The sequence below is a fragment of the Lysinibacillus sp. RU7 genome (assembly GCF_057837305.1).
This window is the reverse complement of sequence record NZ_JBYQFK010000033.1, coordinates 1-52,066: the sequence shown is the minus strand read 5'-3', so window position 1 is coordinate 52,066 and position 52,066 is coordinate 1. Positions and strand designations below refer to the sequence as shown.

Sequence of the window (52,066 nt, the reverse complement as noted above, 5' to 3'; positions counted from 1 at the left end):
GTATCCGGTCAAAACAACTCGGTGCGAGCAAAACCTTGCCGTATCCGAGCAAAAGCCCAGTGTGAACGGTCAAAAAGCTGTGCTATCCGAGCAAAAAGCCGCGTTATCCGGTCAAAACAACTCGGTACGAGCAAAACCTTGCCGTATCCGAGCAAAAGCCCAGTGTGAACGGTCAAAAAGCTGCGCTATCCGAGCAAAAAGCCGCGTTATCTGGTCAAAACAACTCGGTACGAGCAAAACCTTGCCGTATCCGAGCAAAAGCCCAGTTTAAACGGTCAAAAAGTTACGGTATCCGGTCAAAAGCCTTGGTATGGGCAAAAAATTACCGTATCCGAGCAAAAGCCCACGGTAAACGGTCAAAAAGTTGCACTATCCGGTCAAAAAATCACTGTATCCGGTCAAAACCTTACCGTATCCGAGCAAAAACTTGCAGTGAACCGTTAAAAATATTTATTTTTCACTTTTTAAAGCCAACTGTTATGCCGGAACATGAAAATGCACATATGTAGCATCTTTGAAAAGTAGCAATCTTTAAGACAATAGCCTAAAAAATCATCTTGTTTCATTTAGAGAAATCCATTATACATTACCGAAAATAAAGTAATAGCACTAAAGAATATCAAGAATTTAAGCAAACAAATCAAATTTCTGATAAATGACAATTTAAATTTCAAAAACACCATTTTTCATTGAAAAAAATGGTGTTTTTTTAGTATAATGAAAAATGGTTTCTGTTCCGAGAATGCTTTTGGAGGGAACGTCCTGGGCTTGTAGTCAAAGGTTTTGTACTGTTCCCTCAGAAGTTTATTCACCTCTTCTGTTAATTTTGGAATTATCAGATTTTTAACATATATATTCGCCGATTGTTTTAAAATGAATCAGGCTATCACATGTATGGGAAGAAGAGGGTGGCAAAAGTCAGAAATATTTTATTTTCTAATTTTTGTTCCTATGGAGTGAACAGGAAATTCTATTAAATGAAGGAAGTGAATGTATGGATTGGTTTAGTAGTGTTCTAGGTGAAGTAAATACAATTTTATACTCGTATGTATTAATCATATTGTTAGTAGGAACGGGTTTGTTTTTTACCTTTAAAACGAAGTTTATTCAATTTAGATTAATCCCAGAAATGTTTAAACTTATTACAGAAGCAGCGCCAAAAGATAAGTCGGGGAAAAAGGGGATCTCTTCTTTCCAGGCCTTTACAATATCCGCGGCTTCTCGTATTGGAACGGGTAATATTGCGGGGGTTGCGACGGCGATAGCTCTTGGCGGTCCTGGTGCGGTCTTTTGGATGTGGATGATTGCGCTAATTGGTGGAGCATCTGCACTGATTGAAAGTACATTAGCACAAGTATATAAAGTGAAAGACGATCGTACTGGATTGTTTCGTGGCGGTCCTGCCTATTATATGGAAAAAGGTTTAAATAAAAGGTGGATGGGCATTCTTTTTGCCGTTGCTATTACCATTACTTACGGCTTTGTTTTTAATGCCGTACAAGCCAATACGATTTCAATTGCCTTTGAAGAAAGCTTTGGTGCTAATCGTGTTGTAGTAGGTTTAATCATGGCTGCTTTAACAGGCATCATTGTCTTTGGTGGGTTAAAGCGAATTGTCAGCTTCACTCAAGTCGTTGTGCCAGTTATGGCCATTTTATATATTGTCATTGCACTTGTTGTGGTCATCATCAATATTTCAGAACTTCCGAATGTATTTGTCCTAATTATTAAATCTGCCTTTGGATTGGAAGAAGCTTTTGCCGGCATGTTAGGGGCAGCCATCATGAATGGGATTAAACGTGGTTTATTCTCCAATGAAGCAGGGATGGGTTCTGCACCGAATGCAGCAGCAACAGCATCTGTTTCTCACCCCGTAAAGCAAGGCTTGATTCAAGCACTCGGTGTATTTATTGATACATTATTAGTTTGTACTGCAACGGCTGCCATCGTATTATTGGGTGATGCGTATCTGCAATCTGACGCTACGTCTGTCAATTTAACGCAAGCTTCCTTAGTCGGAAACCTGGGTGATTGGGCAGGGAGCTTTTTAGCAATCATTGTATTTATGTTTGCCTTTAGTACGGTTATTGGTAACTACTACTATGGTGAATCGAATATTGAATTTATTAAAGAATCAAAAAATACTTTAATTGTATTCCGTATATTTGTGGTACTCTTCGTTATGTTTGGTGCAGTTGCAAAAGTACAAGTTGTATGGGATTTAGCGGATTTATTTATGGGCATTATGGCCATCATCAACTTAATCGCGATTTTGTTACTTTGGAAAGTAGCAAAACCAGTTATTGACGATTATTTAATCCAACGTAAGCAAGGGAAAGATCCAGTATTCTATAAGAAAAACGTACCTAATATTGGAGACGTTGAATGTTGGACAGACGATGAAGGAATAGAAGAAAAACGTTAAATTTTATACATTTAAAGGAGTGACCTACTTTTTGGGCACTCCTTTTTGCTTAAGATTTGGGGATATTTTATTGATTCAATTCCGTATATAAAACATATTTTAAAGCAGAAATTTCATCCTCAGACAGTTTACCTTCAATTTCGGATAATACTTCATCCTGACTAATTGAACCGTTTTGTACTTGTTCTTGAATATCAAGTAAACGATTAACGCCCACTTTTTTGATTAACACACGTGTCGCTTCTTCTTTAGTTTGGAAGGGAAGCGTATCCGGATTTGTAGTTGCTGCCTCGCTTACAATTTCTTGAATCTTCGAATCGTTCTCGATATAGGATTTTACTTCTTCTAGATTTTCGTCATCTAAAGTAGATTCCACTTTTTCGATTATTTTTTCGGAAGCGATATTTGTGCCAAAATGCCACACAGCATAGCCAGCTCCTCCGAGTAAAACAAGAATTATCGCCATAATTGTTAAAACCTTTTTCATCAACTCACTCCTGACCCTTTGAATATAGCACAACTTCTCAAAAATCACTAAGAAAAGATATTTCCTATAATTACAATTATATAGGAACACGGTGCAGATAAGTTTTCACCCTAATATATAGATAGCGTAATTATCTATTGTAGGATGTCTATATTTCCATCTGGGTACTTGTCCCACAATCAGGCGTAATTAGTGTATAAGTATAAGGGCTTCCTTTCATTAGTTCAGTTTTATTTTACTCCAACTACACGAATCCTTTTATAATCTGCGATCCAATTTCCTTCTTGATACAAAATTTCTTTTAAATTGTGTTCAACATTTTCGATTATTTGATCTTTTGTATGTTCAGGAATATTAGCAAATAGCATACCGCCAAACATATGAATCCAGTTTCTTAATCCATTGTCTCCATCTAATTGTGTTGGTCGATCATAGTGTTGAGCAAATGTCACTCTAAACCCTACCTCTTCCATTAGCTTCGAATACTCTGCAATGCTTGGATAAAACCAAGGAAACTGTTCTGCTTTAAATTCGAATCCTGAATTTTTTATTTGTCGAATGATTTCAGCAGTAATTGTTTGTACGTTGCCTTTTCCTCCAAATTCAGCAACAAATCTTCCGCCTTGTTTCAAACTATGATAGATAGCTTGTACTGCTTTAATAGGTGGCTTTACCCAATGAAGTGTTGCATTTGAAAATACCGCATCAAATTCACAATCGTATACTAGGTTCGTTGCATCCTGGACAAAAAACTGTATATGCGGGTATTTACTAATGGCTTGTTTCACCATGCTTTCAGATTTATCTACACCTACAACTTCCACACCACACTCATATAACGTACCGGCTAAATCTCCAGTTCCGCAACCAAGGTCAAGAATTCTTTCCCGATCCTTGGGAGCTAATAATTCCACCAAACTATTCCCATATTTTGAAACAAATGAATGCTTACCATCGTATAAACTGGCATCCCAATAATCTTTTGTACCTTGAAATGTTTCCATATCCATTCTCTCCTTACTGTATATATTTGTTAATTGAATTATAATTGAAAAGGTTGATAATAGGTATTAACGAAAAAATCATTTTTCAATAACAAATCGTTATTAATGTGGAGGTATATATGGAGATTAAGTGGATAAAGACTTTCGTTGTTACAGCAAAGTTTGAGAATTTTAGAAAAGCCTCAGAAGAACTTTTTCTAACTCAACCTGCTGTAACTAAACATATTCAAAGGTTAGAAGAACATCTGAACATTCAATTATTTGAAAGGATAGGAACTAAAGTAATTCTCACTTCAGCAGGTCATAAGTTTTATTCATATGCGACAGAGTTTTTAACGAAGTATGAGGAAGGAATGGAAGAGTTTGAATCTTGGAAACAAGGTTATAATCGAAAGTTAGTTATTGCTACTGCACCACAAATTGCATCATCCTTCCTTCCCTCTTTAGTGCGTCATTTTATAAATGAACATCCAAATATAGAGGTCATTATAAATATACTGAAATCTTATGATATAGGCGAAGAAATCAGTGTCGGAAAAGCAGATATAGGATTGTCAAGACTACTTCCGATTCAAACAAATATTAAAGTTAATACTGTTCATAAAGAACCTGTCATTTTGGTTGGGCCTAATTGTAAAGAGGCATCTGACCTTGACGAACAAACCGCAATACATAAATATCGGTTAGTTACACATAATCATCCGGATTATTGGGATCATCTTTTAAACGATATTAAGAGACATTATCCAACTGTTCGAACGATGAAAGTAAATCAAATAGAAGTGACAAAACGTTTTATCGAAGAAGGTCTCGGCATTTCATATTTACCCATTACGATGATTAAAGAAGAACTAACAACGAATAAGTTGGTAGAGATAAAAGCAGATAAAATCACTCCACCAACCTCCTATACGTATGTATTAACAAAAGTAGAATCAGAAGAAGTATTAGTTTTTATCAACTTTTTAAAGAATGCGTTGAGCAGCTTGTGAAATAACTTGATAGAAGAGTAGGTAGTCATGCAGCCTTATTTTTTATATTGTGCTATATCTTGTTTATGCTGTTCAATGATCGCTGGATCCGTAACGGCGAATCTTTTTAAATCCGTATAAATTTTAATGACTTCAGCCGTTGTGAACAGATTAGGGTTTTTATTTGTTAGCTCTTCTATTAACTTGCGAAGGGCAGGGCGTTTAATGACATGTGTTTGCTGTTGTGTGTAGTGAATCTCCTTTAGTTCGCAGCGTTCGCTGAATACGACTAAGTTTGTATATGCCTCGGTAGGGATGTTCGGTAATACATGTTGCAAGGCGCGGATATGTGTTTCGTTTTGCTTAATCGGGTTATAGAAAGAATATTTTTTACGGTTAGGAAATACTTGTGTCCAATTTTTATGGTCGCCATTCCCGTATATCCATGCGGAATAATTTTTGGACTCGATAGCATAAATCCCTGTCTCATGAATAAACACTAAATCAATTTCAGTAGGTTTGCCGTTCTTTTTCGGGATATAAATATTGTAAAGGGTTCTGCTCGCTCCTTGTACCTCATTTAAAGCGAAATTAGATAAATACTCCCCGAACAGCCCCTTGTTTGTAACGACATCTAGCAAAGAATTTCCTGTCGCATTTCGATAATCTTTATGTGATTCAATCGTATTTTTAACTTTTTTCATGAATTGCTTCAACATGTTCATTCCTCCTTATGATTAGTATAAAGTATTTATGTTCTGGAATAAATATGGAAATTTAATTAAAGCGAAATGATGAAAGATATCATATATGAAATAGAACATAGTTTGCTAAAATAGATGTATTAAATAGAAGAGGTGAAATTATGCCAGTATACAACAAACTAATTCGTGATCGCATTTTAGAAATTATAGAAGCAGACGGTCTTTCATATAATGCCCGTACACTAGCACCAGAAGAGCATCTTACAGAAATTAAGAAAAAGCTATACGAGGAAGCGAAAGAATTTGACGAGACGACAAATGAACAAGATGCAATAGAAGAAATGGCGGATGTGTTAGAACTGCTACATGCTGCTTTAAAAGTATATGGCAAGTCATTTGATGAGCTAGAAGCTGTCCGTGTGAAAAAGAAGGAAAAGCGCGGTGGTTTTGATAAAGGGCTTTATTTGATGGATGTAGAGGATAAGTAAGTGAAGCTCATTACAGCAAATTTAATGAATGAATTGAAGGATTTAAGTGAAGAGGCCGTTCATATTTGCTGGATCACTGCTTTTGCGATGAAATCTGGCGTCGATTTAATGCTTCCAACACTCAAAAAGGCATCTGAACGAGGTGCTGAAATTCAATTGTTAGTCGGTGATTATTTATCGATTACACAACCAGAGGCACTTCGAACTTTATTAGCGAATCTTCCGCAAGCAGAAATACGACTTTATCAAACGTATGGGCGGTCTTTCCATCCAAAGGCTTATTTATTTAGACATGAGGGGAGCCAACATGTGATCGTTGGTTCTTCTAATTTGTCACGCTCCGCTTTAACGACAGGAATCGAGTGGAGTTTACATACAATCGATTTACCGACTTTTGAGCAATCGATGGATGAATTTAATCGCGTTTTCTATTCAGAAAATACGATACCTGTGAACAAGGTACGTATTGATGACTATGAAAAACGGTATAAAGAAGCCAATCGAGTGATGGCACTGTCTGATAAATGGAGCGAGGCTGAAGAAGTCGGTCTTATGTATGGAACGGAATCGAAAGCATCTATAGCAAAAGATGAGAAGCTTGAAGTGACGGTACTAGAGCCAAGACCAGCTCAACAACTAGCACTTTCGGCATTAAAGGCAACGCTACAGCAAGGCTATGATAAAGCAATGGCAGTGCTAGCAACAGGACTTGGGAAAACGTATTTAGCCGCATTTTTTGCGAAGTATTTTAAACGAGTACTATTTGTTGCACATCGCGATGAAATTCTAGAGCAAGCAAAAGAAGCCTTTTTACATGTACATCCGAATAGAACGACAGGCTATTATAATGGCATCGAAAAAAATACAGATGCAGACATGCTATTTGCTTCCGTGTATACGATTGCACAAAAGCAGCATTTAGCAAAATTTAATGAAGACGCGTTTGATTTAATTGTTATTGATGAATTTCATCATGCCGCAGCCCCTACATATAATCGGTTAATCGAGTATTTTAAACCGTCATTTTTACTCGGGATTACGGCAACACCCGATCGACTGGACAATAAAGATGTGTATGCGATTTGTGATGGCAATGTCGCGATAGAAGTGCACTTTCTAGATGCGATTGCACATAAATGGTTAAGCCCATTCCACTATTACGGTATTCGAGACGAAATTGATTACGCGCAAATTCGTTGGTTAGGTACAGGGTATGATGAGGAGCAATTAACAGCGGCACAGCTACAAGAGGATGTCGTTAATAAGATATATGAAAATTGGTTGAAATATAAACAAACAAGAACGATTGGATTTTGTTCTTCTGTTAAGCAGGCAACGTATTTAACAAATTATTTTGTTAAGCAAGGTGTAAAAGCCGAGGTACTCACGGGAAGCAATACGAGGGGAGAACGTAAAAAAATCCGAGAGCAATTAATTCATGGTGAAATTGACCTGATCTTTACGGTTGACTTATTTAATGAAGGTGTGGATATTCCAACGGTCGATACATTGCTTTTTGTTCGACCAACCGAATCGATTGCTATTTTTACACAGCAAATTGGTCGTGGATTACGCCTAGCGGAAGGAAAATCTCACTGTGTCATTATTGATTGCATCGGCAATTACCGCAATGCAGACCGCAAACTCCGACTCTTTTATCCAGAACTACTCCCAAACAAAAAATTCATACCTGAGCATACACATATGATTCCAGGGACGGACTGTATAGTGAATATGGATCTTGATGTGATTGATTTATTAAAAGAAATCATTAAGAAAAATAGCTCGTATAAGGAACAAATAATGGATGCCTATATGAATGTAAAGGCAGAGTTAGGGAGAAGACCGAGCTATTTAGAAATGTATTTGCAAAGTGGGTTTTACGATATCAATATTGCGAGGGAATTTGGCTCCTACATCGGCATGCTAAAGCAGGCAAAGGAACTGACAGCTGAAGAACTCGCAGCTTTTGAAAAACACGAGCAACTACTAGTAGAAATCGAAAAAACAGCTATGACGAAAAGCTATAAGATGGTCCTGTTAAAGGGCATGCTGGAGCGTGGCGCAGCCAATTGGTATAAAGCGATCACAGCTTCTGAACTAGCACCCACATTTGCACAATATTTAGCCCACCCAACGAGAAGTCAAATTGATCCAATTGATTTAATCGATAAAAAAGTCATTTCATTACTTGAAAAAATGCCCATGACAAAATGGTCTGGCAGCAGTAAAGGCTTGTTGTACTTTGAAGACGGTGCATTTGGCTTCAACGTAGAAATTGAACGAGCCATGCAAGAAACGATGTATGGATGGGTTAAAGAGATATGTGAATTTAGGTTGAATCGGTATTTTGCGAGGAAGGCGGAGAAGGGGAAGTTGAATTAGGGGATTCTTCTATGCAGTGATTGCATGTGAATTCGATTGGGAATGTTCGATGGGGCAGCATGTAATTTTAATTGTTCAACTTTGGGGTTTATTTGGAATGAATTAAGGAAAATAATGGTTCTATGTTTTACTTGTGAAGTATATGAGGGATTTGATATATGGTAAGGTGAACCCAATGAAGTCAAGCTATTCACCGATTGTTATTTGAATAGAAAAGCGTTTAGCTGATTGTAATATTTCATTAAGCGCAAGCCACTGAGCATTATAAAGATTTAATACAACTTACTTCAATCAAGCACTAACAATTTATAAATTGAATGGAAATTTGAAAAAGAAGGACTTTTAAAAGATTTTGGCGTAATTATTCAATAGCAACATAATTAGATGTATATGAAATAAACCTGATAAAAGAGGGATAAACATGTCAGTAATTAATAAATTAGCATCTCAATTAAATATTAGTGGGGCAGTACCGAATGTTGAGTTGGCTCATGAATTAGCTCGTGAAGAAAATCACGTGGGGATAGAAGAAATCATTGAAAATCTGTCGAATAAAAATAAAAGAATTCAATCAGACTGCATAAAAGTCGCATATGAAATTGGATATGTTAAACCCGAACTCATTCGCAAATATGCTCAAAATTTTTTAGAGCTACTAAAAAGCCGAAATAACCGTTTAATTTGGGGTGGGATGTCGGCATTAGCAACGATTGCTGATCTTGCACCAGAAATCATTATGGCACATCTTGACCTAGTGAAAAATGCTATAAAAGAAGGTTCAGCTATTACGGTTGATCGTGGGATAATAACTCTTGCAAAGCTAGCTGCTGTGAGCGAGGAAAATAATGATTTGATTTTTCCGTTTTTACTTCAGCATCTAAAAAATTGCGAATCAAAAGAAATACCTCCACATTCGGAAAGCATCCTTTATGCTATTACGGATGAAAATAAGACAGAGTTCTTGAATGTGTTGCGAGAACGAGAAAACGAATTAACGGCTCCTCAATTAAAAAGAGTCACAAGAATATATAATCAATTAGTAGCTTAATCGAAGTCCGTTTTTGGTGTTGCGTTGCCAAAATTAATGAGCTATTTTGGTAAGAAAGGTACTGGCATATATTGGAGTAACTAAGTTTTTAACATAAAATTAGCTTATACAAATAACTAGAAACGCCATTTTTCAAAATTCAGGAAATGGCGTTTCTTTTATATAGTAAGAATTGAATTAAAAGCACTCACTTAGCTACTTTATGGTGAACCGTATCAAAAGTAACTGCGGATTATTAGGGAAATAAGGGTCCTATGTTTCCCTTGTGAAATATATTAGGAATTTAATATATAGTACGATGAATCTTATTATAAGTAAGTGCGGTTTCTGAAAAACCCCTTTAGAACGTTGAAATGACAACGGTCTAAAGGGGTTTGTTTTTGAGTAGTATATTTCTTCTTAATTCTAACAGAAAATTACATATAAACGATGTCTTCATATTAAAATTCTAGCTAGTAATATATCTTTTGCTTCGAAAAAATAAATTGTTATAATAAATAATTTGTTACATATTTTGTTAAAAAGGAGGTGTTGTATGATTACAGAAATGGCAATGCGTAATGTATTAGTGTTTGTGATACCTAGTATATATTTATATATTTTAGGTACATATATGTTAGTAAAATCTTTTCCTTATAAAAGAGCAAGATTGTTAGCAACAAGTATTTTTTTAATTGCTATTGGCTATACGTTTGATTATATTTCCGTACTTGTGCCAACGGAATTTAGTCGTTTTTTACATCTTTACGTTGTGTTAGTTGCCTTTAATTTATGCTTTGTACTCATTCTTCATATAATATATGACATTGTAAAAACAATGAAACCTACCAAAATGTCATGGATGCCTCACGTTTTATACGGCTTTTGTATTTTGATGCTTTGTGTTGGCTTTTTAGAAAGTGCCATCAAGCAAGTAGCTGTAGATAACCGGCTTGGTCAAGATGGTAGCTTCGGACACATTTCTGACATGGCGAATATCGGAATGTGTGCCGTTATTTTAGTTCTTTTATATGTAGGCTACAAATATGCAAAGACTACCGATTATCGCTTGTTCTTTAAAGTATGCATATCATTTACTGCTATTATGTTTGCCGGAGTAGTTCTCTGGCAGTTAGATTTAATTCACTTAAAGTATGTAATGCCAGCTACACCAGCATTATTGGTGATGGTATTAATATGTACGTTCATTTCATATTTAATGGTAAAGCTAAATTTAGTATCAAGTGCTGTAAAGCGTTATTCTTCCCTTATGGAAACTTCCGCTACACCGATTGTTATACTCGATAAAAATAAGCGAGTGCTAGATGTCAATGAGATTGGGAAGTTGAATTATCATATGAGAGTAAATACGGATTTCCGAAATTATTTCAATTATACGAATGAGCCAACTGTATTAGATTATTTGTTTGCGCATTTAGATGAAGAATTATACATCAAAGGTTATCGGATTAATTATTTAAATGAAGATGGAGTTGAAAACATTGTTTTGATCGATGCATCTAAAGCCAATATAGCAGACGAAACGTATTATTATTGTATGGTACACGAAGTAACCTTGGAGTTTCAGCGTAGAAATTTAAATGAACATTTAGCTCATCGCGATGTACTAACAGGTATATATAATCGTACTTATTTCGAGGAAGAAGTAAAACGACAGTTGGCACAGTCCAGAAAAAAAGACAGTGCATTAATGATATGTGATTTAAACTTTTTTAAAGAAATCAATGACACATACGGTCATCAAACAGGGGACAATGTGTTAATTTTTACGGCGAATTGCTGGCGTGAAAATTTACCAAAGCCACATATATTAGCACGTTTAGGTGGCGATGAATTTGTCATGTTTTTTGAGCAAATTGAATCGAAGGAAAAGTTTTTAAAGCAAATAAACGAGGCGCGTTATGCATTCCAAGTTAACTTGTATAAGCAGGACGACATCGAAATTGAAATTGTACCAAGTATTGGAATTGTTTTTATTGAAGAAGATGGCAGAGATTATGAGCATCTCTATCATACTTGCGATGTGCGTATGTATGAGGATAAAAAAAATATAAAAGAACAATATTTAATGAAATAAGTGTAGAGAACGCTACTTGAAAAAATCAACATATAGAGCTTGTCGTAAAAGAAGTAGAGACGTCATTAGATTTGTATATAAGTATCATATAGAAACCGCACTAAGCTATATTAAGGAGAACTGTATCATAAATAAATGAGGTTTATTAAAATAGGCACATAAGAATGAAACAAATGTACCTATTTGATTTGTATTTCTACTAAGTATCTGTTGCATTTAAGTAAGTCACTTTACAGGTAACTATCTCTTCTTTTCAGTAAGAAAATTTATCGCCATCTGCTGAAATATTTAAATCGTCAATGTAAATATTATAGTAGCTCGAATGTGAACCAAAACGACCACCACAAGATAGAAATCTTTATGACTTCGTTTTTTCGTAAGGAAGTATGCAAGTAGACTAATTAAAAAGACTAGACCCAGCCCAGCAATAATCGTTGTAGAATAAATTTCACTCATGTACGTTTGCTCTTATCATTTTAAAGCTGATTTCTTTTGTTTTTGGTCTAAAAGATGGCAAAAGAAAGTTAGCAGACTTGCACAGGCTGCAACTACCCCACCGACCCATGTTACATTCATTAAATTTCCTTGATGGTATACAATTCCGCCTAATGCAGAACCAAAAGCGATACCTACGTTGCTTGCCACTGGCATAAGTGAAGCAGCTAGTCCTGTTGCATTTGGCTGATAAATTCCGGCAAGGTCTATTAAATAAAGCTGAGTAGATGTTGTTAAGAGGATGGCCATTAACGACATCAAGCCAATGTTTGTCAGTCCTAAAATAAAATCATTTGTAGTCCAAAATAAACTTGTCAGAACAACTGCCTGCACGAGAAAAACAAACCGAAGACGACTAATTGCATTGTGGCTGGCAATTTTACCGGCAAGGATGTTGCTGAAAATCGAGATGAATCCGTAACCAAATAAGATTAAACTAATTGATTGATTTGGTGCGCCCATTCCCTTTAAGATAGGTACAAGGTACGTAAAGACGGCATAAGTTGCGCCAAATCCGAGAGCAGGAATGAAAAAAGCCATCAAAATTCGTGGCTTGGTCATTAAAGAAAATTGATCCCGTATCGAACTGCGTACTTGGCTGAGTTTATTAGGTAAGACAAAAAAGGATGACAAAAACGCCAATCCTCCTAGGAAAGTGGTTAACATGAAAGTAGCATTCCAGCCGTACCATTCGGCAATTACAATACCAATTGGCACTCCAACGACATTTGCAAGTGTAAAACCACCGAAAACGAATGATATAGCAAGTCCGCGTTTTTCGATCGGCATGGTTTCACTTGCAACAATCATGGCTAGAGAGATTAATACTCCTGTTACAATGGCCGTCATAATCCGAAGTACAAGGAGCATGATGTAGCTCGTGGATATTACGCACAAAGCATTCAGTACGATGAAAGCTCCTATCAAAAACAACATCCACTTACGCTTTGGTAAATTACTTGTTGCTGACATCACGAGTGGTGTGGCGATAGCAAACGTAATCGCAAACGCAGAAACAAGTGTGCCTGCTTTTGCATTTGTCATATGAAGACTTGAAGAAATATCTGTTAAGATTCCGACAATAACAAATTCACTTGTCCCGAGAACAAATGTTAATAAAGTAAGTGTTAAGATAAGCAACCAATGTCGCTTGGATAATTTTGTGGGGTACATAAATACCTCTTTTCTTAGATGAATGTAAATGTGTCACATGGTAGATACATAACCTAAACATCATACCATAAAATATTTTTGCGAGAAAAGCTCTTTCTTATTAAATAGCGGTTAATGAATTACTAGGATTGAAAAGGCTGCAGTGTTAGTGGAAAACTATTTAAGAAAGCACATTTCTGTTTATAATCTATTGGTAGCAGTAGGTATTAAAGTATGTAAAAACCTCATTTAAATATGTTACGGAGAACAGTATCATAAATAAATGAGGTTTTTCGACCATTAAAGATATCGCTTTATCTAACCTATTTCACAATTTTCAAATTAAGATGTAATTGTATGCTGAAATGGTATGATAATATACATAGGAAATCCAAACCATATATTAAAGTAAAATGAGAGATATCCAATAAATGATTAAACAAGGGGTATGTATGAAGGGAATGGATACTCAAATAAATAAAAAAATATACTATAGTGCAATGTTAATTGTAATAGCCATCATGATCATGGGGGTATTTATTGATAATCCACGTATGGGTGAGCATGGGAGTAGCTTTATCTTACATGTTACATTTGTGGTCATGCTATCTGTCTGTTTATTGCTTTATCCTAGATATGTAACCCATGTTTTTAGAATAATACTCATAATAGTAGCATCGTCTTACTTTTATACTATTTTCTTTTTATATCCAGAGACTGGGTCCAACTTTATCTTTCTATGTTTGATTCCCATAATCGCTATCTTGTTTTTTGATGCAAAGCTTTTTTACTTTTCTTTACTATTAAACGGTATATCCATAATGTTTACTTTTAGTTATATTATACTAATGGATCAAGGGAATGAATTTGGCTTTATAAAACAAGATTTAACAGGAAATATTATAAACTTTATAGGTAGTCAAGTGATTATCTATTGTGTATTTTATGTATCGTACAGACGAATTAAAAAACAGCAATTATATTATGAAAAAATAAAACAGGCAGAGCGTTTGAAGATATCTGGCCAACTAGCAGCCGCTGTTGCTCATGAAATCAGAAATCCTTTGACGGTTGTTAAAGGATTTTTGGAGCTAAACGAAAAAGATCCTTCAGTTAGTGATGATATAAAGAGACACTTTTCTTTGATGATTGGTGAATTGAATGCTGCTGAGCACGTGATTTCTCAATTATTATCTGTTGCAAAGCCAAATAATGATCAAGGAACGGGAACTGTTCATGTAAAGAATGTTCTGCAGAATGTAACAGATTTACTTCATTCCTATGGACTTTTGAATGAGAATAATATTGAATTAAATGTAATAGAAGATTGTGTTATCATCGCAAATCCCATAGAAGTTAAACAATTATTAATAAATATAATTAAAAATGCAATTGAGGCCTCCAAAATCGGTGATTCGGTTGAGATCACGGCTAGTATGAAAAATGGTTTTGTTGAGATTAAAGTCATTGATTATGGACAAGGAATGTCAGAAGTAGAAGTCCAGTCTTTAGGTACTCCTTTTTACTCTTTTAAAAGTAAAGGGACGGGATTAGGTATGATGATTTGCTACAATATTGTAGCAAAATATAAAGGAACAATAGATATCCAAAGTGCGAAAGGTAAAGGTACTACGGTTACTATTACCTTTCCATCAAAGCATAACACAATCGAGTCTAAAGGTAGAATATAAATAGAATCTCCTGTTAAGAAAACTAGGAGAGGTTTCATTGAATGTCCAGAAATCCAATTCTTTTATTTATGAAATTGAAATCTCATTTTGATTAGGTACGGTGAACCGTATCAAAAGCACCTGCAGATTTTTAGGGAAATAAAACCGCACCAATCATATTGAGGATTGGTGCGGTTTTTAAAATTGTATTAAATGCCAGGGGGATGAAAATAATAGTTCTTTCTATTTTCTAATAAGGCAATGGTTTCGGCTATTTTTTCTATTCCACATTTTATTTGATGATCATGGACTTGAGAAATACATAAACGAATAATATTGTCTTTCTTATATTCAGGTAAGAACATTTTATCTGCATCAGCGATTAAAACGCATTTTTCGGATAATAAAAGAGCAAGTTTTTTTGCTGACACATTTTCAGGTAAATAAATGGAAAGATAAAATCCGCTATCAGGTTTAGTTGTAATATGTGCTTTTGGGTAGTAATTCTTCGCAAAAACTCTTGAGTAATTGCATCTTGTTAAAAATCACTAAAAAATTTCCAATTAGAGCACGGGGTGTATAAATTTTGAATAGTTTATGCTTAATATTTTTTGTTTATAATAAAGCAGTAGTCCATGAATTTAAAGGTAAGCTTCTTTTAATGGTGAAAAAAGGATTACAAAGCCATAGCTTAACAATAACATAAAGATATTATAGGAGAGGTATCTAGTATTTTTGGAGGAAAGCCAGGCGGATGTGATGAAATCATGGTCATTTCCCAAGTTTTCGACCACAACGCTCGTTTGTTTTATTGTATAATTATTACATAAATTACACAAAGCGATAGATTTTGTTTACGTTATGAGTTATTCGATAGGAAAAATTAAAAGTTTTGCCTTTTTGAATTTGCATCCGTTAAAGGATCGATATTAATATTATATTTTATTTTAATGTCCATCTTCTCAAACATTTCAATCCATTTTTTTTCATCCATTGGTTTTGAGAATGGTCTTTTTGTTTGTATGCCAATCTGTAATGGATCCACTTTCAATTCTTGCATCTTTTTAACTAGTTTATGTGTTTGTTTTTCAAGATGGGTTTCGATATCTTTTTTCATATTTTCTAACTCCTTTGGGTTAAATAATTGCTTCTCTCCGCGGTATTCCTCAATCCTAGTGTCTATATTCACGGTATAGATCATTGTAGAATAGCTGCTATCAATATCTACTATTATTTTTGATCTAACATGACCCAGCACAACTTCAAATTCTGGAATCGGTAAAACTTCTAAGTAGTGATCATTGTTTATCAGCTGGAAGATACGATCATCTAAAGATGAAATAGTTTCAACTAGCTTGTCATCTTGAAACAAGGCTGTACCTTCATAGTTGACCCCATCCTCTTGTATTTTGAATACAGGCAAGAAAGGATCTGAATAAGGAGTATAGAGCAAATTTTTAAATTCATGAAGATTAACGACAGATAATTCTCCTTGGTTTTTTTCCTCATAATGCTTTAGCATTCGGTAAAACGAGTAATCAAAGTTTTCATCTTTGTCCAATTGACTTTCCAAGTATTCTTCAAAATTTCCTTTTACGATAACTAAATAGATTCTCAAAGAAATATTCGGATCAGTCAAAAGTACATTTATAATGGACATAATCCCGTCTTTCCCAAGTTCATCACTAATTATCAGCATCCGCATTTGTCCGGATTTCATTTCCTGGTAGAAGTTTAAGTTGTACTTCTGTACTCCCTCCCTTAATAAGCTGACTTCTTGCGACATAACAATCTTATTTTCTTTACTTAGAGGAGGCAAAATTGTACTGACTTTTAATCTTCCTTTATCCCCCTTACTAATTGACAAAAAGGTAACGGGAGAAATTTCTTCAATAAGGTTATTTTCGGTAAAAGGGGCACAGCCAGATAACCAAAAAGTCATAAAAAGGAGTATCAATCTTTTAAATATCTTTTTATGTAGACACATGTTTTTTTACCCCCTTTTTTTTCATTACTAAAACAATAACAAGTGGAACAAGAAAATAGCTTATGCTTCCAACTATAATTTGAAGATTCAGTAAAAAGTTCTGCTTCTCCCAAGACTTCCAAAATAATTCATTCACAAGAACCATTCCGGTAAAAATAAGGAATACACTGAATAACAAACCTTTTCCACTGGATGGCTTGCTCATATTACCAAAAGCTATTTTAGATGCTCCATAAAACAATAGTAGAAATAGAGAAACTGCAAAAACTAGGTTAAATAATTCAAAGGAAAGCATGACCATATCAATTCGTTCAAACACTGGGTTTTGAAAATAACGGGCCATATTAATAATTGGATATTGACTTTTACTTAAATAATTGGAACCGAAATAAAGTAGGGATGCTGTAAATAGGAATACATACTCTACAACGGTGAGAGCGTTGCCGTAAGACAAATAGCGAAAGGTTTTATTGTTTGTTTTAAGCCATGGTCCCAAAAATACCAGAAATTCCGGACCAGAATAGGAAGACAAAATTAAAAAAAAGGCTTTCCAATTTTCTACTTTCCACTCCATTGGAATAAGTGGATACAAATCACTAAGTTGAGCTATTGGAGGAAAGAAGAAAAAAACGAAAAATGTGATCATCCAAAATGTACAGAAAAAAGAAATCAACACAAAACGAATGGTATGTTCAACGCCCTTACCTGCGACATAAAAACAGAACAACAAAATAAAAAAGACAAGAAAATTTGTATCTGTTGATGGAAGCATAAATGTTTGAACAATTTCGCTGAATCCTAACGTTATGACGGAAAGTTTAAGTAGAATAAAGAACAACCCGATGAAAGAGAGAAATCGTACTAATTTTTTTCCAAACAATTGGACAAATCCGTTATATCCATTGCTAGATAAACGGGTTAAAAGCCACTTCGATAAAAGAAGAAGGTTTAGTTGGGATAATATCCCGACAGCTATAAGCACCCAAATCATATATGGATTGATCAAGATATTTGGCATAATCAGAAAAAAGTATAGCATTTGGAGACGATTTACCAACAACATGGCATAGAGCCCATTATAGGTTTCATTCTTTTTAAATAATTGGTGGGTTTCCATCAAGTCATCTCCTAGTTTTATATCTCTTCAGTTTTAGCGGTTTAAGATGCTCTGGACGCTCCATCATTTTGACTAATGGCCCTCGAATGAATAAGTCAATCCAATCCTTTCTAAAGAAAGGGGAAACTGGTGAAAAATAGGGTTGCTTGATTGAAGACAAGCTATTAAGATGGGCTAAAATAGCAATGATTCCTAGTGCAATCCCAATTAATCCAAGTAAAGAAGAAAAAACAAGAAGCATCAATTGAATTAATGAATTTGCTTTTGTCATAAGGTAGTTGGGAATAAGAAAGGAAGCTATCGTCGAGATCCCGACCATGACAATTAATACTTTGCTAGCGAATCCAGCCTCAACAGCCGCTTGACCAATCACAATACCACCAATAACCCCAAGTGTTTGACCTGTTTTTGTAGGCATCCTTAAACTTGCTTCTTTTATAATTTCAATAAAAATTAACATGATAAATGCTTCCCAAAAAGGAGTGAAAGGAAGCTTGCTCCTTGAGTCCACCAAGACCAGAAGTGTTTGTATAGGAATCATTTGATAGTGATGAGTTGTCGATGCCACATAGAAAGGAATCAATGTGACTGACAGAATAAAACTGACATATCGGATGATACGTAAAAAACTGGCAACTACCCATCGATTAATATAGTCCTCGGGTGATTGGAACAAATGGAAAAAAGTAATGGGTGCAACAAGAGCAAATGGTGTATTGTCTACCAGAAGGGTGATCTTTCCTAATCCCAGAGAATAAGCAACTACATCAGGCCGGTCAGTTTGCTGAAACTGAGGAAAAATACTGTTTTGATGTTCCTCCAAGAATGCCGCAACTTGAGAGGATTCAAAGAAGAGATCAAAATTAATTTCAGAAATCTTCTCTTTGACTGTTGAAACAAAATCTGGATTAGTCAGCCCCTCTATGTACATTAAAACAACACTTGTCTCACTCATAGAACCGACAGTAAACTTCTCTGCTTTCAGTTCATATATGGGGAGTCGTCTTCGAATAAGCGTAATATTTTGTTCTACTTGTTCACTAAAGCTGTCTTTTGCTCCGAACAGGATAGTTTCTGTTTCGGAAGTTTCAATGGCACGTCCAATAGGATTTTTTAATGGCACAGCTAACCAAAGGTTTTGCGAAGAATCAAATAACAAAATGGACCCTGAAAACAACTGTTTTTTTGCCTCTATAAAAGTAGGAATGGGAATAAATGAGGAATTCACAATGCAATCTTGAATAGACGGTTTGGAACAATTAGTTAAAGGTTTTATAATGCTTTCATTTAATTTTTCTTGGTCAATGAGAGTTCGTATGTAAACAAGATGAATTTTTCGAATATCAGAAATGTCAATTTCCACAAATTCTGCATCATCCATTTGAGCGAGGCTTTTTTTCAGAGCTTCTATCGATAATTCTGATTCAGCTATTGATTGAGCAACAAGCTTACTTTCAATTTCCTTTTTTTCCCAAAACATGTACATCCCACCCCTCTTATTGAGAAAAAACATTTCTAGTCGTACTTAAAAAATTCATATTCATACACATTATTAGCAATTTAATTTTAAAATATACAAAACACGTAGAGGTGCATAACGACCCAAGAGGAACAAAGGCAATCCATAATAGATAGGCCTTCTTCATCTTAAAGATTGTTATAATAAAGAAGTGTCAAAAGCTAACTGTAGCTTTGAATGCTCTTTTTTGTCCAAAACACGAATCTTACTAGCTAGGGAGTTAAAATTAGAGATGAATAACAAAGATATAGCAGAGATTTGAAACAATTTAAGTTAGATAACGATTTACTGAAAATCGTGGTGGAAGAAGAGAGTACGCCTACTTTGGATACTAAAGAGATTGGACGTGTGCTGAAGGCGAGCGGCGTAAAAGATGTGAATACGGAAAAAGCGGGAAGGGCATTTCAGCAGGTGGTTAAAGACAAAACGTATGAAATGAAAGCAAGCCATATCGTTCTGAGTTACGCGTCCAAGTCCATTAAGATCAGCACAAAAGTAGTGAATATTGCGATCAGCCCTCAAGACTTGAGATATGTCAAACAGGTCAATTACAATGGCAAACGCTGTCTATTGATCGAGGTGGAAGAAAACACGATGATTGAAGGATTTAAGCTGCTTCCGGAAGAGCTGTTGAAGAGAGAGATTGGGTGATCCTTCAGCCAGCTATCTAAAATGAACAAGGGAAAAAAACTCATTTAGCCCTGCTACGGTGAACCGTACCATAAGTAAGGGTAGATTTTTAGGGAAATAAAGCCGCACCAATCATATTGACGATTGGTGCGGTTTTTAAATTTGTACTAAATGCCAGGTGGATGAAAATAATAGTTCTTTCTATTTTCTAATAAGGCAATAGTTTGGGCTATTTTTTCTATTCCATATTTTATTTGACGGTCATGTACTTGAGAAATACATTAACGAATAACATGGTCTTTCTTATATTCAGGTAAGAACATTTTATCTGCATCAGCAATTAAAACGCGTTTTTCAGATAATAAAAGGGCAAGTTTTTTTGCTGACACATTTTCAGGTAAATAAATGGAAAGATAAAATCCGCTAGCATGTTTAGTGTAATATGTGCTTTTGGGTAGTAATTCTTCACAAGAACTTCTGAGTAATTGTGAATTAGAGCACGGAGCGTATAAATTTTGAATAGTTTATGCTTAATATTTTTTGTTTATAATAAAGCAGTAGTGCATAAATTTAAAGATAAGCTTCTTTTAATGGTGAAAAATGGATTACAAAGACATAGCTTAACAATAACGTAAAGATATTAAGGAGAGAATGAAATGAAAAACAATGAATTAAAAGAAACACCACATATAAAGCCAAATGGAGTAGAAATAGCAGAAACTATACTTTTGCCAGGAGATCCACTTCGCGCAAAGTTTATAGCTGAAAACTTTTTAGAAAAACCTGTTCTGTTTAATGAAGTTAGAGGTATGCTCGGGTACACAGGCGAATATAAAGGCAAGAAAGTTTCTGTTATGGGTACGGGTATGGGGTCACCAAGTATGGCGATATATTCATGGGAACTCATTCATGTTTTTGACGTTAAAAATTTAATTCGTATTGGTTCATGTGGGGCTATGCAACGTGATATTAAGTTATACGATATTATTCTTGCGATGGGAGCAGCAACAAATTCAAATTATGCACATCAATTCAATCTTCCAGGTCAATTTCCAATTACAGCATCGTATGAATTATTAGAAAAAGCTAAGAAAATAGCTGATGAAAAGAATTATAAGGTGCATGTAGGGAATGTACTTTCTAGTGATGTTTTCTATAATGCGGATGAAACGGCAACAGAAAAGTGGGCTAAGATGGGAATATTAGCGGAAGAAATGGAAACGACAAGCTTATATTTAAACGCTGCTAGTGCTGGAGCGAAAGCATTAACAATCTTAACAGTAAGTGACCATATGATTACACATGAACAAACAACACAAGAGGAGAGACAAACTTCATTTACAAAGATGATGGAAATAGCTTTAGATGTAGTATAAGTATCGTCGGTCTTATGAGTGATTACTTATAGATATCATATAGTTTACTTTATCGCAGATCAACTACCTGTAAATTCCCGCAAGGTCTATTAAATAAAGCTAAGTAGATGTTGGTAAGAGGATGTTGCAGTAGGTATTGAAAAATAAGTATGTTAAATCCTCATTTAGTTACAATGCAATGAATCGTATTATAAGTAAGTGCAGTTTTCTCCTGAAAAATCTAATCATAAAACAACCAAAGGCATTTGAAATTCCTTCGTTTCAAATGCCTTGTTTTCTGTATAAATAAAACAAAGGAATACAAACTAATGAAGCAATTTACTAATGAATGAGGAGGAATAGGGATGGAAAATGATAGACATGAAGTATTTAATAAAAAGTCCGAGAATGCGGTAAGCCTAGGGAAAATGATTGAAAATACGAAAGAAAATATTAAAGAAGCTGAAATTAGTATGGAATTTGCGACTCCTGAAGAACTAGAAAATTTAGAGAGAAAAAATTCCCATCGTAGACAATCTATCGCTCAGATGGAGGAGCAATTAAAGGGATCTACAAAGAAAAAATAAACATAAGATATTGTAGAAGTCCTGACTTATGGGGTTGTTCTACATTTTGAGTTGAAAATAACCTTTAATTTTGACCATTGTAAAAGCCGGACATCCAAAAGTTACGATGAGGCGTATTATAAGTACGAAGTCTATTTATTTTAGACTTCGTACTTTTTTGTCTTGAAATAAATGTTGCTTTCCATTCCTTACATTTCAAACCTTACAACAACTGTAAGAGTTAATTACTATTTTTTGTTGTATGGTATTACTATAGAGAGTACACATGGGAGGAATTGAGTTGAATATTTCAGATAAACTACTTCAAGTGAAGGAAGTACATAAGACATTTGGTGAGGGACAAAGTGAAACTGTTGCGTTGCGGGGGATTACCTTTGATGTTCTTCCGGGAGAGTTTCTTGGAATCATGGGAGCAAGCGGATCGGGCAAGACAACATTACTGAATATTATTGCAACGATGCTAAAGCCAACAGCTGGACAAATCTTATTGGAGGGTAAGAATATTTCTTCGTTTAAAGGGTCGCAACTAGCGCAATATAGAGGAAGTAAGATAGGTTACTTATTCCAACAATTTGAGTTGATCGATAATTTAACTGCTAGGGAAAATATTATTCTACCGTTGTCTATACATGGAGTGAATGTTAAAGAGCAAGAGAAACAACTTCAAAAATTAGTGAAGCAATTTGATATTGAGCCTATATTAAATAAATTTCCGTCTCAGCTGTCAGGTGGGCAGAAGCAGAGAGTTGCTGCAGCAAGGGCGTTGATTTCAAATCCTAGCATTGTATTAGCGGACGAGCCTACGGGAGCTTTGGATACAAAAAATGCAAAAATTTTGATGGATAAATTATATGCTAACAATCAAGAAGAGGGGTCCACAATTCTAATGGTTACGCATGATGCCAATGCAGCAAGCTATTGCTCAAGAATATTATTTATCCAAGATGGAGTGATTTTTCATGAGCTTCGAAAGAAAGTACCCGGAGAAACCCAGAATTCTTTTTATGAGCGTATCCTAACGGTTTTGGCGCAGTTGGGAGGGGGAAGCAGTAATGTTCTTTGATTTTATCAGGAGGAATAGTCGTAAAACTCGAAAAGAAAATGGGATTTACTTTGCCTCACTTGTCATTTCGATTGTAGCTTTTTATGTCATCCTATCACTTCGTGAACAAGATGTCATCGTATATCTTAAAACCGTTGAAAGTAATGCAGTAGAGAGGCTATTGTTAATGATTCCGGTACTTTATGCCGTTTCGCTGTTCTTCGTATTTTTCTTAGTTTATTTTGCAAATAGATACCAACTACAACAGCGTAGTCATGAATTGGGCATGTATTTAATGATGGGTATGAAGCAAAGTAAGCTGTTCGTCATGATTATGGGTGAAACATTGTGGAATAGCTTTGTGGCTCTATGCATGGGCTTGCCCATTTCGTTATTTTTAACAGAGTTAATTAACTTGGCCACTTCAAGGCTGATTGGAATGGGGATTATTGGTCATGAATTTCGCATCTCCTGGGTTGGGCTCGGATTAACGGTAGTTGGTTTTATGGTCGTGCAATTATTGGCTGTCTTTATTCTTAGCTTAACAATGAGCAGGAAAGAACCGATAGAGTTGCTGAATGACCAAAAGGAAAAATCGCAACGAGTACTTTCACCTAAGTGGAGTATTGTTAGTGTTTTAACGGGAGCGGCATTACTATTTGGGACAATTTTTTTATGTGTGGCTTATGGATTGGCAGTACTATATTTGCGTAGCCTGGATTATAGGATATTTGCGTTAATACTGGTTATAGGAATCTGTGGAACTTTCATTCTATTTCGTGGGTTGGGGAGTTTAATTGGTGCATCAGTAAAACGTAAAAGCAGTTCTTCTACCGGATTATTTGTATTTACAGCTAGACAACTTCAAGAAAATGTTTTGCATCAATGGAGTTCTCTTGCTATATCATCACTACTAATTTTAATGGCGATGGTTTGTTTTGCTTTTGGCACTTCGACGGCTTTAAATAATAGTGCTACATCTAGTAGAACGGTCGACTTTACGTTTCAAGGGTCAGAAGAAGAAATTGTGGCTACATTAACCTCTCCTAAATTAAAGCCCTACATAAACAGCTATTACGAGATGGAAATAGGGAATTTTTGGCCAACTGACTCAGAGACGTCTGAAAATACAGCTACACGTACTTTTTCTTGGTCTGGATTAAAAGAAGCTATATCAGAAGGGGAAATTTCGCAAGAAAAAGAGCGTATAGTAAGGAATTTATCTAATCAGGAAAGCCCTTATTTCATTTCACTTTCGAGTTATAATGCAATGCTAACATCTATCAACCAAGCTCCGATTATATTGGAAGACAATGAAGTGGCCATGTATTCTGATGAAGAATATTCGCACTCTCATGATATATTAAGAAGAGCACTGCAGTCTAATCCAGTAATTAGTATCGGTGAAAAACAATATGAATTAATCTCGTCACTATATACAAGCAATGTTGTTGCAGACAGAGCCATTACGCTCTCCTATGCATTGATTGTGCCGGATGTTATCTATAACAGTTTAGTTAGTAGTTCTCAAGATTCTTGGTTATGGAATATGACCTTAAATGCTGAATTCGTTGAAGAGAAAGGTTTAATGCAGGCGATGTATGAAGTAGATCAGTTGATGAATACATCCGGTTTAGACTATGAAAGTTATCTTTCTAGTATGGGAAGAAAGTTATTTTATACAGTGGCCGGAAGTTATACGACATTTTATCTAGGCATTATGTTTCTTATTATAGCAAACACAGTATTGGGCATAAACTTTCTTATGCAACAACGAAGTACGAGACATAGATATTATACAGTAGCGATGCTAGGAGCAAATATTGAATCACTCTGTTCATCAGCAAGGAAACAAATTTGGTTATACTTTGGTTTAGTGATTTCGGTAGCATTAGTCAGCAGTATTTTTGGTATTTGGTCCTTGCTAACAGCCTTTCTGTCAATGACATTCAGTATAGAAAATAGTATTGTGGTAGCAATTATTCTTATTGGGCTTATCGTTTTTGAATTTTGTTATATATGGATGATTCAGCGAAAGAGTGATGAAGAAATAAAGAAATTAAAAGAGATTGAGTAGGAGTGAAATCATGGCAAAGATCGTCATTGTTGAGGACGACGTTTTCCTACGTGAAGAATTACAAAGTATTTTAGAAAAAGAGGGGTACTCTGTAGAGAGTATCGCCTCTTTTGATACGCCATTGGAGGATATTATTTCAGCTTCTCCATCGTTAGTACTATTAGATTTAAATTTACCAAACCTATCTGGATTCCAAATTTGTCGTGCATTAAAGGCTAGAGGGATAGGGCCCATCTTGGTACTGACATCACGTAATCAACTGCGTGATGAGCTACATGCACTGGAATTAGGTGCAGATGATTATTTAACGAAGCCGTGTCATCCGAAACGACTAATTGCTAGAATTCAAAAGCTGCAGCACCTATATGCAAATATGCATGTTCTTTTAGATGCGGGTGATTTTCAGCTAGATGAGAAGACAAATGTGTTGTATGTTGGCAACAATTCTATTGCATTATCGGAGAATGAAGGGATGATTATGAAGCTCTTAGTGAAATATGCACCTTCAGTCGTGAATAAGGAAGTGTTATTTAATCAGTTATGGGGAAGTAGTGAATATGTGGATGAAAATATTTTGCAAGTGAATATGACCAGATTACGTAAGACGCTTGGTGAGGTTGGCTTGTCAAATCGAATCAAAACGGTCAGAGGAGTAGGTTATCAATTAGTAGGAGGTTCCTACCAATGAAGCTCAGGGATTGGTTAACTATGCTCAAGCTATCACGTCCTTGGATATTACTACTTTGTATAAATACTGCTTTTTTTATTTTTCTAGCATGGGTAGCGTATCCCGAAACATTCAAGCTTTTAGTTGGCATTATGATTATTTTTTCGGCAGCGAGTATTGTGTTGGGGATGTTATTTGTTAAGAAAAGTCAGACGAAGCAAGACAAAGTATTTTATGAATTTCTAAGAGAGCCTTCGCCGGAGCAAGAAAGTGTATTGATACAATCGATTGGTGAAATACATAAAGAAAAGGTCAATGTTTTAGCCAATAAATTGCGAATGCTCAACGACCAGTTAGATGAGGTGAAATTACAGTCACGGGATTATGAAGAATTTATTGAAAGTTGGGTTCATGAGATAAAAACACCCATTTCTTTATTCAACTTTGTTTTACAAAATCGTAAAGAAGAAATGTCAGAATTGGTGTATCAACGATTTGAGCATGCACGAATTAATATGAATGATCATGTCGAACAAATACTATTTTATGCAAGATTACAGGCAGCGCATGTTGATTATAAATTAGAGAGAGTCTCGCTGGGTCTCTGTTGTGAAGATGTACTGTTGGAGCTTCAGTCATTACTGGATGAAAAAGAAATAAAAGTTCATGCTCAGATCGAAGAGATACCGATCGTGTCAGATGAAAAGACACTCCAGTTTATTTTCATGCAAATCTTTGTTAATGCAATTAAATACTCTAATGAAGAAATGGATAGCTTCATCTCGTTAAAAACTGGTTTTGATCACGTAAAAAACCGGTATTTTTTTAATATATCTGATAATGGTATCGGGGTGCTTCATTCGGATCTTCCGTTCATTTTTGATAAAGGATTTACAGGAGACAATCCTAACAGAAAACAGTCTACTGGGATAGGATTGTATCTTGTAAAGAAATTATGCGATGCATTGCAGATTGAAATCGAAGTTGAATCTCAATATGGGAAGGGGTTTGTAATTCAATTTCTATTTCCGAAAATTGACGATGAATAGACATTCCTCACTGAATTTTGAGATAGAGCCATCTCTATCCTTTAGAGTCAGTATTATAAGTAAGTGGTGCTTGTAAAAAATCACATGGTTTTCATAAGCGTTTCTATAGATACTATCTTATTCGGAGGTTAATTTGAAATGGAGCGTAATACATATAGAACAAGTCAATTAGTAGAAATTCTAGGTGTATCAAGAGATGCGCTACGGTATTATGAGGGACAAGGAATAGTCAAACCGAACCAGAATGAAACAAATCATTATAGGCAATATGATGATTATGATATTTATGCATTGTTGGTGGCGGATTTTTATAAAAAGAGAAATTTATCGATGAAAGAAGTTCGAAAACTACAGGTAGGTAGCGAAATAGATGAGCTAGAAAATATATTAGAAACAAAAGCTGACCAATTAGAGGCAACCATACGGAATCAAAAATATATGCTTCAAAAAATAAAAGAGACAAAAGTATTCTGTGAGGAGTTAAAAGAACATTTAAACCAATATTCCATAAGACAACTGCCTATTTATGAAGTGCTAGGGGAGTTTTCTGATTTTAATGCCTTTTTGGAGTATCCTGCCGTATTAGAAAAGATGGATTTGAAGAAGGAAGATATTCTTAGCAAAATCATGAGAAAATTTACCGTTGATGAAAATGGATGGCTAGATTCAAAGATGTTGGTTGTTGAAAAGCGTGCAGCGATGCAAAAGGAAAAGATGGGATGTTATCTACAATATGCTAACTGCATTTATACCATTGTGGAAGATGGTAGGTATCAAAATGAAACGAATGACATTAAATATGAAGTTTTTGAGTCTACTTTAAAATGGGGAAAGGAACAGGGATATAAACTAAAAGGGGTTGCTTTTGTAAATACACGTCTTATTACATATCTTGAAAATAAAGAGCGAGTGTTTTTAGAAATTTTTATTCCAATCGAAGAAAAATTAAGTACGCCCTAAGCTATTGACCTGGGGGTAACACCATAGTTTATATTTTAAAACCAATGGGACAATTCCAAAAATTGTTCCGTTGGTTTTTTAATTTATAGGAGGCGATTAATTTGAATGGAATGATTAAAAGATACATTATATGGACGTATTGTTTGTTCTATGTTTTTCTAGTTGTCATAGGGGTATGCATGGTCATTTTTAAATCCCAATCTGTAGCAACACTATTAATAGTGCTATCATCATGGACATCTACAATCATTTTCTGCATCATGTTTCGTAAAATTTATCCACAAAGGAGTCTATGGCGCTTTGTAAAAAGCCAGTTTAGTGAAAGGATTAAAATTTCAACAGTATTGTGTGTCTTTCTCATTCAATTGTTTATTTTTTTAGGAAGTGTAATGATCACAAGTATAGTGGGGAAGGTCCCCGTATATGAACAAGTAACGTCTTCGTGGACTACGCTGTTAATCTTATTTGGTTACAATCTGATATACGGACCACTCGGAGAAGAATTAGGCTGGAGGGGATTTGTTTTAAATGAATTACAACAGAAATTTAGTCCGTTAAAATCAGCCATTATTGTTGGGGTGGCTTGGGGTTTTTGGCATGCACCGTTATGGCTTATGTCGGGCTACTCAGGAATACAATTGGTGCAATATATCATTTGCTTCTTGTGCTCCATCGTTGCTATATCGATCATCATAACAGCATTTTATAACTTGAATCATAACCTAATCATTCCTATTATGATTCATCAATTTTTCAATTATTATTTAGCAATTCAAGCTGGAGATGTACTTCAGGTGCTTACAATTACAATGGTATTTTATTTGATAGTGGCAATGGTTCTCGTTGTAGTCAATTATAAAAAGTGTTTATCTTGGAGATTGGATGATTCCTATTAGTTTGGATAAAAGAATAAGTTGAGTTTCTATGTATTGTTGTTGTAACACTTGATGAGTCATGTTCTATTTATTTTGGTTGTTGATAATAGATCGTACCATTCATCAGCATCTTCAAATTTGTAGTTCTATTATTAATAAACCGATTTTTACCATATAAAACTAACTAAAAAGGAAATTTCATGTAAAATGTAAGTTAACATACCAACGATTACGAGGAGGATGGAATCTCTCGTGGTTAAGAATAACACGATTTTCCCTTCTTTAAAACTTCATTTTACGAGAATTAATGGATTTTTTATGTAAATTATCGATGATTGGGGGAACTGTTATGAGATTTGAAGTAATAAATATATCCGATGTAAACGAACTCGCTACATTATATGTAGAAACATTTAATGCATCGCCTTGGAACGATGAGTGGTCTATGGACACAGCGTCAAAGAGGTTATCGCAAATGATTAATGGTCAAGAGTTTTATGGACTTAAAGCCTATGAAGAAGAAACTTTATGTGGAATGATTATGGGGAATGAAGAACAATTTTATAATGGCAAACTGTTTCATATTGTAGAGTTTTGCGTGAAAAATAATCTGCAACATAAAGGATTAGGTACTACAATACTTCATGAATTCGAAAGCCGATTGATAAAAAGAGGAATTAGAGAAATTATATTATTTACCTCACGAGAAGATAGAACAGAAGGTTATTATCATAAGAGAGGGTTTCAGTCTTATAACAGCATGGTAATGATGGGGAAAAATATTAATTAACTTAATAGATGTGTTGATGAGAGCGGAGACGAAAGACCAGCACGAGTTAAAATCCAACTTTTCCGGCGCGCACCGTCCGGAAAAATTGGATTGAAGTCTTGCGTGCAGTGGAAATCAGCGTTTTCTGTAGTGTAGCGACACTCGTTTCGTTTGATTGTCCGATTGCTAGAAGTTAAGCATTTAGTTTCTCAAGAGCAGCAGCGATGTAGTCTGGATATTCCGAGTACACACGGCGCTCTTTAAATGAATGTTTTTCCCCGTTAATGAATAATGTTGGCACGAGCTTCACATCGCGCTCAATAGCTTCTAATGTGACTTGTAAGCTGTGTTCTGTGTTTGCTTCAATTTCTTCCTCGTGTAAGCCGTATTTTGTGACAAGCAGTTGTTTAAGTTCAGCACTATTGTAATGAATCCACTCGTCTTGTGTAGCAAATAGATCATCGATGATTTCGAATGTACGTGTTGGATTATCGTATTCTAAGCATAGATGAACTAAGAAACCGTTTAGTAACTCTTCACGTGGCTTATCATATAGTTTTAAAATGTATTGGATTTTACCGGACTCGATATGTGCTGGTAAAATTTCTTTTGTCATATCATAAAAGATTTTACTACCTGGGCACGATAAATTTGAAAATACTTCTACTTTAATTGGGGCATCATCACGCCCTAATTTTAATTGATCATTTTTTAGTTGAATTGTCATCGGTTATGCCTCCTCTGTTTTTGCTTCAGCAAGTGCTGCTTGTGCGAGTTTTGTAATCGTCATATCATCCATTGGTGGGTTATGTAGACCAGCGCGTACATCACGGTAATAACGGTTGAGCGGGTTATTGGATTGTAAGCTTTTCGCCCCGACAATGCGCATCGCTAAATCTACAATTTCGATCGCACTATTCGTAACGATATGTTTTGCGGCACCGAGCTCTACTGAAATCGATGCATGTGTTTTAGGATCCTCAAATTTTTCTGCGACACTATAAATAAAGTAACGCGCTGCCTTTAATTTTAATTCGATTTGTCCTAATTTATCTTGAATATGTGGTAGTTCGCCAATTACCGTATTTAAGCTGTTGGGCTTATATGTGCTAGCAAATTGCACGGCGTAATCACGTGCGGCTTGCGCGATACCTAAATAGACAGCAGGGATATGCAATGCCCAGCCGTTGATGTTAGTGCTTCTTGGTCCATCATTGACTTCGACTAAGGCATCTTCTGGTACAATAGCATCCTCTAAAATTAAATCATGACTCGCTGTCCCACGCATCGCCACCATATCCCATGTTTCTTCAATTGTCAGCCCTGCCACATCTTTTGGAATTAAAAAGAAGCCGATTGCTTGTTTTTCTTCAATCCAAGCAGAAGTTAAAAAGTGTGTTAAAGCATAAGACATTGTAGTAAATGTTTTACGACCTGTAATGTGCCATTTGCCATTGATGAGGGTTGCATTTGTACCTGGACGGCCACCACGTGTTGGACTACCGGTAATGACTTCACTCACAATGCGGTTCGTTACGGCACGTTCATGTACAATGGCTTCAGCAAATTGTGCTAAGTGTGCGGGTGACCACATTTTTTTAGCGTATACTTCACCGACAACGCCTAATTGCCAACCGATCGCTAATGCAGTAGGTCCGTCATATTTGGCTAGTGTTTCTTGGAACAAAATCATGTCATAAATCCCAAAGCCGTCGCCACCATATTGTTTGGGGAGTGTGAGTTTGTTGTAGCCAATATCTAATAACTTTTCAAACGTGTCATATGGAAAGCCATTTTCACGATCTGCCTGTTCTCCTAATGTTGTAATTGTCTCACGGAGCGCATGTAAATGCGTTAGTACCGCTTGCTGTGCCTCATTTTTAATGAAGACATGTAAGTTATCCATTCCATCCACCTCTTAATTCATAGTTAATTCATAGTTAATTTATAGGAAAATAATTCTATAGTTCATAATACAAATAATCTTCAGAAAAATCTAGGGGTAAATGCATAAAAACCTACTTTACAAGTAGGAATTGTTGTGTTAGATTAATTTTATATTTCTGAAATATCAATATTTTCGATTGAAGGGGGGAGCAATTTGATTAAGCTCGCAGGTATTAAAAAGAGTTTCAAAAATCACCAAGTGTTAAAAGGCATTGACCTCCAAGTAAAGAAAGGAGAAGTATTAACGATACTTGGTCCTTCAGGTTCAGGTAAAACAACATTTTTGCGTTGTATTAATTATTTGGAAAAACCAGATGAAGGAATCATCGAAATTGGTGATGCGCTGAAAATCAATGTAAAAAAGCCAGCCAAAAAAGATATTTTAAAACTCCGCCAGCATACAGCGATGGTGTTTCAAAATTACAATTTATTTCAAAATAAAACGGCCATTGAAAACATTGTAGAAGGCTTAATTGTGGCGCAAAAACGTTCCAAGTCAGAAGCAATTAGTATTGCAGAACGCTTATTAGACAAAATTGGGCTATTGCACAAACGAGACGCGTATCCATCGAGCTTATCAGGTGGTCAACAGCAACGGATCGGTATAGCAAGAGCGCTTGCATTAAATCCAGAGGTGATTTTATTTGATGAGCCAACGTCATCGTTAGATCCTGAAATGGTTGGAGAAGTATTAAATCTGATGAAAGAAATTGCAAAAGAAGGCATTACAATGATTGTTGTGACGCATGAAATCGATTTTGCGCGCGAAGTGTCTAACCATGTTGTCTTTATGGACGGTGGACACATTATTGAAGAAGGTACGCCAGAAGAGGTGATTTTAAATCCTCAAAAGGACCGTACAAAACAGTTTTTACGTCGATTAAGCAAAGAGCCAGAATATGTTATTTAAAGGGGAGAGAAAATTAATGAAATTAAAAAAATTCGGTACGTTCGTGGCAAGTTTATCCATCGCAGCAGCTATGTTAGTAGGATGTAGCTCAGACGAAGAGGCATCAACAGCAAATAGCTCAGGTGCAAAAGTCATCAAAGTGGCATTAAGTGATGAAGTAAACCCACCATTTTTATATACAGATAGCGATAATAATCCAGTCGGGTATGATATTGATTATTTAAATGCGGTCGAGGAAAAATTAGATGGTACATATACATTTGAATATCAGTTTGGTGCAGAAGAAAGTAACTTAATAGGGGTTAGTACGAAAAAATCCGATTTTGCGATTAACTGGTTTTTCAAAAACCCAGAGCGTGAAGAGAAATTTTTATATGGGGATCCGGAGTATGGTTATTCTATGACGGCATTAATCGTCCATGAGGATACAACAGATATTCAATCATTTGAAGATTTACAAGGCAAAAAGCTAGCACCAATGGCACCAAGTGGTGGATTACGTACCATTCTCAACAATTATAACGAGAAAAATCCAGATAAAGCGGTCGAAATCGATACGATTGAAAATCCGTCGAATGCCGATAACTTAAAAGGTTTAGCAGAAGGTAGATATGATGCTGTCTTTTTAAATGTGTCCACGTTTAATGCGATTCAGGAAGAAATGAATTTAGACATTAAGGTAGGCGGCGTTGTATCAAAAGAGCCAGTATATATTGTTTACAATAAAGATAACACAGATATTCAACAAGCGATCAATGAAGCAACAAATGAGTTAAGAGAAGATGGTACACTTTCAGAGCTTGCGAAAAAATGGTTTGATGTGGACTTCTTCCAAGATGTTGAATACATCAACAAAGAACAATATAACTTTTAATCCAAAATAGAGAGCATGCGCTGCTCTCTATTTTTATAAGAAAGGAGCTTCTAATGGATGCATCTTTAACAGAATGGGGAGCGTTATTTACGCAGCTCATCGCTCGCCTTCCTTTAACTATATTTATGCTGATTATATCGTTGTTTTTAGGGCTTTTTCTGGGGGTAATCATTGCGATTATTCGGATTAAGCAAATCCCGGTTTTGTGTCAGTTATTGACGGTATTTATATCTTTCTCTAGATGTACACCGCTACTTGTCCAATTATTTTTAGTGTATTTTGGTGTCCCGCAGCTATTGGCGGCCGTTGGGATTTATATTAATGATTTAACACCACTTGTTTTTGCGATTGCTACATTTAGCATACATATTTCGGCTTATTTATCAGAGGTGATTCGATCTGCTTATATGGCCGTTGGACCAGATCAGTTAGAGGCATGCTATAGCGTGGGCATGACGTATACGCAGGCGTTACGTCGCATTATTTTACCACAAGCATTTGTGTTAGCATTGCCGAACTTAGGCAATACGACGATCGAACTGTTAAAGGATACGACAATCGCCTTTACAATCGGGGTGCTCGACATTATGGGGCAGGCGCGTATCATCATAGGTAATAGCTACGGCTTAGGGATGTTTAAAGTATATGTCATCATTTCCATTATTTATTGGACCGTTTGTGCGTTCATTGAAGTGACAATTCATCGTTTAGAAACACGATATAAAAAGGGTCGTGTGAATGTGGCAAAATCATAGGGGGGAATAAAATTGACCGTTTTTAATTGGCAATTTGCGCTTGAACATGTCCCCGAGGTGTTAAAAGGGGTTCCGATTACATTACTGATTGCCATCGTTGCGATTTTAATCGGCTCAGCTCTTGGGCTTGCGATGGCGTTAGCCCGTATATATAAAGTGCGTGTTTTACATGAAGTGGTAGCAGTCTTCGTGTCATTTATCCGAGGCACGCCATTACTAGTGCAATTGTATGTCTTTTTTTATGGCGTACCGGTCGTAGTCGATTGGTTAAACGAATCATGGGCACTTGGCTGGGATGCACATAGTGTCTCACCGCTATTTTATGCATTTGTCGTATATTCGCTGAATGCAGCGGCATACACGACGGAAATTTTCCGTGCTTCAATCAATTCGATTCCAGGGGGGCAAATGGAAGCTTGCCATAGTGTGGGCATGACAACATGGCAAGGCTTGCGTCGCGTAATTTTCCCGCAAATGATTATTATGGCGTTACCGAATATGGGGAATATTTTTATTAACCTCATCAAATCAACATCATTAGCCTTCGCAGTAAAAGTAGTAGAAATTTTAGCTATTTCAAAAATGCTAGCGAACCAAGGCTATAATTTCTTAGAAATGTACTTAGTAGCAGCGGTTGTTTATTGGGTGATTTGTATACTACTTGAAGTGCTGTTCCATGTTACAGAAAAACGTTTAAGCCTATATAAAAAGAAAGAAATTACAGTGTGATCATGAAGAGCTACCGAACACAGGTAGCTCTTTTGCATTCGTAAAATCGTAACTTGGTGGTATAGAGTGCTAAAATATGGGCTGTGTTATTATAAATGAGTAATGAAAAAGAATTACATATTTGTGGTGCGATACTACAGCTATTCTTGTTTAAGAAGGGAATAAAGTGATTTAATTCCCAAAAAATGATAACAAGTATAACCCCCGTTCATGATTTAGGGTGGGATTAAAAATAACGGCTACAGTAAAGCTTCACGAGATTTCTTCATTTGAAAGGGAATGATAAACTTTGAGCTTAAACAAAGAGAGTATTTATACGGGAATTAACACGCGTTCTTTTTATCAAACACCAGGAGGTAGAGTATTTAATTCAATAGAGGAGCTGAATCAAGAGTATGACATCGATGCAAGTGTATCTAATTTCAACTCCATAGGAAAATGGTTTGCAAGCGAGAGTGCTAGTGCTCGGGAAGAACTGGACTGCACGCTAGACATTCCGTATGGACCTACAATAGCTGAAAGACTAGATGTTTTTCACGGTGAGCCAGGAGGACCTGTCGTGGTGTTTCTTCACGGAGGCTATTGGCGAACGCTTACAAGCAAAGAATTTAGTTTTGTCGCGCGAGGACTTGTGGCTCAAGGCGCTACAGTTATAATTCCTACATATGCTTTATGCCCTGCTGTTACAATCGATGAGATTGTTCGCCAGCATCGTGCAGCGATTACTTGGGCGTACAATCATGCTGCAGATTTCGGAGCAGACCCCAAACGATTAGTTGTCACAGGTCACTCTGCGGGTGCCCACGGAGTAGCAATGGTACTTGCAACGGATTGGGAAAATGATTATGGATTACCACCCGATATCATACGTGGTGGATGTGCGATTAGTGGACTATTTGATCTTCAACCCTTACCGTACACATTTGTGCAGCCTTACCTGCAGCTGACTGGGGACCAAATTTTGCGCAATAGCCCGATTCTTAATTTACCCAAATTTGCTCCACCACTACTAGTAACAAGAGGTGGTAAGCAGACTTCCGAGTTCCTGCGCCAGTCGGATGACTTCTACGCTGCCTGGAAATCAGCGGGTCTTCCGGGCGAGTATTGGATTCAACCGGAGTGTAATCACTTCGATGAGTTGGTTCCACTCACTAAATCCGACAGTGAACTTACGAATAAAATAATTCAACTAGCTATCGACTGAGCGACCTAGAGATAAAGAGCAATGTCATGAATGGATGATGCATTCATTGTGAAATAAAAATGAATGTTGTTAAGCTAATTCAACTTTCAATAAACGGACCCGATTGTAGAGCACCACTTTAGAAAATGATGAACCTTTTTTATAAAAGTCTCATGCTGAACTAAAATGAAAACCTCCATTTTGATCTTTTACAAAATGGAGGTTTTGCATTTGGTGTTAAATAAGGAGTGGATAAAATTTTTCACTTGAATTTTGTTACAAACCAACATGACCTGATACTATGTCAAGAAAATGGACAGGGAAAATTGAGATTTTGCTTTCAAGCTAAGTGCGTTACCGTTTGTGAGGTTAAAAGGGGTTAATTATATGGTCTTCGTTTTCTGTGAAGTTTTGAAATATTGCTTTTCGTATGCAATGGGCGACAAAACCTTAGAATCCAGCTTAATTCTAAGGTTTTTAAGCTTTAAATTGCGTCTTTTATATGATTAAACTAATAAGACTTTAATGATGAAACGAAATAAATAAAAGGTAATTTAAATATCTGCATAATTTTTTCATATTTATTGTTTATACTTTTTTCTGAGAGGGGCGAATTCTTAGTTGAATAAAATCTCTACAAAATTAGCAACATACTTTTTTATTGTTGTCCTAATATTAGAGTTATTTCTTATGTATTATCTTCATCAAAATATGATTAATACAAGAGTTGAGGAAGAATTTTCATTATTACTAGCAAATGGCGCAAATCATCGTGATGTGCTTGTTGAAAATTTTACAGATATGACAATAAAACATATCATTTTGATGGAAAAAAATGAAAATAGAGAAGTGGCAATTACAAATAGTACAGGTGACATCATTAATAGTTCTGATCGATCTTACATGTTGCTAGAAGAGTACAACCTTTTAATCAACGATCTTAATAATAAAAAAGATGAAGTTATAGTTTCAGATTGGAGAAGATCCCCTTATATTGTGAGCGCGCACCCTTATAAAGTGAGTAAAAATCAATCTGGCTATGTCCTCATGTTTCAAAGCACAAATTCTATGAATCAAATGGTTAATAGTATGAATCTACATTTTGTTATCTCAGGAGTGACAATTTTTATTGTGCTATTTATTGTATACGCAATATTATCTAAAGTTTTGACAAGACCATTAATACGTATGAAAGAGGCTACTGAGAAATTAAGTAAAGGTGATTTTAATGTTAGCTTACCTATATTGGGGAAAGATGAAATTGGTGAATTATCAAGTTCCATTCAGAAGTTAGCTAATGATTTACAACATTTCAAAAGTGAGCGTAATGAATTTCTTGCATCTATTGCACATGAATTAAGTACACCATTAACCTATTTAATTGGTTATTCGAAAGTAGCTATGAGAAAAGAGTTAAGTGAGGGAGAACGAAATCACTATCTTGAAATCATTGGTGAAGAGTCAGAGCGAATGAAGAATTTAGTGAAAAATTTATTAGATTTAGCGAGGATTGATGAAACTTCATTTACGATATCTAAACAATACTTTTGGGCTCGTCCATTTTTTGAAAATATTTATAAACTTGTTGCACCTTCATATGAAACAAAAAAAATGAAACTAAACCTTGTTTGTGAAAAAGACTTCCAAATATACGCTGATTCCATTCGATTGGAACAAATTATGCTAAATCTATTGGACAATGCTTTGAAGTATTCAGATGAAAATTCGGAGGTTACTATAGAGGCCTATAATAAAGAAAGAGAAACGATTATTTCTGTAACGGATACAGGAATTGGGATTCCATCAGATGAACTGGAGTTTATTTTTGAAAAACTATACCGCGTGGAAAAATCAAGGTCACGTATATATGGTGGCTCGGGAATTGGACTTGCTGTTGTGAAAGAATTAGTAGAGGCTCATGATGGTACCATTAATGTTAAAAGTAAAGTAGGAGAAGGGAGCATATTTACAATAACGTTATAGTCGGAGGTTTGATGATGCAAACAATTCTTTTAGTTGATGATGAACAAAGGATGTTGGATTTAGTTGAATTATTTCTAATCCCTCAAGGATATACGTGTATTAAGGAAACGAGCGCCAAACATGCAATCGAAATACTAAAAAAAGAAAAAGTGCACCTGGTTTTACTAGATGTCATGATGCCTGAAATAGACGGATGGGAGGTATGTAAGTCCATTCGGAAATTTTCAAATGTGCCTATTATTATGCTTACTGCAAGAACCAATAAAATAGATTTAGTCAAAGGTTTGAATACAGGAGCAGATGACTATATTACAAAACCATTTGATGAAAGGGAATTGGTCGCAAGAGTAAATGCATTATTACGACGTACTTCTGATGAAACGAGTAAGACCTCCGTAGCTTACAATGATTATATTTTAGACACGGAAACGTATTCTTTGAAGTATTTGGAAAGAACGGTTCAACTTACATTGAAGGAATTTTATATTATGAAAGCATTAATTTCTAGACCTACTAAAACATATACACGCGAGGAATTACTACAGATTGCCTGGGAATATGAGACAGAGACAGATAACAGAACTGTGGATTCTCATATTCGGAATTTGAGAGAGAAACTTAAAAAAGCAGGATTTCCAACAGAGGAATTTCTAATAACGGTTTGGGGAATCGGTTATAAATGGAGTTAAATTTTTATTATAAAATTTGAGGTGAATACAAATGAAAAAGCTTGTTGTAACTTTATTTGCTGCAATGACATTAGTGGCTTGTAATGGGGAAAGTACAAATGAAGAAAATGTTTCTGTAAAAATTGAAACAGAGGATATTAAAGAGATGGTTCACAATTACAGTGTACGTAATACCGAAGCCAAATCTGCTTCTATCACATCTCAGGAATTAATTGTGAGTGACGACGGAACCGAGACAATTTATGAACTACCAGAAGACGAGTTTTTTGTTTCGATTGCCCCTTACATAAATGAAACACATCCTTGCGAAAACCACAGCTTAACAGGCTGTCAAGGTGAATTGGGGAATGAACAATTTAACGTATATATTGAAGATACAGAAGGAAACGTAATAGTGGATGAAATATTACAAACACAAGCAAACGGATTTATCGACTTGTGGCTACCACGTAATCAAACATACCAAATAAAAATTGAACATGAGGGGAAAATGGTTAAGTCTGAGTTTTCTACATTTGAAAACGACGGCACTTGTATTACAACGATGCAGTTAATTTAATAAGAAAATGCAGGTGTTTCATAAATGTATAGTGTATTGTCTGAGATTAGCCAAACAATAACAGGACCAATTTCTATATTTTTAAATTCATATGCACACTCTCCCATGATTGTCACACTCCTTTTAGGATTAATTGGTGCGGTTGCTCCATGCCAAATAACTGGAAATGTGAGTGCCATCACTTTATATGGTCATCGTACTATTCAAATGGAAAACAATTGGGGAGAAATACTTGCCTTTATTATGGGGAAAGTTGCTGTTTATACGTCAATAGGATTGTTAGGATGGATTTTTGGACAACCATTTGAGACACAGATAAATGAATACTTTCCGATATTTCGTAAAATAATTGGTCCATTATTAATCATTACAGGACTTGTACTTTTAGGCATTGTAAAATTAAAGTTTATAAATCGTTTAACGATGCATCTTCCTATGCGCTTTAAAGGAGGAAAGTTAGGATCCTTTTTACTTGGATCGAGCTTCGCCATTGCTTTCTGTCCAACGATGTTTGTTCTCTTTTTTGTCTGGTTAATGCCTATAGTTCTAGCCACTTCTTATGGACTGGTACTACCAGTAATCTTTGGTGTTGCGACATCTATTCCCCTTATCATCATATTAGCATTAATTTGGTTCTTTGATGTAAAAGGGTTCATTATGAAAAAAAGTGTGAAAGTAGGGGGAACGATTCAAAGGTTGGCAGGAGTTATTTTGATTATCCTAGGTATTTTTGATGCCATTATATATTGGGGGATATAAAAAATACTTATCTGCATAATTTTTGCATATTCAAAGTTTATAATGGGTGGCAGTTAATCGAAATGAGCTTATTAGGAGGATTAGAATGGTAGCTAAAAAAATAATGAGTACGATGTTGTTATCTGCCTCATTAACACTTGCTGCATGTGCAGAAAATACGGAAGAAACGTTGCAAAATGAAACAACTCAAGAAGAGAGAAGTGCAATGACAAATCATAACATGGGGAGCGTAGAAGAAACACAAAATCATGAACCCATGAATGGAATGGACCATTCTAACATGAATCATTCTAGTTCAGGTGAAATTCCAGACGGGCTAAAAGCAGCTGAGAATCCGACATTCCCTGTTGGAAGTAAAGGAATAATCCAATCAGAACATATGGGAGGCATGAAGGGGGCTGAAGCAACGGTTGTAGGTGCCTATAATACGACGGTATATACCGTCTCTTACACACCAACGATGGGCGGAGAACCAATTACAAATCATAAGTGGGTTATTCACGAAGAATTAGAGGGTGTAGCCGAGGCTCCTTTAGAACCGGGAACAGAGGTAAAGATGAATGCAGATCATATGGAAGGGATGCACGGGGCAACTGCCACGATTGATTCAGCAGAAGAAACGACTGTTTATATGGTGGATTTTACTTCTATAACAGGTGAGCAAATAACAAATCATAAATGGGTAACAGAGAGCGAATTATCAGCAATTGAATAAAGTGAAGTTTTCGGATCCCATTTACATCTTTGATATTCCATAGCTAAAAATACAAAGTAATAAACTGATAATGGTTAAGCCAGCAACTGGAATAGCAAAAACTTTATTGTTTTTAAATTCATAGACTGCTGTGATTGCACCTGCGACGCATAACGCCAACCATATAGGTATAAACACAGCATCCGCAATATTTGTTGGTAACAGGGCATAACCACTCACTAAGTAAAATACCCAGTGCAAAACCAACAGTCCTACTATTACATAAGAGGTTTTTCGAGGTGAGTTTCCTTTCTTGTCTTTTCTCACAGCTATAAATGCAGGAATGATAAACGTTAAAAATGCAATAATGCCAACAACCATTAAAATTAGTAATGAAATGCCAATGATGACCACTCCCTTTTACAATACTTCATTGTGTAATCTGACTTATTTTACAATAAAAGGTTGCATTTCGCGATTGTTGAACACAAATTAAAACAGTATACTGCCCAAAGCGTGATTGACGTATTTTTTGAAATAAAGCATTCGTTAAAATTTCTATATAGATTACTTACAACTCCTAGTTACTCATATAGAAAATATATTAGCTTATGTATGATTTATTATTTTTGAAGTAATACAACGTATCAATCACTAAGAAAATGAGAGGCACGCCTACCGAAACGGTCATGTTTATGAATTCTGTTAATTTTAGTATTATTCCAATTATGTAGAACGACATTACCCTTGAAAAAGCTAAAAGTAGAATGGAAAAGACATTTTCACCTAACATATACTCCAATAACTTTTTCAAAAATATTATCAATTGTAAGCCAATAAATTAGGAAGGAAATCCCGATTAATAACAGTTGATTGGTAGTTAGATTTAATGAAAATATTTTATCAATCACACTTGTAGAACCAATTATTATAAACAGAAAAAATGCAAATACGGATGTGATAATTACTGAAAATATAGCTGAAACAATTGCTAAGGTTATTAAACTGTCTTTTTTTTCTTCTTTTTTGTTTTCATGGCGAACAAACCAAAATAATAGGAGAAACGAAATAAGAAAAATTGCAGCTAAAAATATTGAGATTTTCAACATACTTAATCATCCATTCCATTTTAAATTAATACATTAGTAATGCTATTTTAATTGAGGGAATATTTACCGATACATCTCACCTTACATACGTTTTAAAATGGGGAAAGTTTCTATTTTCCGAAAACCTGTCGCTTTATCAATCAAAAAATTGAAATTGAAGCATGGGAAAATATGATGAAGGGCGTTTATCCATATAGTAGTGAAATTATGACTGACAATGGTATGCATAACTTAGTATTTAATGATGAATCATCTCAAACATCCTTAAAAATGTTAACGTATGTTCCTAATTAAAACTGATTCTGCGAGTAGAAGCTTATAGATAAAAGCGAGCCCTCAAAAATTTCATGATGGCTCGCTTTATTTTTGGTATTTAGTAAATCAAGGCACTCCACGATACGGCAGTAATGCCTCTTCTTCGATTTGCGTAGAACGGAAAAGTTTTGCGAAAATGCTCGACTTTTTTGTAAAGTTTATCGCCCCTCGTTTAGTTTATTTGTCCGAGTGTTCGAAGTGAGGGGTACTACGCGTTAGGCATTTAGTTTTTTTAGGGTAGTAGGATATTCCGAGTACACACGGCGTTCTTTAAATGAATGCTTTTCGCCGTTAATGAATATTGTTGGCACGAGCTTCACATCACGCTCAATGGCTTCCTAATGTAAGTCATATTTTGTGACAAGCAGTTGTTTGAGTTCGGTACTATTGTAAGGAGTCTACTCATCTTATGTAGCAAATAGATCATCGATGATTTCGAATGCAAGTGTTGGGTTATCGTATTCTAAGCAGAGATGAATTAAGATTAGCTACATGATAAAACGCTAACTTTAAGGGGAAGGGGCTAATACTTAATAACATTTGCGAATTGAATTTCCTTTACATTTTATACTTAACAACCGAACCCATTATTATTTTGATTCATCTTTATTCCAAACGATTGCTTCTGTAGGCAGTAAAATCAAATCATGTATACTACTTTGCTTTTTCGTTATTCATTTGCTACACGTAACTGTTTCGATTTGAGTTTAGACAGGTACTGTTTTGTCAAAAGCCCTAAAAATAATTCTACAATAATCGCAAAAAAGACAATGAGATAAACTTGATTTGAAAAACGATCAAACAAAATACCGTACAAAGACTGCCCAAGTGGATAAGAACACATCACAATTGCCCCTATCATAGCACTTACTTTCCCAAGCATTTCATTTGGCGTTTCACTTTGAATAAATGTTTGTGCAAAAATCGAAAAAATCCCAACAGAGGCTAAGCATAAAAAAGCACTTATACAAATTACAACGTAAGTAAACATGGGATGCACGTTTAGACCTGATACAATGGCTATGGGTAATAGAACGATTCCACCTAATAAAATAAATATATAAGCGTTATAAATAGTGTATTTTTTTGCTACTAAGCCAATTAAAAGCCCTGCTGCAATAGATCCGATTGCTAAGAAGCTTTCTGCAATACCATATAGTTGTGAACTCAAGCCAAGTTGTACTTTTATAATATAAGGTAAACCAATCATGATCATTGATGAAAAAAATAAATTTATTCCTGCAATTACTAATAAAATTTTAAATACAATCGGATTATCCTTTCTAATAAATTGAAGTGCTTGCTTTAAATCACTAAAAACTGTATTAAATATCTTCCCATTTGATGCTTGCTTCACAAAAGGAATATGAATAAACGCTTCTAATGCTGCTGATATACCAAATGCAAATGCACTGACTATAATAATCACTTTTAAGTCAAAAAAACCATACAGCATGCCACCTAAAATAGGTCCTAAAAAGTTTGCTAAAGCGTTCACTTGCACTACAATGCCATTTGCTTGCAACAAATGATTGCTATCTACCATGATAGGAACACTTGATTGTACAGCAGGTTGATATATTGATTGAATAATAGAAAGAATAATCATCATGCTCGCTACTAACAAAATAATATGGTCACTCCCGATTTGTGTGACAAATAAGATACACACTAAGGAAGTTATAACATCCAAACAAACCATGATATTTCTTCGATTCACACGATCTGCTAATACACCACCAATAGGGGATAACAAAATGGTCGGAACCATTGAAATTGCCAAAATACTCCCGAAAGCAGTAGCTGATCCTGTTATGTCCAACACATGCAGCGATAAAGAAAAACGCAAAATTGAATTTCCAAACAAAGATATAATCTGCCCAATAATTAATAAAGTAAAATCTTTTTTAAACAAGTCATGCTGCTTCATATAAATTCGTTCCTCCTATTCTTTTTCAAATGACAACGCATCAAACCGACTGACGGTATGTAAATGTTCAAGAGAAAACCGCCTTTACAAAGGCAGTGTATTATTTGTGTATGTTGTTTAAATAACGATGTAAGATAGCTAATACTTCTTCATCGATAAATGGTACGCCAATTTGATCAGTAAGCTGCTTAAAGTATAAGACTTTTCGTTTTAAATCATCCCCACTGTTCCCAATTATCATTGGATTGATCCAAACATTGATTAATAACAATATGACTTCACTAGCACTTCTACTATCTTCTACATGAATTGAACCATCTTTTTTTCCTTCCTCTATTAATTCTTGAAACAATGGTACGCCTCGTTTCATAGTACCATTTAAAATCATACTAACGAATTTAGGATTATCCGATAAAGAGCTTGCTATTGTATCAAATTGTTGCTTTTCAATACTTTCCAATTCGTTACAGAAGATTCTTTTTAATTTTTGTAAACCATTTAAATTCTCCGCCTCCTTAATCTTACTAAATACGTTTCTATCTTCAAATTTCTTATCCCCAATTGCCTCTAGAATTTCTTCTTTCGATTTAAAATGATGATAAATTGCACCTTTGCTCATTCCTAGTTCATTAATAATGTCTTGAATTGTAGTTTGTTCATACCCCTTTTTTAAAAATAGACGATACGAAATACTAAGAATTTGTTCAACTGTTTTTTCAGGATGTTTATTTCGAGCTATGTTTTCCGCCTCCATACATACTATTGGTATGTATGGAGGATATCACTTCACAACACATTTGTAAACAATAACCAAATAAATAGGTCTAATCTTTAATAAATATAAAAATTAAAAACTTCATCCCTTTAATTATTTAAAATTGTCTCTTTTACAAATCGCAAGTCATGTCTCCAATTTATTGAACCATCATTTTTCGTTATAATAACGACTAACCTCGGTAGCATAGTATATATATGTTGCCGATTAATAACTATTCCTACCTGTGATCCGTGATTTGATCATTTGATGCTGTTGTAGGCTTTTGCTTTCTTCTGTAAGCTTTTCTGTTCTTTCCTGCATTGCGCTCAGCTGCTGGGTGGATTCTAATGAAAGTAATTGGGTATTTTGTGCGAGATAGTCTTGGTTGAGTGTAATTTGCATCGCGCCGTTTTCATCGTCTTGTTGCATGTTGAAAAGCCCGGTTTGCATCATTTGCTGTAGGACGTTACTGAGCACTTCGACTTTATTGGCGAGTTCATCTGGTGGGGCGAGTGCTGTTGTGGCAGCGGGTGGTTGTTTGACGATATAGCCGTTTTCATCGATGCTGAGTAGGCGCTTGAGACCCTTTACTCGGTACTCGTCTTTCAGCAATAAAATCATCCGGAGCTTTAAGATCGACCGGAGATTCAGCCGAATGACCGTCGCAGTCGTTGGGTTGTCCGTCATATCATCGAAGATATAATGCTCAAACGGTTTAATATAGTAACGCAGCTGTGCGTCTGTTATGTCAAACCAGCCAGCTACTTCAGGTGTAGAATAAAACTTCTTTTCAATAATATCCGCTAGGTAGGGATCGGTATCAACCTCATTTCATCGCTTTAATACATATCCATTTTTTATTTGGATTTACATAACACTCTACTGTGTTAAACCCCATTGTTTTTAACAATTGCTCCATATCTTCCTGTGTTTTATAGGCTTTCATATGATAATTAATTTTGTATATCTCCGCAATAATGAAGAAACATCCTTCTTGTTTCAGGACTCTAAAAACTTCTTTTACACTGCTTTCTAAATCCGACCAAAAATAATGTGTTTGAAAAGCAGTGATAATAACAAAAGCGTTTTCTGGAAACGGAATGTCCGTTACACTTGCTTGTTGAATGTGTACTTTACCTGTTGCTACATCTAATTTATTCGCTCTTATAGAATCTTTCACTGCCTGTTCGGAATAATCGATCCCGTATATCTGCCCATCTGCATTCATTTTTGACAGTAATTGCAGTGTTTTTCCTCCACCACAGCCTACATCCAACATGACAGATTCTTTTCTCATGTTTATCTTCTCCAAAGCCCATTTGTTCATTTCAATATGAGCAGAGTTCATGATCTTTAACATAAATGAATCTAAAACTCCATTAGGGTTCTTAGCTTGTTCTATTAACTTATTAAGCAAATTCAACTCCTCCTTTCATTACCTCCACTTTTAATGTCACTTACTTCATACGATTGAAAAGGATATAAGTTCCATTTTTTGCTTGTTGTTTGACTGTTCTGGTGTCGGTTGAATCAATAATGAAAATGGGGAATCAATAAAATTGAAATTAAAATTAACATTATTTATTTTTGTGTTTGAAAAAATTAATTTTAATTATTTTTATTTTCAATTCCTTGTTGTATAATCAAATTAACTAAAAGGAAGGGATTTCATTATGGCTTATAAAGTAATCACAAATTGTCCTGTCTGCAGTAACACATTGAAAATTACAAAGTTGCATTGCTCTCATTGCCACACGACGATTGAAAATGAGTTTGAATTATCTAAGCTGGCATCCTTATCAAAGGATCAGCTTCATTTTGTAGAAGTATTTTTAACATGCAGAGGGAATATTAAAGAAGTTGAAAAGGAACTGGGGATTTCGTATCCAACAGTTCGAGGCAAGCTAACAGATATCATTTCAACCCTTGGATATGTGCAGAAGAATGACAATAAAGTAGACGAGAAAAAAGTTGTCACGATGTTGGAAAATGGCGAAATTACACCAGAAGAAGCCATTAAGCTTTTAAAAGAGGAATAGGGAGGCATTGATCATGAAAGAGGAAATTGCAAGAGTGTTAACGATGGTTCAAGAAGGGAAGCTTGATGCGGATAAGGCATCAGAACTGATTCAAGTATTAAAAGAGAAAGAAGAAATAGGTAATCAGTTTGTTGGAAAATCGACTAAATATTTAGATAAGACACTAAAAATTCGTGTCGTATCAGCTGAAAATGACAATGTCACGGTCAATTTACCGATAAAACTTGTCAAGGCAGTATTAGTGGCTGGACACAGCATCGCGGCGAGTATACCGCAATCGGCAGAATACGTGAAAGAGATAGATATGAGCCTTATTATTGAAGCAATCGAAAACGAGTTAGATGGCCAAATTGTTGATATTAAATCGGCAAACGGGGATACCGTTTCAATCATCATTGAGTAGTGATTTGCTGATGATGTATGTAAAAGTGAAAGCAAAGAACGTTCGGTTTACTATCCCAATTCCATATGCTATTTTAAACATTGTACTTTCAATTGTGTCTTCAACATTTTTTCAGCGAAGTGCAAACAAGTGGGCAAAAGAGCACTTCGAAAGAAAAAAATTGGACTTTACCTTTCCACGAATAGATAAAAAAACGCTAAAGCCTATCGTTAAGGAACTGAAAAACTATAAGGGAATGGTACTAGTAGATGTCAAAGCTAAGGACGGTACGGAGGTTAAGATTAGGCTATAATGCACCGACCACTGACTAGTATTTTAAAGAAAAGCCTAATTTCTCGTTTACAATACGAAGAAAATTAGGCTTTAATTATTTATAAGTAGCATACTTGAACACAGCAGCATGTTACTACTTATTTTTTAGGTTGCAGGGGAGTGGGAGCCGCCACTGAAATTGAATAGCAGATATCCGTAAAGTGATCACAACTAGGACGATTAGCGTTAATTCAAGAGGGGAGCTCCAGTCTAGCCAAAGGAAGCAAGCCCAATGGAATCAAAAAATAATACCATCGTCTCCAATGGTTAATCCATTTCAGTGGTATTAATACAATCAATGTCAGCGTCATAATCACGGTTAAGATGGTGGCATGGTCCTAAAGTTCAGTAATCGGGACCACAATAATCAAATTTCGAATGCCCCCTCCACTGAAAGCGGTGATAAAGCCGAGTGCATATACGCCAATAAAAGAAAATCTCGCTTCAAGCGCAACAAATGCGCCAGTTGCTGCAAAAATGAAACGTATTAAACAATCGCGCCATTTAGTTTAATACCGTTATTCTAAATAAACGATTTCCAATAAGGGTCTTTAATATCCTCTTCATTTGGTTTTCTTACATTTTCAACAAAGCATTCTTCTGATGCCCCAAATTTAATAAAATTCTTTTGTGCTTGCTTTAACGAAACTTCATTTGCTCCGCCTTCAGAATCTGGATTATAGAATTGAACTCCATCATCCTCCCAATAACAAATTCCACATATATAATAAGTATCTGGTGGCTCTTCAGGTAATGTTTTATAGCCACAACAAGGACAAGTATATTTCATATAATCTCTTCCCCCCTTTTCTAACTAAATCTTATCATGCTTCTTCAACTAAACTACGCCGTTAGTTGAAGAAAAAAAGCACACAAAGCTCGTTTGGGAACAATTTTTTGCTTAACGTTGTTAATCCTCATAAATCTGACGGGTCTCCTATTATAATGTTCAAAAAGGCAGCGGTTATTGACGATGCCTTTTATTGTGCTTTTTATAATGTTAAATACGGTTCGATTTTGATGCTAATTTCATTGTTATTTATGATGTTTATTTAAGTTTTGTACTTCTGAACCGAACTCGTTAATTCGATAAACAGATTTTATTTTTTCATCTGTCTACCTCATGGGGAGAGAACTTATTTTTTCATTGGAGATTTTTCTAAATCTTCACTTGCCCGATTTACCATCGCGGCCATTTGCCCTCTTTTAATATGATCGTTCGGATCAAATCCACCGTCTACTTTTCCTCTAATAATGCCTTTGCTGCTTAGTTTTAAAATATCTACATACGCCCAATGATCTTTTCGTACATCATAAAAAGGTGATTCCGTCGTATTATTTATTGGGTAATCTAAAACTCTTGATAGTATAGCTGTAAATTGGGCTCTTGTAATTTTGGCATTTGGTTCAAATCTGTTTGCACTCGTTCCGTTGACAATATTGTATTTATGTGCAATTTCAATAGCCCGTTTTGCCCAATGGTTCGTTGGCACATCCTTAAAGTAGTTCGGTACTGTTTCGTTTGTTTTGTTTAAACCGATTGCGTTTACGATGATAGAAATAGCTTGAGCTCTTGTTAAATCACCGTTTGGGTCAAACGTGTATTCGTTTTTGCCTTTAATCCAGCCTTTTCGGTAAAGGGACATAATATCATTTTCAGCCCAATGATTTTCTGAATCGATAAAATGATGCTGTCCATTTGCCCAAGCCGAATAAAAAGTCCATATTCCTGTATCTGCTTGAGTTAATTCCCAACTACCAGTTCCTCTTAAATTGTATTTTTCTACTAATCTTAATTTATATTTTAAAGATAAATCATTTTCGTACCATAGTGTATAATTCGCCGGTGTTAGTTTTTTTCCCTCAACATACGTGGGGGAATCACTGCTTTTAACTGTGAATTTAGCATAAGGCGATTTGGAAGCATCGTCAAAATAGTATTTTCCATTATGTTTATCCACAATACCTTTTACAGATTTATTCGGAACACTATAGCCCCCGATTTTCTCGCTATCTTTCCAAATTCGACCATAAAAAGGAAGGCCTAAAACGATTTTATTCGAATTTACTCCTTGTTTTAATAAATATTTAATCGAATTTTCAACAAAAGATAAACTCGAGACAGGACCAACCGGACCACCATTCCAGCTTTCATCATAGGCCATTACCATTAAGTAATCACTATACTCACTTAGTTTTAAATAATCATATGAACCATGCCATCCAATTGTCCATCCATTCGGATTTGCAGCAACCGCTATAGATACGGTTTTATCTTGAGGCATTTTCTCGCGTAATAATCGAATAAAATCTGTAAATGCTTCTTTATCTGTATAGTTTAAATTTTCAATATCGATATCGATCCCATCTAAATTATTTTTCACGATCGAATCCGCGAGTTGAGTGGATAACTTTTCTCGGTTTTGCATGGCGATTTGACCTAATTTACGATCAAAATGGTTAGAGATAAATGGCACTACTTTTAATCCCCGATTATGTAATTCTTTTATTAAACTCTGATCTATTAAAGATTTCAGACTGCCGTCAGCGTTTAACTCGTAAAATAAAGGGGTAGCCGTATTTAATGCACCTTGAGCTGAATCTATATTTTTTATGTAGGTATCAGTAGTTTCGCCATATAAATATGACATGTGGATGTCATTGACTGAGGCAACAGCACTAAATGGAGAAGCTAATAATGCAGTTACCATAGCGGGGACAAATAAATATTTTTTTAATTTATGCTTCATTATCATCTTCCTTTGTAATAGATTTTTAACGACATCATTATCTATTACTTTGGTTGACTATATCAATTATTAAAATATGGTTTCGTTGAGTTGATTTGGAAATTTGTGATATTAAGAGTTTCGTTGGAATTATCTTTCAAGTAGCGTAATCTTTTAGAAAATAATGTATGATAGTGTCAGAAAGTAAAATGCGGCGTATAGTTCTTGTTGAACAAAACTGTGTTTAATGCGGAGGTAGGGGTAGTGGTAAAATCTAATATTCTTATATTTAGCTGCCTGACTTTAGCGACTATATTCGGAATATTTGGTCAGGATATTGCTTATTTTATGAATGAAAATATGGCTTCAGTAGCACCTGTATATTATTTAACTATACTAACCGCTACAAGCGTTTTCTTGTATTTAGTCACAATTGTATTAACCTATATCGCCAGTAAAAAGAAAATATTTGATAAAAATAAAATCGGTGTATATTTCTTGGTCATTGGTTTTATAAGCATACTTACTTCTCTCTGGTCATTATTTGTTTTGGCCATGTGGTGGAGTTAATGAAACTAATTTTTATTTAGTAATAAAAGAATTGTATTTTGGTAAAGTATTAAAGTTCACTTGATCGATTAAGAAGAACCTTATAATAAAAGTATTTTTTATATGAAATCAATTCTTTAGCAAGTTACGAGGAGGGGTAATGTGAAGCAACTGTATATTAAACAGAAGGTGTTTAGTCTAAGCGGTAAATTTACGGTAAAGGACCAGCAGGAGAATGACGTTTATTACGTGGAGGGTAGTTTTCTGCAAATTCCAAAGACGTTTTCTATTATGAATGCTGCAAGGGAGGAAGTCGCCCTTATTACAAAAAAGGTGTTTAGCTTTTTACCGAAGTTTTTTGTTGAGGTGAATGGTCGAGAGGTGCTGACGATTAAGAAGGAGTTTTCGTTTTTGAAAGCACGCTATACGATTGATGCAGCAGGAATTGAGGTACAAGGGAACTGGTGGGATATGAATTTTCAGGTGTTACAGCATGGTGAAGTGATTGGGAAAGTGAGCAAGGAGTGGTTCACTTGGGGCGATAGCTATCAAGTTCAAATCATGGATGAACAAATGGAAACGATCATTATTTCCCTCGTGATCGCAATTGATTGTGTGAAAGCTGACCAAGCAGCAGCTTCTGCAGCGGCGACTTAACGTAGAGATATTTAATATAAAAGGCGGACGGATTTTATTGCCCAGTAATAGCTAGCGTTTTTTGTGAAATATTTGTACAAATATCGCAAGAAAGGTGTGCTTGACGTGATGGTTTATCATGCAAAAGTAGATATGTTTTCTACACTATTTATATTCTTAATGATTTGGATAATGGGGGCTATCACACTGCTTCCCCTCATAACATCATTATCAATTGTCATCATTATGTCTACGATGTTTCTCATTTCAGCCATTTGTGTATGGTGGTACGTCATTTCTGTGAAGTATGTTTTACATGAAGATTACCTATTAGTTAAAGGTGGACCATTTAAAATTAAAATTCTGTATCACAGTATAATAAAGGTTGCGCCAACGACAGATCGGTGGACTGGCTACCGAATTTCAGCATCTGATAAGGGAATGGAATTATTTTATAAGGCAGAAGCGCATCGCAGTATAAATGTTTTACAGATTTTCCGAACAGGAAAGCCTTTGCCTTTAGGCTTGGGATGAAAGTGAGGTCAGATAAGGAGCGCCAAAACCGGCGCTCTAATTATCTGAATTTTTAATGTATTTAAGTTGCAGTTTCATAATTGAACTGATACAATCGATATATGTTAAATGAATATAGAAGAACTAAAACA

51 protein-coding genes and 1 pseudogene are annotated in these 52,066 nt (G+C 35.4%); 34 read left to right on the top strand and 18 right to left on the bottom strand.

The window, feature by feature from the left end; genetic code table 11:
• Together AC3II9_RS19055 and AC3II9_RS19050 are read left to right on the top strand one after the other, a co-directional pair.
• On the top strand, window positions 1-271 hold a 271-nt coding region (locus AC3II9_RS19055), incomplete at its 5' end, for a hypothetical protein (protein ID WP_489157995.1).
• 723 nt (window positions 272-994) lie between these two features.
• Complete coding sequence (locus AC3II9_RS19050; protein WP_489157993.1) at window positions 995-2,425, top strand: alanine/glycine:cation symporter family protein; 1,431 nt, start codon at window positions 995-997, stop codon at window positions 2,423-2,425.
• A gap of 67 nt (window positions 2,426-2,492) precedes the next feature.
• On the opposite strand, the gene AC3II9_RS19045 is transcribed toward AC3II9_RS19050, so the two are convergent.
• Window positions 2,493-2,912 carry a hypothetical protein gene (locus AC3II9_RS19045; protein ID WP_489157991.1) on the bottom strand — a complete coding sequence of 140 codons (420 nt, stop codon included), beginning with the start codon at window positions 2,910-2,912 and terminating at the stop codon, window positions 2,493-2,495.
• A gap of 230 nt (window positions 2,913-3,142) precedes the next feature.
• Window positions 3,143-3,916 (bottom strand): class I SAM-dependent methyltransferase, encoded by a 774-nt coding sequence (locus tag AC3II9_RS19040; RefSeq protein WP_489157990.1) that lies wholly within the window; start codon window positions 3,914-3,916, stop codon window positions 3,143-3,145.
• 119 nt (window positions 3,917-4,035) lie between these two features.
• Between AC3II9_RS19040 and AC3II9_RS19035 the strand changes: the two genes are divergently transcribed.
• Window positions 4,036-4,908, top strand: coding sequence for a LysR family transcriptional regulator (locus tag AC3II9_RS19035; protein ID WP_489157988.1), 873 nt, complete (start codon window positions 4,036-4,038; stop codon window positions 4,906-4,908).
• 35 nt (window positions 4,909-4,943) lie between these two features.
• Here AC3II9_RS19035 and AC3II9_RS19030 read toward each other — a convergent pair whose 3' ends face one another.
• The gene (locus tag AC3II9_RS19030) at window positions 4,944-5,606 is read right to left on the bottom strand and encodes a nuclease-related domain-containing protein (RefSeq protein WP_489157986.1); all 663 of its coding nucleotides are present in this window, start codon (window positions 5,604-5,606) and stop codon (window positions 4,944-4,946) included.
• Window positions 5,607-5,752: 146 nt separating this feature from the next.
• On the opposite strand from AC3II9_RS19030, the gene AC3II9_RS19025 reads away from it, so the two are divergent.
• The 4 genes from AC3II9_RS19025 to AC3II9_RS19010 all read left to right on the top strand — a co-directional run bounded on the left by AC3II9_RS19025 (window position 5,753) and on the right by AC3II9_RS19010 (window position 11,589).
• Window positions 5,753-6,079: a nucleoside triphosphate pyrophosphohydrolase gene (locus AC3II9_RS19025; RefSeq protein WP_489157984.1), complete on the top strand. Its 327-nt coding sequence runs from the start codon at window positions 5,753-5,755 to the stop codon at window positions 6,077-6,079.
• A 24-nt stretch (window positions 6,080-6,103) separates the two neighbouring features.
• A complete protein-coding gene (locus AC3II9_RS19020; protein ID WP_489158003.1) occupies window positions 6,104-8,464 on the top strand; it encodes a DEAD/DEAH box helicase family protein in 2,361 nt (786 codons plus the stop codon).
• Window positions 8,465-8,885: 421 nt separating this feature from the next.
• The gene (locus tag AC3II9_RS19015) at window positions 8,886-9,512 is read left to right on the top strand and encodes a hypothetical protein (RefSeq protein WP_489157982.1); all 627 of its coding nucleotides are present in this window, start codon (window positions 8,886-8,888) and stop codon (window positions 9,510-9,512) included.
• A 535-nt stretch (window positions 9,513-10,047) separates the two neighbouring features.
• Window positions 10,048-11,589 carry a GGDEF domain-containing protein gene (locus AC3II9_RS19010; RefSeq protein WP_489157980.1) on the top strand — a complete coding sequence of 514 codons (1,542 nt, stop codon included), beginning with the start codon at window positions 10,048-10,050 and terminating at the stop codon, window positions 11,587-11,589.
• A gap of 471 nt (window positions 11,590-12,060) precedes the next feature.
• Here the strand turns inward: AC3II9_RS19010 and AC3II9_RS19005 are convergent, their stop codons facing one another.
• The gene (locus tag AC3II9_RS19005; RefSeq protein WP_489157978.1) at window positions 12,061-13,257 is read right to left on the bottom strand and encodes an MFS transporter; all 1,197 of its coding nucleotides are present in this window, start codon (window positions 13,255-13,257) and stop codon (window positions 12,061-12,063) included.
• Window positions 13,258-13,688: 431 nt separating this feature from the next.
• Between AC3II9_RS19005 and AC3II9_RS19000 the strand changes: the two genes are divergently transcribed.
• A complete protein-coding gene (locus AC3II9_RS19000; protein ID WP_489157976.1) occupies window positions 13,689-14,927 on the top strand; it encodes an ATP-binding protein in 1,239 nt (412 codons plus the stop codon).
• Window positions 14,928-15,789: 862 nt separating this feature from the next.
• On the opposite strand, the gene AC3II9_RS18995 is transcribed toward AC3II9_RS19000, so the two are convergent.
• From AC3II9_RS18995 to AC3II9_RS18985, 3 genes are read right to left on the bottom strand one after another with little or no spacing between them, the layout of a single operon-like run.
• Entirely contained in the window at window positions 15,790-16,893 is a 1,104-nt protein-coding gene (locus tag AC3II9_RS18995; protein ID WP_489157974.1) for a Ger(x)C family spore germination protein, read from the bottom strand.
• Complete coding sequence (locus AC3II9_RS18990) at window positions 16,880-18,010, bottom strand: GerAB/ArcD/ProY family transporter (protein WP_489157972.1); 1,131 nt, start codon at window positions 18,008-18,010, stop codon at window positions 16,880-16,882. The genes AC3II9_RS18995 and AC3II9_RS18990 overlap by 14 nt, the downstream gene beginning before the upstream one ends.
• A 4-nt stretch (window positions 18,011-18,014) precedes the next feature.
• Window positions 18,015-19,490, bottom strand: coding sequence for a spore germination protein (locus AC3II9_RS18985; protein WP_489157970.1), 1,476 nt, complete (start codon window positions 19,488-19,490; stop codon window positions 18,015-18,017).
• A gap of 342 nt (window positions 19,491-19,832) precedes the next feature.
• Here AC3II9_RS18985 and AC3II9_RS18980 point away from each other — a divergent pair.
• The 10 genes and pseudogenes from AC3II9_RS18980 to AC3II9_RS18935 form a co-directional block, all read left to right on the top strand.
• A pseudogene (locus AC3II9_RS18980) lies at window positions 19,833-20,180 on the top strand (DUF4317 family protein); the annotation flags it as partial.
• A 635-nt stretch (window positions 20,181-20,815) separates the two neighbouring features.
• The gene (deoD, locus tag AC3II9_RS18975; protein ID WP_489157968.1) at window positions 20,816-21,535 is read left to right on the top strand and encodes a purine-nucleoside phosphorylase; all 720 of its coding nucleotides are present in this window, start codon (window positions 20,816-20,818) and stop codon (window positions 21,533-21,535) included.
• Window positions 21,536-21,879: 344 nt separating this feature from the next.
• Window positions 21,880-22,101: a spore protein Tlp gene (locus tag AC3II9_RS18970; RefSeq protein WP_489157966.1), complete on the top strand. Its 222-nt coding sequence runs from the start codon at window positions 21,880-21,882 to the stop codon at window positions 22,099-22,101.
• Between the two features lie 280 nt (window positions 22,102-22,381).
• Window positions 22,382-23,164: an ABC transporter ATP-binding protein gene (locus tag AC3II9_RS18965; protein WP_489157965.1), complete on the top strand. Its 783-nt coding sequence runs from the start codon at window positions 22,382-22,384 to the stop codon at window positions 23,162-23,164.
• Window positions 23,154-25,220 carry an FtsX-like permease family protein gene (locus AC3II9_RS18960; protein ID WP_489157964.1) on the top strand — a complete coding sequence of 689 codons (2,067 nt, stop codon included), beginning with the start codon at window positions 23,154-23,156 and terminating at the stop codon, window positions 25,218-25,220. Before AC3II9_RS18965 ends, AC3II9_RS18960 begins: the two co-directional genes overlap by 11 nt.
• 10 nt (window positions 25,221-25,230) lie before the next feature.
• On the top strand, window positions 25,231-25,908 hold the full coding sequence (locus AC3II9_RS18955; protein ID WP_489157962.1) for a response regulator transcription factor: 678 nt from the start codon (window positions 25,231-25,233) through the stop codon (window positions 25,906-25,908).
• A complete protein-coding gene (locus AC3II9_RS18950) occupies window positions 25,905-26,936 on the top strand; it encodes a sensor histidine kinase (protein ID WP_489157960.1) in 1,032 nt (343 codons plus the stop codon). Before AC3II9_RS18955 ends, AC3II9_RS18950 begins: the two co-directional genes overlap by 4 nt.
• A 138-nt stretch (window positions 26,937-27,074) precedes the next feature.
• The gene (locus tag AC3II9_RS18945) at window positions 27,075-27,896 is read left to right on the top strand and encodes a MerR family transcriptional regulator (RefSeq protein WP_489157958.1); all 822 of its coding nucleotides are present in this window, start codon (window positions 27,075-27,077) and stop codon (window positions 27,894-27,896) included.
• A 389-nt stretch (window positions 27,897-28,285) separates the two neighbouring features.
• Window positions 28,286-28,792: a CPBP family intramembrane glutamic endopeptidase gene (locus AC3II9_RS18940; RefSeq protein ID WP_489157957.1), complete on the top strand. Its 507-nt coding sequence runs from the start codon at window positions 28,286-28,288 to the stop codon at window positions 28,790-28,792.
• Between the two features lie 328 nt (window positions 28,793-29,120).
• Window positions 29,121-29,561, top strand: coding sequence for a GNAT family N-acetyltransferase (locus tag AC3II9_RS18935; protein ID WP_489157955.1), 441 nt, complete (start codon window positions 29,121-29,123; stop codon window positions 29,559-29,561).
• A gap of 172 nt (window positions 29,562-29,733) precedes the next feature.
• Here the strand turns inward: AC3II9_RS18935 and AC3II9_RS18930 are convergent, their stop codons facing one another.
• Window positions 29,734-30,267 (bottom strand): thioredoxin domain-containing protein, encoded by a 534-nt coding sequence (locus tag AC3II9_RS18930; protein WP_489157953.1) that lies wholly within the window; start codon window positions 30,265-30,267, stop codon window positions 29,734-29,736.
• A 3-nt stretch (window positions 30,268-30,270) separates the two neighbouring features.
• Window positions 30,271-31,446, bottom strand: coding sequence for an acyl-CoA dehydrogenase family protein (locus AC3II9_RS18925; protein ID WP_489157951.1), 1,176 nt, complete (start codon window positions 31,444-31,446; stop codon window positions 30,271-30,273).
• A 195-nt stretch (window positions 31,447-31,641) separates the two neighbouring features.
• Between AC3II9_RS18925 and AC3II9_RS18920 the strand changes: the two genes are divergently transcribed.
• The 10 genes from AC3II9_RS18920 to AC3II9_RS18875 all read left to right on the top strand — a co-directional run bounded on the left by AC3II9_RS18920 (window position 31,642) and on the right by AC3II9_RS18875 (window position 40,643).
• Window positions 31,642-32,397 (top strand): amino acid ABC transporter ATP-binding protein, encoded by a 756-nt coding sequence (locus AC3II9_RS18920; RefSeq protein WP_489157949.1) that lies wholly within the window; start codon window positions 31,642-31,644, stop codon window positions 32,395-32,397.
• A gap of 16 nt (window positions 32,398-32,413) precedes the next feature.
• A complete protein-coding gene (locus AC3II9_RS18915) occupies window positions 32,414-33,271 on the top strand; it encodes a transporter substrate-binding domain-containing protein (protein ID WP_489157947.1) in 858 nt (285 codons plus the stop codon).
• A gap of 53 nt (window positions 33,272-33,324) precedes the next feature.
• On the top strand, window positions 33,325-34,026 hold the full coding sequence (locus tag AC3II9_RS18910) for an amino acid ABC transporter permease (protein ID WP_489157945.1): 702 nt from the start codon (window positions 33,325-33,327) through the stop codon (window positions 34,024-34,026).
• Window positions 34,027-34,038: 12 nt separating this feature from the next.
• Window positions 34,039-34,755, top strand: coding sequence for an amino acid ABC transporter permease (locus AC3II9_RS18905; protein ID WP_489157943.1), 717 nt, complete (start codon window positions 34,039-34,041; stop codon window positions 34,753-34,755).
• A 559-nt stretch (window positions 34,756-35,314) separates the two neighbouring features.
• Window positions 35,315-35,959: an alpha/beta hydrolase gene (locus tag AC3II9_RS18900; RefSeq protein WP_489157941.1), complete on the top strand. Its 645-nt coding sequence runs from the start codon at window positions 35,315-35,317 to the stop codon at window positions 35,957-35,959.
• Between the two features lie 600 nt (window positions 35,960-36,559).
• A complete protein-coding gene (locus AC3II9_RS18895; protein ID WP_489157939.1) occupies window positions 36,560-37,921 on the top strand; it encodes a sensor histidine kinase in 1,362 nt (453 codons plus the stop codon).
• Between the two features lie 14 nt (window positions 37,922-37,935).
• Complete coding sequence (locus AC3II9_RS18890) at window positions 37,936-38,610, top strand: response regulator transcription factor (RefSeq protein WP_489157938.1); 675 nt, start codon at window positions 37,936-37,938, stop codon at window positions 38,608-38,610.
• A 31-nt stretch (window positions 38,611-38,641) separates the two neighbouring features.
• Entirely contained in the window at window positions 38,642-39,169 is a 528-nt protein-coding gene (locus AC3II9_RS18885; RefSeq protein WP_489157937.1) for a CueP family metal-binding protein, read from the top strand.
• Between the two features lie 24 nt (window positions 39,170-39,193).
• Complete coding sequence (locus AC3II9_RS18880) at window positions 39,194-39,928, top strand: urease accessory protein UreH domain-containing protein (protein ID WP_489157936.1); 735 nt, start codon at window positions 39,194-39,196, stop codon at window positions 39,926-39,928.
• An 85-nt stretch (window positions 39,929-40,013) separates the two neighbouring features.
• Window positions 40,014-40,643, top strand: a complete 630-nt coding sequence (locus AC3II9_RS18875; protein WP_489157935.1) for a DUF1541 domain-containing protein — start codon at window positions 40,014-40,016, stop codon at window positions 40,641-40,643.
• A gap of 21 nt (window positions 40,644-40,664) precedes the next feature.
• On the opposite strand, the gene AC3II9_RS18870 is transcribed toward AC3II9_RS18875, so the two are convergent.
• The 6 genes from AC3II9_RS18870 to AC3II9_RS18845 all read right to left on the bottom strand — a co-directional run bounded on the left by AC3II9_RS18870 (window position 40,665) and on the right by AC3II9_RS18845 (window position 46,156).
• Window positions 40,665-41,036 (bottom strand): hypothetical protein, encoded by a 372-nt coding sequence (locus AC3II9_RS18870; RefSeq protein ID WP_489157933.1) that lies wholly within the window; start codon window positions 41,034-41,036, stop codon window positions 40,665-40,667.
• Between the two features lie 368 nt (window positions 41,037-41,404).
• Complete coding sequence (locus AC3II9_RS18865) at window positions 41,405-41,731, bottom strand: hypothetical protein (protein ID WP_489157932.1); 327 nt, start codon at window positions 41,729-41,731, stop codon at window positions 41,405-41,407.
• 985 nt (window positions 41,732-42,716) lie between these two features.
• Window positions 42,717-43,976 carry an MFS transporter gene (locus AC3II9_RS18860; RefSeq protein WP_489157931.1) on the bottom strand — a complete coding sequence of 420 codons (1,260 nt, stop codon included), beginning with the start codon at window positions 43,974-43,976 and terminating at the stop codon, window positions 42,717-42,719.
• A 100-nt stretch (window positions 43,977-44,076) separates the two neighbouring features.
• The gene (locus tag AC3II9_RS18855; RefSeq protein ID WP_489157929.1) at window positions 44,077-44,730 is read right to left on the bottom strand and encodes a TetR/AcrR family transcriptional regulator; all 654 of its coding nucleotides are present in this window, start codon (window positions 44,728-44,730) and stop codon (window positions 44,077-44,079) included.
• 228 nt (window positions 44,731-44,958) lie between these two features.
• Complete coding sequence (locus tag AC3II9_RS18850; protein WP_489157927.1) at window positions 44,959-45,345, bottom strand: hypothetical protein; 387 nt, start codon at window positions 45,343-45,345, stop codon at window positions 44,959-44,961.
• Window positions 45,346-45,559: 214 nt separating this feature from the next.
• Window positions 45,560-46,156: a class I SAM-dependent methyltransferase gene (locus tag AC3II9_RS18845; protein ID WP_489157926.1), complete on the bottom strand. Its 597-nt coding sequence runs from the start codon at window positions 46,154-46,156 to the stop codon at window positions 45,560-45,562.
• A gap of 250 nt (window positions 46,157-46,406) precedes the next feature.
• Here AC3II9_RS18845 and AC3II9_RS18840 point away from each other — a divergent pair, with 250 nt between their 5' ends.
• The 3 genes from AC3II9_RS18840 to AC3II9_RS18830 are packed head-to-tail and all read left to right on the top strand — an operon-like array spanning window position 46,407 to window position 47,467.
• On the top strand, window positions 46,407-46,772 hold the full coding sequence (locus AC3II9_RS18840) for a DUF2089 domain-containing protein (protein ID WP_489157924.1): 366 nt from the start codon (window positions 46,407-46,409) through the stop codon (window positions 46,770-46,772).
• Between the two features lie 13 nt (window positions 46,773-46,785).
• Window positions 46,786-47,175, top strand: a complete 390-nt coding sequence (locus AC3II9_RS18835; protein WP_489157923.1) for an SHOCT-like domain-containing protein — start codon at window positions 46,786-46,788, stop codon at window positions 47,173-47,175.
• Between the two features lie 10 nt (window positions 47,176-47,185).
• Complete coding sequence (locus AC3II9_RS18830) at window positions 47,186-47,467, top strand: hypothetical protein (protein WP_489157921.1); 282 nt, start codon at window positions 47,186-47,188, stop codon at window positions 47,465-47,467.
• Between the two features lie 358 nt (window positions 47,468-47,825).
• Here AC3II9_RS18830 and AC3II9_RS18825 read toward each other — a convergent pair whose 3' ends face one another.
• The 3 genes from AC3II9_RS18825 to AC3II9_RS18815 all read right to left on the bottom strand — a co-directional run bounded on the left by AC3II9_RS18825 (window position 47,826) and on the right by AC3II9_RS18815 (window position 50,237).
• A complete protein-coding gene (locus AC3II9_RS18825) occupies window positions 47,826-47,975 on the bottom strand; it encodes a TRIC cation channel family protein (RefSeq protein WP_489158001.1) in 150 nt (49 codons plus the stop codon).
• Window positions 47,976-48,010: 35 nt separating this feature from the next.
• Window positions 48,011-48,277, bottom strand: a complete 267-nt coding sequence (locus AC3II9_RS18820) for a CPCC family cysteine-rich protein (RefSeq protein ID WP_489157919.1) — start codon at window positions 48,275-48,277, stop codon at window positions 48,011-48,013.
• A 346-nt stretch (window positions 48,278-48,623) separates the two neighbouring features.
• Window positions 48,624-50,237 carry a glycosyl hydrolase family 18 protein gene (locus tag AC3II9_RS18815; protein WP_489157917.1) on the bottom strand — a complete coding sequence of 538 codons (1,614 nt, stop codon included), beginning with the start codon at window positions 50,235-50,237 and terminating at the stop codon, window positions 48,624-48,626.
• Between the two features lie 243 nt (window positions 50,238-50,480).
• Between AC3II9_RS18815 and AC3II9_RS18810 the strand changes: the two genes are divergently transcribed.
• The 3 genes from AC3II9_RS18810 to AC3II9_RS18800 all read left to right on the top strand — a co-directional run bounded on the left by AC3II9_RS18810 (window position 50,481) and on the right by AC3II9_RS18800 (window position 51,935).
• Complete coding sequence (locus tag AC3II9_RS18810) at window positions 50,481-50,786, top strand: hypothetical protein (RefSeq protein WP_489157915.1); 306 nt, start codon at window positions 50,481-50,483, stop codon at window positions 50,784-50,786.
• A gap of 141 nt (window positions 50,787-50,927) precedes the next feature.
• The gene (locus tag AC3II9_RS18805; RefSeq protein ID WP_489157913.1) at window positions 50,928-51,422 is read left to right on the top strand and encodes an LURP-one-related/scramblase family protein; all 495 of its coding nucleotides are present in this window, start codon (window positions 50,928-50,930) and stop codon (window positions 51,420-51,422) included.
• A gap of 108 nt (window positions 51,423-51,530) precedes the next feature.
• The gene (locus tag AC3II9_RS18800) at window positions 51,531-51,935 is read left to right on the top strand and encodes a PH domain-containing protein (protein WP_489157999.1); all 405 of its coding nucleotides are present in this window, start codon (window positions 51,531-51,533) and stop codon (window positions 51,933-51,935) included.
• Window positions 51,936-52,066: the final 131 nt, after the last annotated feature.

Excerpts from the sequence above, each read along its gene's own strand:
- AC3II9_RS19050 (WP_489157993.1), top strand. The coding sequence starts at position 995 with ATGGATTGGTTTAGTAGTGTTCTAGGTGAAGTAAATACAATTTTATAC.
- AC3II9_RS19045 (WP_489157991.1), bottom strand. The coding sequence starts at position 2,912 with ATGAAAAAGGTTTTAACAATTATGGCGATAATTCTTGTTTTACTCGGA.
- AC3II9_RS19040 (WP_489157990.1), bottom strand. The coding sequence starts at position 3,916 with ATGGAAACATTTCAAGGTACAAAAGATTATTGGGATGCCAGTTTATAC.
- AC3II9_RS19035 (WP_489157988.1), top strand. The coding sequence starts at position 4,036 with ATGGAGATTAAGTGGATAAAGACTTTCGTTGTTACAGCAAAGTTTGAG.
- AC3II9_RS19030 (WP_489157986.1), bottom strand. The coding sequence starts at position 5,606 with ATGTTGAAGCAATTCATGAAAAAAGTTAAAAATACGATTGAATCACAT.
- AC3II9_RS19025 (WP_489157984.1), top strand. The coding sequence starts at position 5,753 with ATGCCAGTATACAACAAACTAATTCGTGATCGCATTTTAGAAATTATA.
- AC3II9_RS19020 (WP_489158003.1), top strand. The coding sequence starts at position 6,104 with ATGAATGAATTGAAGGATTTAAGTGAAGAGGCCGTTCATATTTGCTGG.
- AC3II9_RS19015 (WP_489157982.1), top strand. The coding sequence starts at position 8,886 with ATGTCAGTAATTAATAAATTAGCATCTCAATTAAATATTAGTGGGGCA.
- AC3II9_RS19010 (WP_489157980.1), top strand. The coding sequence starts at position 10,048 with ATGATTACAGAAATGGCAATGCGTAATGTATTAGTGTTTGTGATACCT.
- AC3II9_RS19005 (WP_489157978.1), bottom strand. The coding sequence starts at position 13,257 with ATGTACCCCACAAAATTATCCAAGCGACATTGGTTGCTTATCTTAACA.
- AC3II9_RS19000 (WP_489157976.1), top strand. The coding sequence starts at position 13,689 with ATGAAGGGAATGGATACTCAAATAAATAAAAAAATATACTATAGTGCA.
- AC3II9_RS18995 (WP_489157974.1), bottom strand. The coding sequence starts at position 16,893 with ATGTGTCTACATAAAAAGATATTTAAAAGATTGATACTCCTTTTTATG.
- AC3II9_RS18990 (WP_489157972.1), bottom strand. The coding sequence starts at position 18,010 with ATGGAAACCCACCAATTATTTAAAAAGAATGAAACCTATAATGGGCTC.
- AC3II9_RS18985 (WP_489157970.1), bottom strand. The coding sequence starts at position 19,490 with ATGTTTTGGGAAAAAAAGGAAATTGAAAGTAAGCTTGTTGCTCAATCA.
- deoD (WP_489157968.1), top strand. The coding sequence starts at position 20,816 with ATGAAAAACAATGAATTAAAAGAAACACCACATATAAAGCCAAATGGA.
- AC3II9_RS18970 (WP_489157966.1), top strand. The coding sequence starts at position 21,880 with ATGGAAAATGATAGACATGAAGTATTTAATAAAAAGTCCGAGAATGCG.
- AC3II9_RS18960 (WP_489157964.1), top strand. The coding sequence starts at position 23,154 with ATGTTCTTTGATTTTATCAGGAGGAATAGTCGTAAAACTCGAAAAGAA.
- AC3II9_RS18955 (WP_489157962.1), top strand. The coding sequence starts at position 25,231 with ATGGCAAAGATCGTCATTGTTGAGGACGACGTTTTCCTACGTGAAGAA.
- AC3II9_RS18950 (WP_489157960.1), top strand. The coding sequence starts at position 25,905 with ATGAAGCTCAGGGATTGGTTAACTATGCTCAAGCTATCACGTCCTTGG.
- AC3II9_RS18945 (WP_489157958.1), top strand. The coding sequence starts at position 27,075 with ATGGAGCGTAATACATATAGAACAAGTCAATTAGTAGAAATTCTAGGT.
- AC3II9_RS18940 (WP_489157957.1), top strand. The coding sequence starts at position 28,286 with ATGATCACAAGTATAGTGGGGAAGGTCCCCGTATATGAACAAGTAACG.
- AC3II9_RS18935 (WP_489157955.1), top strand. The coding sequence starts at position 29,121 with ATGAGATTTGAAGTAATAAATATATCCGATGTAAACGAACTCGCTACA.
- AC3II9_RS18930 (WP_489157953.1), bottom strand. The coding sequence starts at position 30,267 with ATGACAATTCAACTAAAAAATGATCAATTAAAATTAGGGCGTGATGAT.
- AC3II9_RS18925 (WP_489157951.1), bottom strand. The coding sequence starts at position 31,446 with ATGGATAACTTACATGTCTTCATTAAAAATGAGGCACAGCAAGCGGTA.
- AC3II9_RS18915 (WP_489157947.1), top strand. The coding sequence starts at position 32,414 with ATGAAATTAAAAAAATTCGGTACGTTCGTGGCAAGTTTATCCATCGCA.
- AC3II9_RS18910 (WP_489157945.1), top strand. The coding sequence starts at position 33,325 with ATGGATGCATCTTTAACAGAATGGGGAGCGTTATTTACGCAGCTCATC.
- AC3II9_RS18890 (WP_489157938.1), top strand. The coding sequence starts at position 37,936 with ATGCAAACAATTCTTTTAGTTGATGATGAACAAAGGATGTTGGATTTA.
- AC3II9_RS18885 (WP_489157937.1), top strand. The coding sequence starts at position 38,642 with ATGAAAAAGCTTGTTGTAACTTTATTTGCTGCAATGACATTAGTGGCT.
- AC3II9_RS18880 (WP_489157936.1), top strand. The coding sequence starts at position 39,194 with ATGTATAGTGTATTGTCTGAGATTAGCCAAACAATAACAGGACCAATT.
- AC3II9_RS18875 (WP_489157935.1), top strand. The coding sequence starts at position 40,014 with ATGGTAGCTAAAAAAATAATGAGTACGATGTTGTTATCTGCCTCATTA.
- AC3II9_RS18865 (WP_489157932.1), bottom strand. The coding sequence starts at position 41,731 with ATGTTGAAAATCTCAATATTTTTAGCTGCAATTTTTCTTATTTCGTTT.
- AC3II9_RS18860 (WP_489157931.1), bottom strand. The coding sequence starts at position 43,976 with ATGAAGCAGCATGACTTGTTTAAAAAAGATTTTACTTTATTAATTATT.
- AC3II9_RS18855 (WP_489157929.1), bottom strand. The coding sequence starts at position 44,730 with ATGGAGGCGGAAAACATAGCTCGAAATAAACATCCTGAAAAAACAGTT.
- AC3II9_RS18840 (WP_489157924.1), top strand. The coding sequence starts at position 46,407 with ATGGCTTATAAAGTAATCACAAATTGTCCTGTCTGCAGTAACACATTG.
- AC3II9_RS18835 (WP_489157923.1), top strand. The coding sequence starts at position 46,786 with ATGAAAGAGGAAATTGCAAGAGTGTTAACGATGGTTCAAGAAGGGAAG.
- AC3II9_RS18830 (WP_489157921.1), top strand. The coding sequence starts at position 47,186 with ATGATGTATGTAAAAGTGAAAGCAAAGAACGTTCGGTTTACTATCCCA.
- AC3II9_RS18820 (WP_489157919.1), bottom strand. The coding sequence starts at position 48,277 with ATGAAATATACTTGTCCTTGTTGTGGCTATAAAACATTACCTGAAGAG.
- AC3II9_RS18815 (WP_489157917.1), bottom strand. The coding sequence starts at position 50,237 with ATGAAGCATAAATTAAAAAAATATTTATTTGTCCCCGCTATGGTAACT.
- AC3II9_RS18800 (WP_489157999.1), top strand. The coding sequence starts at position 51,531 with ATGGTTTATCATGCAAAAGTAGATATGTTTTCTACACTATTTATATTC.